This is a genomic window from Faecalicatena orotica, assembly GCF_003149245.1.
GTDB classification, from domain to species: domain Bacteria; phylum Bacillota; class Clostridia; order Lachnospirales; family Lachnospiraceae; genus Faecalicatena_A; species Faecalicatena_A orotica.
Genome location: NZ_QGDL01000003.1, coordinates 346,029 through 389,227, shown reverse-complemented (window position 1 = coordinate 389,227; position 43,199 = coordinate 346,029). Strand labels below are relative to the sequence as shown.

Sequence of the window (43,199 nt, the reverse complement as noted above, 5' to 3'; positions counted from 1 at the left end):
TCAGGGTGTTTTGAAAAGTTCTCGGGATGGAGCGCCATTCCTGAAATAATTTCTAAGAGATTGTTTTTAACCTGTTTTGCAAATGACATATGAGACCTCCTTGTAGTCAGACAAAAGATATAGTTCTGATTACAGGGGCCGCTCTTGTTGCTGTCACACCAGCAACGAGAGCGGCCGCACATTTTGGGCTCTGTGTCAACCTTTAGAGGTGATTTTTTTAAAATTTAGGTTAGACCCTTATTCAGGATTTAACCTCGTAACTTAACTAACTGACATTGGTTCACTCCCCAGCCTATCATTACGCTGATAGGCTGGGAGCCGTAACGTAAAACAGCCAATAAGCCTGCCCTCTCGCCGAAGGCGACTTTAAATGGGCAGGCGCGTTACTGTTTACAGGCTTGCCTGTGAACAGTAACGAATTGTCAATGGATTTATAATTTATTTGAAAAATCATATTGACAACTATACTCTTTTTAGTGTATATTAATACCGTTGCGTATGCATTACGTACAGGCTGTCGTGGCTCAGTCGGTAGAGCGTCGCCTTGGTAAGGCGGAGGTCGGCGGTTCGATTCCGCTCGACAGCTTAAAAAAGACTTTCAAGAGTTGATATCTCTTGAAGGTCTTTTTTTAAAGTTATTGACGATTGTGTGATTAAAATACATATGCTATTATTAATTCATGGAGCAGCTGTGTACAAGGTGGAAGCCTCCCATACTTTATAGAAGAGGGGAGGTGGTGCGAATGAATACATATGAAGTCCTCAGCCTATTGTTTTTAGGTGGTTCATTTCTCATAGCACTGCTTGCGTTACTGTTTAAACCGTGCCGTGCACTCCGCTGCACGGCATCGGAGCCAACAAAATAATAATTTCGGGGCATCTGCCCCTCGCCGAAGGCGACTTTTAATGGGCAGATGCCGTTACTGTGCATGCCCGTAGGGGATGAACAGTAACCTGCTTGCCTATATAGATAGGAATAACAAGCGAAAATAAAAAAGTCTACCTTTGTACTTGGCGGTCTAGGTAGACTTTTTGCAACTTAGGGGCTAACCACCTTTGTGGGCGGCTGCTCCAATTTCTATCATTATTATAACATACTTCCATTGATTGTAAAGGGAGATTTTATTGAATCTAAACACTGTTTAAAGAACAAGAGGTTTTCTGACTATGCCGGCTTCATTAATTATACGCACAATATTTATACTTGTTATTGACTCAATTAGTTCACATCTCGTGTTATATCTGTTTCTGTTTGCGATTGCGGATTCCAGAATCCGTTGGAAGGATGCAGGGCGGATGATGCTTATATCTGTCCCGCTGACGACGCTGGCGGCCTGGTTTTTATACTATATGGTTTCTATTCATATTCTGTTGGGCTATGCATTATCGTCCCTGGTTACAATCGGCCTGAATGTAATTCTCATTACGGTCTATCTAAAGTGGCATCCTTTAAAATCTTTGACTGCACTTGCTCTTGCGGCGGCCATGCAGGTCGGGACAGGGGCCATATTTGCGTCTATAATTTCGGGTGTATCTATCGCGGAGTCCGCGGGATTAGTAAAATACATATTCTGGATGGTTATAGTGTATCCGGCTGTTGTTTTTGCCATCTGCCTGCTTTTGACCCGGCTTCAGCTTGGACGGTATATGCGGTTTCTTTTGTCGGATGAGAAGAGTCTGGTTTTTACGGCGTCAGCTGCTTTGGTGCTGGAGATTTTTGTTGAACTGCTTTTTACGATGAAAGATGTGTTTCAGGCTAACTTTAATTTTACATATATATTGAGTATCCTGACATTCCTGCTTCTTATCCTATGCTTTTTTACCTATATATCTGCAAAGGGGGAGCGTGATTCAAAGATCAGGATGCAGGAAGCGATGCTGCTGGAGCAGAGACATTACATGGAGAATCTGGAAGCCATCCAAAAGGAGATGAGGGCATTCCGGCATGATTACAAGAATATACTTTCCGGTATGTCTGTCTATGCGGAGGAAGGAAATACGCAGGAAATCAAGAATGCACTCAGGAAGATGGAAGCAGATTTTGACTATAAAGTGGGAGAGAACATAAGGCAGGCGGGCCAGCTGGGCAATATTCAGATTCCGGAACTCAAGAGTCTTGTACTCTCGAAACTCAGCCGTATGAAAGAGAAACAGATTGTCTGCAATCTGGAGGTGTTCCGTCCGGTTACCGAGGTTTCAATGGATGTTCTCGACCTGAACCGGTGTCTTGGAATCCTGCTGGATAATGCGATAGAAGCGGCGGATATCACAGAAGGCTCTTCGGTTGACCTGATTATCAGCAGGCAGGAAGATATGGTTACGATCATAGTCAGTAATCCGTGGAATAAGGAACTGGCCCTGCACAGTATCTGGAAGGAAGGGTACTCGACGAAAGGGGAAGGGCGGGGACTCGGACTGCCGGGATACCAGAGGATTCTTGAGAAGTATGAAAATGTATTTCCTGTGACAAGCTGGAAGAATCATATATTTACGCAGGAGATAAAAATCATGAATAAGGGATAAAAGTAAACCACAACAGGAGATAAAATAATGCTGCCAGTTTACATATGTGATGACGAAGAGAAAATGAGAAAGATACTAAGTGATGAGATCGCACGCCAGATTCTGATAGGGGGCCATGATATGCAGACTGTGCTATGCACAGGTGATCCGGAAGAGCTTCTGGATATGGCCAGACAAAAGCAGAAGAGAGGGATCTACTTTCTCGACGTGGACCTGAAGCAGAAACGAAGTGAACGGGATGGTTTCTGGGTGGGCAGGGAGATCCGCAAGTTTGATCCGAGAGGCTTTATTATTTATATTACTTCTTTCAGGGACCTTGCTTTCAAGACTTTCCAATACCATGTGGAAGCCCTGGATTATATCGTGAAAGATGACATCCTGAAAATGCTTCCGGCCATACGGGACTGTCTCCGGGTGATTGCAAAACGGATGCTGGAGGAGATGGATGCAGAGACTTCAGCGGCGCCGTATTTTACTGTAAAAATGGCAGATTCACTCAGACATATCCCGCTCGCTGAAATCATTTGCTTTGAGACTTCGCCAAGGACCCACAGGATCCTGCTTTATACGGAGAGTGAACGACTCGATTTTATCGGGAAATTATCGGAGATAGAGGAACAGGCCGGCAATAATTTCATCAGATGCCACAGGGCATTCCTTGTGAACAGGGAGAAGATACGATCTGTTGACCTGAAGAACAACGAAATTACGATGCAAAACGGACAGATATGCCTTGTATCGAGGTCCATGAAGCCGAAGCTGGCAGAAATCTGTAGGCTTTAGGGGGGAAAATACCTTTTGACCCCAACATCATACATAATAATGACAAAGAAACCCGAAATGCATTTCAGGCACTCTGTGATACATTTCGGGCATTTTTTTATTCTAAGAGGGGCATTTTTGATATAGTTGGCTCATCAAGGAGAGAAAGGATGAGTGATATGGTACAGACAAACAGTCAGGAAATGATCACATTAAGCCACATATCAAAAAAATACCAGACGGAGCCGGCATTGAGGGATATCAGTTTCCGGGTCGGGAAAGGAGAAATCCTCGGATTCTTAGGACCTTCCGGGGCAGGCAAGACGACAACGATTAAAATCCTGACAGGGCAGCTGAGGCAGACGTCCGGGGATGCTTATATTCTGGGCAGGAACACGAAGGAGATCGACAGCTCTATTTACGAGCAGATCGGTATCGTTACTGACAACAGCGGAATCTATGAGAATATGACGGTATATGATAATCTGAAATATTTTGCAAGAATCCTGAATGTGGATCAGGGGAGAATCGAAGAGCTGCTAAAAAGGGCAGGGTTATGGGAGCATAGAAAAAAACAGGCGGGAAAACTATCGAAAGGGCAGACACAGCGTCTGGTCCTAATGAGATCCGTGCTGCACCAGCCCCAAATTTTATTTCTTGATGAACCAACAAGCGGGCTTGACCCGTCTACGGCACAGGAGATCCACGGACTGCTGAAGGAGCAAAGGGACAAAGGGATGGCGATTTTTCTTACTACCCATAATATGGAAGAGGCGGCAAAGCTATGTGACAGGGTTGCCCTGCTCAATGACGGAAATATCGTGGAGATAGGGACCCCCAGAGAAATATGCCTCAAATATAATACAAAGAAGCATTACCGCATCCTGCTGAAAAATCAGGAAGAATTTGTACTGGAGCATAGTGGAGAAAACATAAAAAAGATTGCGGCATATATGTCTGACGGGGAGCTGGAGGTCATTCATTCCTGCGAGCCCACTCTGGAGGATGTATTTCTGGCAGTGACAGGAAGGGAGCTGAGATAATGAAGATTTGTACAAGAAAATTAATGACTGTGACAGAAATGAAGACGAAGGCGCTGTTTGATAAAAATGTCATTCTGATACCGGTTATGGTTCTGGGAATCACGGTCATCATGAAACTGGTTTACTCAGCAATGCTGGATGGAAAAGAAATTCCGCCCATGCTTCTTGGCGTGATTCTGAATCTGGGACTGACGATGAATATTACGATGACCGGCACGGTTGTGACGAGCACACTTCTGGCACAAGAGAAGGAAAAACATACATTGAGGACGCTGATGACATCCTCGGTCAGCGGGGTTGAGTTCTTTCTGGGAAGCATGATCCCGCCGCTGGCCGAAATCATGCTTGTGAATATTATACTGATTCCACTCAGCGGAATATCCTTTGCAGCTATCAATCTTGGGATGTATGTATTGGCAACGCTGCTGGCCAGCCTGACAAGCTGCATCCTCGGCATGCTGGTCGGAATCTTTGCCCGCAGCCAGATGAGCGCGGGAACCCTGACAACGCCGTTGATTCTTGTCTTCATGCTGGTTCCAACGTTTGCATCCATCGTCCCGTCCATACAGAAGGTATCCAGATTCCTGTACACAGGGGTAATCGCAGAAATGGCATCGGCATATGCGTCAGGAAAGACATTCCACATGAGTGCACTGCATATGATTGTTCTGGCCGGTGAAATCCTGCTTGCCTTCCTCCTGTTCCTGCTCTGCTATAAAAAGAACGGCTATGAGAAAGAATAAACAGACCAGTCCTATAATTGATCGGAATCCAGCACGATTGTAAAGGGTCCGTCATTTACAAGGCTGACCTTCATGTCGGCTCCGAATCTTCCGGTCTGTACAACCGGTACGGATGTACGGCATTTCTCAATGATATATTCATAAAGTGCGTTTGCTTTGTCCGGTTTACCGGCTTCGATGAAGCTTGGCCGGTTTCCTTTCCGGCAGTTTGCGTAAAGCGTGAACTGGGATATGAGCAGGAGACTGCCGTCTACATCCGCAAGGGAAAGGTTTGTCTTACCGTCTGCATCCTCAAAGATGCGCAGCCCGGTCATCTTGCGGAACATTTTATCCGCCGTCTCCTCGGTATCGCTGTCCGATACGCCTATCAGGACAACCAGTCCCTTTTCTATACTTCCGATTACTTCATGGTCTACCGTCACGGAAGCCTCCGTGACTCTTTGTATGACAAATTTCATATGAACCTCCTGAATGAAAAATCCTTTGTATCTTCAATTTTAGATACAGACTTTATTTTAAACTTATGGTAGAATAAAGTCTAGAAGGAAATGGAAAAAAATGAAATTTCCGGGGAATTTAAGAGAGGTTTGGGGTGATTGTACGAATGAAAAAGACAACGATTATGACAGAAGGCAGCATCTGGAAGAAGCTGTTATTTTTTGCTGTCCCGCTTATTCTGGGGAATTTGTTCCAACAGCTGTACAATACAGTGGATTCAATTATTGTGGGGAATTATATCGGGAGTGAGGCGCTGGCTGCCGTGGGGGCGAGCAGTTCTGTCGTAAATCTCCTGATCGGGTTCTGTATTGGCGCTTCGGCTGGGGCGGGAGTTGTGATCTCACAGTTTTTCGGTGCCAGAGATAAAGAGGGCGTCAGAAAGGCCGTCCATACGACGGTTGCACTGTCGATTGCGGCAGGAATCGTTATGACGATAGCCGGTGTGCTTCTGACACCGCTGATTCTGCGCGCGATGGGGACTCCGGCAGAGGTGTTTTCACAGGCAGTGACCTATTTGCAGGTATTTTTCGGAGGAATTGTGTTCTCGGTTATCTATAACATGGCGGCGGGAATCCTGAATGCAGTTGGAAATTCTAAACGATCTTTAGTTTACCTGCTGATTGCGGCGTGTTCAAATATTGTTCTGGATTTGTTGTTTGTAGTAGTGCTCAAAATGGGAATTATCGGGGCGGCACTGGCAACAGATATCAGCCAGCTTCTTTCCTGTATCTTCATCCTCCGTTTCCTGATGCGGACAGATGAAATATATAAACTGCGGTTCCGGGAGATTCGTTTTTATGACCACCTGCTCGGGAAAATCTTGAGAATCGGCCTGCCGACGGGTGTCCAGAATATTGTAATCTCACTTTCTAATGTCATTGTACAGTCCACGGTTAACAGCTTTGGGGCTGTAGTGATGGCCGGGTTTGCCGCGTATATTAAGATTGACGGCTTTAACCTGCTGCCGGTACTGAGCATCAGCATGGCGGCGACAACATTCACAGGACAGAACATCGGAGCCGGGAAGCTGGACCGTGTGAAGAAATGTATGATTACATCCGTGGCAATGGGCGTAGTCTATACAGTCGCGACCGGAATCCTGCTGCTGGCCTTTGCACCGCAGGTAATCGGAGTATTTACGAAGAATAGGGAGGTCGTGGAGTGCGGCGTCTATATTATGAGGTTCTTCTGCCCGTTCTACTGGATGCTTGCAGTTCTGCAGATCCTGTCCGGCACCATCCGGGGAGCCGGCAAGACGATGGAGACGATGTTCGTTTTCATCATCTCACTGTGTCTGTACCGCATCGCATGGATCTGGGGCGCGATGTCAGTAAAGCACAGCCTGGATCTGCTTATGATGGTATATCCGACTTCATGGCTTGTAGGCGCCATTCTAATCCTGCTATATGGATGGAAAGGAAAATGGATGCCGAAAATACCCAAAAGAGATTGAGCATAAAGCCCCCCTATTGCTCAAAATCTCCTTTTAATATCATATTACTGTAATTCACGGTTCTGCCTGAACTGTCCTTCCAGCTAATAACAGCCGGATAACTGGTATTTACAGGATTCAAAAGCTGATTTGCCGCATATTCTGCCGGGAGCAGCTGACCGGACAGCTTTTGGATTTCTCCGGCGTCTCCGGTATCAAGTATCAGACTGCGTGAAGCGGTTTTTTTACCGAGAGCACTTGTTTTTTCGCTCTTTTTAAATAACTGGACCCGGGTGAGCGGGTAGTCCCTGACCGTTTTACGGGCCGGGATTCCGGCTGATTCCAGATAGTCAAGTGTGGCCGTAAAACAAGGATAAAGCGGGGCCTCTTCGCCGTAATCGGAGGTTCCATAAACGAGTGAGAGGGTTCCGAGCGGCAAGTCTTTTTTTATATCACTGATTCTTAAACCGGTCAGATCTGAGGTGAGCAGCTTCAGCAGATGTTCGTTTTCCTCCCCGTTCAAATCAAGATGATAGCTTTCTATTCCATTGGACCATACATACTGCCTGATTCCGGGTGATTTATGGCTGATGGCAGAGAAAGCTCCTTTTTTGTAAGCACTGCTTTCGTAAATGGAATGGAAAGCCTCGAGTTCTTCTTCGCCAGAAACCGGATATTTTCGGTAAATCGTCCTGCTGTCCGACATGTGATATGCGACCGCGGCGTAAGTAAGCGGTTCCGGTACATGTGCTGCGGCAGTACGGACATCCTCAAGCCACGACAGAAAGACTTCTTTATCGCTGCCCTTAAGCTGCATGGCCGAAAGCTGTGCGTCTGCCCGGGAGCCTTCAAAATCAGCGCCGTTTTTCCCGGTAAAGGACGGATCATCCAGACCGCGGATAAATACCGCCGCAGACTGCACCTCACTGGCGGAAGGGGTATAATCATCATATCCCCAGAGATCGGAGACGAAACTTCCGGCTATGATCAGGCAGAAGATACTAATCACGGCGAAGTGGAGTTTCCCTGAGAGGATTCCCCGAATATCAAATTGAAAGAGGATTTCCAGAATGCCATTTATCGTAAAGGCACCGAACAGGATCCCGGTCACCAACAGTACGAAAGAGCGGCTGCCCACAGAGCACAGCATGATGTAATAACCGATGATGAGTGCGGCAGGGACGGCGAGTATGAATTTCAGGACAATCTTTGTCTTCTTAAATGCCAGTGCATGGCCGGCGGCTTCTGCCGGCCGTTTCTGAAAGAGCAGGAAGATAAGTACAAAGGTAACGGCAATAATGATCAGAACGGCGGCCATTTCCGGCAGACGGGATGCAAGCAGCCACCCTTCTATATCCTCCTCGCGGCCGGTCCCGGCGAGTGTGCTGTACAACTGGTATGGTGAGGCACAGACGGTCAGGAAGTTCATGAGGTCAGCCCGGTAATAGGTATCAAAAAATGCACTGCTGTATTTTCCGATGACGAGGCCGAAGGCAATTGTCCCGTAGAAGAACAAAAGGATCGTCCCGCCCGCTGCAACGAGCAAATGTCCGGTCAGCAGAATCACTGCAAGTACCAGGTGGAAGATCATCAGAAAGCCAAGGGTATTCAGAAGAATTCCCATCCATGTCACATACAGTGCATCTCCGGAGCGGCTTCCTTCCAGTATGTAACAGACCAGACGCGCAAAGACCATCGGCACGACGGCAATCATTATGGAACTGAAATATCCGGCAAAAAAGAGTCTGCTGCGTTTCACTGGCAGGCTGAAATAAAAGTCGGTTTTTTCTTCCGAAAACAGATAACCGAATCCCTGAAAGGCGCTAAGGACGGCCAATATGATTGTGACAAGAAAGACAGTTCTGCTGCCGGGCCCTAATTTATCATCCCCGATGAACAGGGCTTTTCCCGACTGGGCCAGTGTAAAATCTATAATATAGGTCAGATAAAGATATATGGACAACAGGGCGAGCCAGACACGCCGTTTCATAGTCTCCTTGAAGAGTTTAGGAAAAGAGCAGTTTGATATCATACCCGATCGCCTCCGTTTCATTGATGAATATTTCTTCCAGTGTCAGCGGGAGAAATGCATACCGTTCCGGCTGGAATTGTTCTATGAATGAAGTGATTTCCCCGCGGCTGCCCCTAAGGAGGAGTGTGGTGAGGAAACCTTCCTGTTTGACAGAGACAAGGTCTGCCTGCTCCAGAAGCCGGGAAAGCTGGTCCTCTTTCAGGATACACTGTAGTTTCTGCGTTTTATACTGCATGGAATGAATATCTCTGGACAGCAGGACACCACCTTTGTGCAGGATGCCGATTTGGTCACAGAAATCTTCCAGTTCCTTTAGATTATGTGAGGCAATGACCGGAGTCAGAGGGCGCCGCTTCATTTCTGACTTGATCAGGGCCGTCACAGACTGCCGGATGACAGGGTCGAGACCGTCAAATACTTCGTCACAGAAGATGTAAGGTGTTTCTGCACATATAGAGGCAAAGACGGCAATCTGTTTTTTCATGCCTTTTGAAAACGTGCGTATCTTGCGAAACCTGTCAAAATCAAAATCATCCAGAAGGTCCAGATAGCGCCCGAAGCAAAATGATGGGTAAAGGCCCCTGTAAAAACGCCCCATAGCTTCAGGGGACGCATTGGGGAAAAAATACTGCTTGTCAGATAAATAGAAACAGTTTTCTTTCACACGGGGATTGTCCCAGATATGTATAGCGTCAATCAGGATCGTGCCTCCGTCTGGTTTTAAGATACCTGACAGCATACGGAGCAGAGTGCTCTTCCCGGCACCGTTTGTCCCGAGAAGGCCGAACACCTGACCCTCTGGTATTTCGAGGGAAACGTGGTTCACTGCCGTGATGTCCTGAAAAGTTTTCGTTAAGTCGTTGATTTCTATCATATTCATTCTCCTCTCCGGGTCATTGTAACATAAATTCCCGGAGAGGAAAAGGAGGGCACTGTCAGACAGGGGATACAAACAGGGCGAGATCGGGAGGGTAGTACGTGAAGATCAGAAAACTTACTCCGAGCACGAGTACACAGATAAAATAATAGAATGTGTGTGTTCTGCGTTTATCTGCCAGAACGCACCGGCAGCGTACATACAGCCCGGCCGCTGCACTGATGATAAAGGTGAGGATATCAAGTGGGAGATTATGAGTGCCCAGAATCCCGGTATACGTATAGAAAATGACAGGAATAAGCAGTGTCCCGGCCAGAATACCAGCCAGATCGGCCTTAAGCAGGCGGGGATAGGATTTATAGAGAAAGATATATTCCACAAGAAAAAAGAGAAGCATTGGGAAATACGCAAGCTTCATATGTTCCCATGTGGATTCGCTGACAGGGGCAAACAGGCCGAGGACGAAGTTCCGTCCGGACCATTCATATACAAAGTGCATAAGGCAGCCGGCGGAACTGACAAAAAGTATTCCCGCCAGTGAACAGAGACACAGTTTTTTATGTTTCCGGTAAAAATGTTTCATAACAGCCTCCAGATGGATTGTTTTTCCAGATAGTATATACATAATACACATAATCTATACATAGCATCTTTTGGGCAATCAACGTATAGTCGAATAATGTTGTAATTTGTCGAATTAGAACATGATTCATATGAGATTGTGATACAATTAACTATATCAAAATATGTGGTGCGATACAGGCAGAGCAGAGGAGGGTATTATGAATAGCCTGAAACGGGAGGACCTTGAACCATTAAGAAAGCACCTGAAAGATTTATCAGAATTCATCTGCAGTTCTTATATCGGGGAAGTCCCATATTTTTTCAGATTTATTGAGAATATGTATAATAATCTGGAAATATGTGTCCTGGTTCAATATGAAGGCTGGGAAAGGATAGAATCTCTTTTAATCAGAGACTGGTCTGCTGCAAATCAGACATTGATCGGGATTCCAGATTTTGACATCGCACAGGATGATCCGGAAGTAAAGGAAGTTTTGGTATGCCGCTTCATTGAACTTATTTCTGGTGTGGAGAATTACCTTAAGCGGTGAGAATGGAAAAGAAAAACTGCTCATAAAGGGACAATCTGTCAGACGGTCTGCCAAAAGCAAGGCAGAGCGCCGGGCAGGTTGTTTTTTCATTACTTTGCATAAATTATCATATAAAATGAAACTATTCAGAAGGGTGCACCGTCTAATGATTGTAAGCAGCCGGCATTACAGGAGGGAAGGAGGGATTTATTTTGAAATACCTCGTTAAAAAAGCACAAAAACGTGACGACCAGGCTTTTGTTGAACTGATGGAGCTTCATAAACAAGATATGTATAAGGTGGCCAGAAGTTATCTGCGTTCCCCGGAGGACATTGCAGATGCCATTCAGGATACGATTATCACATGCTATGAAAAAATTGACGGCCTGAAAGAGCCGAAATATTTTAAGACATGGCTGATACGCATACTGATCAATAAGTGTAAGGATATCATAAGGGCCGGGAAACATGAGTCTCTGCTCGAAGCATTTCCGGAGCAGGAGGAGGTATGTATGGCATTTCAAAATTGTGAATTCGAGGAGCTTATGAACCAGCTGGAAGAGAAATACCGGATCATACTGCTTCTATATTATGCGGAGGGATTTAAGATCAGGGAGATTGCCCAGATTCTTGAGTTGGAAGAGAACACAGTAAAAACAAGGCTCGTCAGGGGACGGAAGCAATTTGAGAAAGTCTACAGACTGGAACCAGCGGTTTCAAGGAGGTAATGAGCATGAAAAAAGAATATTCCAAGAAAGAAATAAAAAGAATCTTAACGAGTGAAGCAGAGATCCCCGGGAATGTGAATAGAGGGATCGCAAATGCTTACAGTGAAATCGGGATGGATACAAAAGTTACGATGAGATATGCAAAGAAGCACCGCGTACTGACTGCCGTGGCTGCCGTAGCGGCACTCGTTGCGGGGCTGTCGATTGTGACCGTGGCTGCGAATAAGTTCTTATCGGCAAACCTCGTGGATAAGGAAGAGGATAAGGTCGGATACAACCTTCAGGTGGACAGGGAAAAGGAGGCGCATGAGATAAAAGTCGAAGCTACCTATATGCCGGAAGGGTATGAATTTGCCAAAGACGGACCTTATGCCGGGAAATGGCGTAATGAGGCTACAGACAAGAGTATGCTGGTCGAGGGCTTCAATGCGGCAGATCTGGACCGGATGGAGCGAATAAACGGTAACGCTTTTATGGACTATCCCCGGGATGAGCACATGAAGAATCTGGAAATCAGTGGAATGAAGGCGGATGTATTTGTCAGTGACGGTTTTTATACAGACAGTGATGATACAACGAAAAATATTTATCTGTTTAACGAGGAGTTTGGTTATGGTATCTGGATATCATGCAATGATAACCTGCCCGCCGAAGAGCTGATAAAAGTGGCTGAAGGATTGAAAGTAACGGTGCTGGATTCTGTAGTTCCATATGCAACAGATGAAGAAATTGAGAAAGATAAGGGCGGTTCGCCGGACTGGGAGGCCTACTATCAGGCCGGTGTTTCCAAGGATGCCATTTATGGGATCGGTGATGAAGTAAAGAACCCGCTATATGACCCGGATGATGCAGAGTCGGCAAAGTTTGAAGAAGACATGCGTTTTACTGTTGAAGATGTCCAGATCAAGGATGCCGTTTCACTGGATGAATATCCGGCTGAAAATTATCCTGATTATGACGCGGCTGCCCAGTGGATAAACCCGGACGGAACCCTGAAACCTCATGACAGATACAGACTCAGCAGTGAGGGAAAGATTGATGAGGAGTCTCTGGAACAGAATATATCGTCAAAGTTTGTTGTGGTAAAGATGAAGGCAAAGAACTGCAGCAGGGAAAAGGGAAGGATGAATGAGGAAATGGGGATTCCGATGGCACCGGACCTGACAAATCTGGTTCCGAGAGACGATGGAAATTATTCTTATGCTCCGGATTTTTATTATTCGGCCAATGAGGATTATCATTTACAGTGGGGTTCAGCTAATGGCAGCAGTTTCCCTGTATATTTTGACGGGATGACACATACAGAAGGGATAGAACGGCAGAAATCGGCATATTTCAGGACAGTGGAGCCGGGCGAAGAACTGGAATACACATTGATTTATGTTGTGGATGAGGATCATCTCGACAATTTATACCTCTGGTTCTACTCTGGATCCGGCTCAACAAATGACTCCATTCTACAGCCTTATGTTAAGATTAATTAAGAGGAGGTAAGATCATCTTCTGCATGCTGAAATAAAAAGGTTGGATTTGCTGCTTCAGATGTTGTTTACACAGACTGAAAAATCTTATATAATAGTAAGGGGCGGGAAATCATCCCGTCCCTTTACTATGACAGAACCAAGAGTCAAAGCGATTGCGCAGGCAGGAGCAAAGACTGACATATGGCAGAGATGCAGGAGGTAGGAACATGCCGTCATTTTTGAAAGATATCACACCATTTTACGGAACAGGGGAACGGAATCAGGATGGTCAGAGTCTGGAGGAGTTTCTGGATGGTTATAATCCTTATAGATACAAGACGCCGAGTTGTACGACCGATGCTGCCGTCTTTAGCTGCAGCGGGGAATTGAAGCCTTCTTTAGAGGGATTAAAGGTCCTGCTCGTTAAGCGGAGCAATCACCCGACGATCGGATTCTGGGCTCTGCCGGGAGGATTCATCGATCTGGATGAGAATCTGGACGATACGGCGAGACGGGAACTTCAGGAAGAGACCGGTGTTGAGAATCTGGTTATGGAACAGATCGGTGCATACGGGGATTATGACAGAGATCCGAGGGCGCGTGTCATTACAACAGCTTATATGGCGCTTGTAGATGAGAAGAATGTGCGCGTGAAAGCGGGGGACGATGCGGCTGATGCAGTCTGGTGCAGTGTCTCTATGGATTGTGTGGAAGAATCTGTGGATGAAGATACTATAAGAAGAATCTATAAGCTGCATTTTCTGAATGAGGAAAAGAATTTGGACACCAGCGCGGAGATCCTGCATGTCTGTCACAAGGGACTGATCAGGGAAGAAAAGTTTACGGCCCGAGAGCGGGGGATGATTGCAGGGGACCATGCGGCGATTATTGCGCAGGCCATGACCATATTAAAAGGAAGGCTGAATGACTGATTTTAAAAGAGCAAGGGATTTGATTTCATGATAAAAGGGTATGTACAGTAACGATTTCCGTACATACCCCTTTTTATTTCATAAGCGAAGCTCTATTTTATTTTTTTTCGTCTGGTTTTCGTGACCATCAGAATCATGCCGAGGAACAGGAAGGCTATGACCATCCAGGTGATGAAGATGGCCGGGCCCTGTTTGCTGAACATATCATAGTATCCCTTCAGGTAGATGATTACGACGATCCACGGCAGGACATAGGTCATATAACCACGTACTTTTTCCGGAAATTTCATACCTTTTCCGCTGTTTGCCTCCCTGATAAAATTTTTCCAGCCCCATCCGTTTTTATGGGTACAGAAGAGCAGGTATACGACGGAACCGAGCGGCAGGATATTATTCGATACCAGGAAATCTTCGAGGTCCATAATATTTGTCCCTGTCCCGAGCGGCTGGAATCCAGACCAGACGCTGAACCCGAGTATACATGGAATGCTTAAGACCGTAATCAGGAGTATGTTGATCCCTACTGATTTTTTCCTGCTGAAATGGAACAGATCCATGCCAAAGGAAACAATATTTTCAAATACGCCTACAATAGTAGAGAGCGCGGCAAAGAACAGAAACAGGAAGAACAGGGATCCCCATACCCGGCCGCCCGCCATTTGTGTGAAAATGTTCGGCAGGGTAATGAATACGAGGCCCGGGCCGGCAGCGGGTTCTACATGGAATGCAAAGCATGCGGGGATGACGATCAGCCCGGCCATTAATGCAACAAAGGTGTCCAGAATCACAATGCTTAAGGACTCTCCGGTCAGAGAACGGGATTTGTCCAGATAGCTTCCGAAGATTGCCATGCCGCCCATACCGATACTCAAGGTGAAAAACGCCTGGCTCATGGCACCGAATACAACGTTGCCGATCCCGTTTTCCATCATCTTATGAAAATCCGGCACGAGGTAAAAACGCAGTCCTTCACTGGAACCTGCCAGTGTAACAGAACGGACTGCAAGCACAACCATAATCGCAAGCAGGCAGAGCATGGTTACCTTCATGATCTTCTCCACACCCTTCTGCAGCCCGATGCTGCAGATACCAAACGCAATCAGAACAACGATAACGGTCCACAGCATCAGCGTCCCGGGCGATGCCAGCATATTTTCAAAGCTGGACGATACCTGGTCCGAGGTAACACCGGCAAAGTCCCCCTTTGCCATACGGAAGCAGTAGTAAAGCATCCACCCACCCACCATCGAGTAAAACATCACGAGTATGTAATTACCGGCAATCGCAAACCAGCGCGTAAAGTGCCAGCGCGTTCCCTCCGGTTCAAGGGCATTATAAGAAGTAGCAATGCTTTTCTGGCTGGCGCGGCCGACACTGAACTCACAGACAATGATCGGCATTCCAAGAATTGCAAGGAAAATCAGATATATCAGAATAAAAGCCGCACCGCCGAATTTCCCCGCCATATACGGGAATTTCCAGACGTTCCCCAGTCCGATGGCACATCCGGCAGAAACCAGAATAAACCCAAGGCGGGAACCAAATTTTTCTCTTTTCATACAAAACCTCCCAAGTTATCAGAAAACGGACCGCAAAGAGGTCAGACCCCTTTGAAATTCTTTTTCGCTTTAAACCACAACAGTATATCACAATGTCGTGGAAAAGGAAATGAAAATATTGTTTTCCGGTCCTTGTCGTTGCATACATTTTATGGTAAGATAGTTGGCAGAATGTTAGTACTTGAGGAGGAAACTATGGCAAACGAGACAGTTTCAAAGAATTTTATTGAGCAGGAAATAGACAAAGATCTGGCAGAAGGTGTATATGACCATGTCTGTACAAGGTTCCCGCCGGAGCCGAACGGGTACCTGCATATAGGACATGCCAAGTCCATTCTCTTGAATTATGGACTGGCACAGGAATATAATGGAACATTCCATATGCGTTTTGACGATACGAACCCGACGAAAGAGAAAGTGGAGTTTGTGGAATCAATTAAGGAAGATATTCAGTGGCTTGGGGCCGACTGGAAAGACCATCTGTATTTTGCATCCGATTATTTTGATCAGATGTATGAATATGCGGTGAAGCTTATTAAGAAGGGCAAAGCGTATGTATGCGACCTTTCACCGGAGGAAATCCGTGAATACAGGGGGACGCTGACGGAGCCGGGCAAGGACAGTCCCTACAGGAATCGTTCTGTAGAGGAAAATCTGGAATTATTCCAGAATATGAAGGATGGAAAGTACAAGGACGGGGAAAAGGTCCTGCGCGCGAAGATTGATATGGCGTCTCCGAATATCAACATGAGAGACCCGATCATTTACCGTGTCGCACGTATGTCCCACCATAATACGGGGGATAAATGGTGTGTGTACCCGATGTACGACTTCGCCCACCCTCTGGAGGATGCGATTGAAGGAATTACACATTCCATCTGTACTCTGGAGTTTGAGGACCACAGGCCGCTGTATGACTGGGTAGTCAAAGAGTGTGAATTCGTCCAGCCGCCGAGACAGATTGAATTTTCAAAGCTGTACCTGACAAATGTTGTGACAGGGAAGCGTTATATTAAAAAACTTGTGGAAGACGGCATTGTGGACGGCTGGGATGATCCGCGCCTCGTATCGATTGCGGCCCTGAGGAGAAGGGGGTTCACGCCGGAATCGATCAAGATGTTCATTGACATGTGCGGCGTGTCCAAGAGCCAGAGTTCTGTCGATTATGCAATGCTGGAATACTGCATCCGCGAGGACCTGAAGATGAAGAAGCCGCGTATGATGGCTGTATTGGATCCGATCAAGCTTGTGATTGACAACTATCCGGAAGGAGAAGTTGAGTATCTCGATGTGGCTAATAATCTGGAGAATGAAGAACTTGGCAGCAGGAAGGTCCCATTCTGCAGGGAACTTTATATCGAAAGAGAAGACTTCATGGAAGAACCGCCGAAGAAGTATTTCCGTCTGTTCCCGGGCAATGAAGTCCGTCTGATGCATGCATACTTTGTAAAATGTGAAAGCTTTGTAAAGGATGAGGATGGGAATGTTACTGAGATACACTGTACCTACGATCCGGAGACAAAGTGCGGAAGCGGATTTACAGGAAGAAAAGTAAAGGGGACGATCCACTGGGTACCGGCTCCTTATGCGGTAAAAGCGGAAGTCAGACTTTACGAGAACCTCGTGGATGAAGAGAAGGGGGTTTATAATAAGGAAGACGGTTCCCTGAACCTGAACCCGGATTCTCTTAAGATTTTGAAAGACTGTTATGTGGAGCCGAGTTTCGGTGATGCGAAGGCCTATGACAGTTTCCAGTTTGTCAGAAACGGTTATTTCTGTATTGACGCAAAAGATTCCGCACCGGACGCGCTTGTGTTCAACCGGATTGTTTCGCTTAAGAGTTCGTTCAGATTACCGAAATAAGGAAGCAAAAGTAAACAAGTATCGGGGCATTTCTCTCTGTTGGCAGCCTGCCGGACAGAGATGCTGCCCGGACAAAGAAAAGGGCAGGTCTTGAACAGAAAGAAGACCTGTCTTTTATCGTGAAACGGAGTGCCTGTCAGGATGAATGAGTTGACGATAAATCTCCAGCCCAAGTCGGAGATCCCTTTGTATGAACAGATTTATAACTATATTAAGAAAGACATCCAGTGTGGCCGGATTTTAAGTGGTGAGAAACTGCCTTCTACGCGGTCACTCAGCAAATATCTGGAGGTGAGCCGCAGTACAGTGGAGCTTGCTTACGAGCAGCTTCTGTCGGAAGGCTATGTAGAGGCGGAGCCCTGCAGGGGATACTTTGCATCCCAGATTGAGGAATTGTACCAGCTTAAGCCGGCATCCGGGGAAATCGCTGCCGAGCCTCAAAAGGAGAAACGGGTGTATCCCTATGATTTTACGCCAAATGGGGTGGATCTGAAGAGTTTCCCATACAATGCATGGAGAAAATTATCGAGGGAGTGTCTGTTAGACGACAGGGCAGAGATGTTCCGACTCGGTGAACCACAGGGGGAATATGGTCTGAGAAGTGCGATATGCGGATATCTCCATCAGGCAAGAGGTGTAAACTGCCGTCCGGAACAGATTATAGTGGGAGCCGGGAATGATTATCTGCTGATGCTCTTAACGACCGTGATCGGGCAGGAACACAAGGTGGCCCTTGAGAACCCAACCTATAAGCAGGCATACAGGCTGTTTAAAAATCTGTCTTATGAAGTCTGCACTGTGGACATGGATGAGAAAGGGATGGAGATCGCGAAGCTCACGGCGTCGCAGGCAGACATCGCATTTGTCATGCCGTCCCACCAGTATCCGCTGGGGATCGTCATGCCGATCAAACGGAGGATGTCGCTGCTGAAATGGGCAAATGAGCAGGAAGGGCGCTATATTATCGAGGATGATTACGACAGCGAATTCCGGTATAAAGGCAAACCGATTCCTGCACTCCAGGGCTATGACAATCATGATAAAGTGATTTATATGGGAACCTTTTCGAAATCGATTGCCCCTGCGATCCGTATGAGCTACATGGTTCTTCCCGGGCCCCTGCTGGAGCTGTACTGGGAGCGGAGCAGTTTCTTAAGCTCCACGGTGTCGAAGGTGGACCAGATGATTCTGGAGAAGTTTATCGAAGACGGCTATTATGAGAGGCATCTGAATAAAACAAGGGCACTGTATAAGAACCGCCACGACACCCTGCTCGGGAGCCTTAAGAATCTGCAGGACCGCTGTGAAATTTCAGGGGAAAACGCGGGCGTGCACCTTCTGCTCCATTTCAGGAACACAATGAAGGAGACAGAACTGATGGAGCGGGCGGCTGCGAGGGGAGTGAAGGTCTATGGACTCTCTGAATATTTTATCGGGCCGCATAAAAATGATCAGGCTACGATTCTTTTGGGATATGCCAATATGAATGAGGAAAAGATTCAGGAGGCGGTCAGGATACTGGACGAGGTCTGGCGTTAATACCGCGGTGGCAGAGGAAAAGAAAAACAGGATTGAGGAAAAACCTCAACCCTGTGATGATTACATAAACTATTCTTTTTCTTCAGCCGGAGCTTCAGCGGCTTCTTCCTTACCGGCAGGTTCCTCTGCTTTCGTATCGGAAGCGGCATCTGCCGTCCGTTTGAGCGGGACATATTCCCTATCTGCAACAGGCTGTAGATCACTGTCTAAGTCAAAATCTTCTTCTTCTGTAGAGTCCTGGGTGTCTTCACAACAACTGTCATTGCATCTGCCTTTACAGAAATATGCTATAATGAGGCCGATTGCAGAACCGATAGCTGCAAGACTTATGAACCATTTAAAAAACTTTTTCAATGAATAAGTCTCCTTTCTATGGGATAAATAACTGTAATTCTTTTCTATTGTAATACTTTTTGTTCATAATTACAATATTGGAAATTAAAATAAAGGTAACTGGTTGAAATGTAATAAGAGATAACATATCTGGACCAACGGAAATTTAACATCTGATAAAGGAGCGTGCACAAAGATATATGAATAATAAAACGGCAAATAAAGCAAAAAAACAGGCGAAGAAAGGCATTTTAAGTGTTGTATTCAGCCGGACTGCATTGATTTTTCTTCTGATACTGGTGCAGCTTTTGATGATGGTAGGAATCGCGACATTTCTGAGAGATTATATCATATACGTTTATAGTGCAATCAATATACTGGGGGCCGTAATCGTTATTTATATTATCAACCAGAGGGGAAATCCGGCGTTTAATATGACCTGGGTGCTGCTGATCCTGATATTTCCGGTATTTGGATGCCTGTTCTACATTTATGTCAAGTCACAGCTTGGTACAAGGTATATCGGCAAACGGCTGGCGAAGTTAAAGCTTGATACATATCCATATATGGAACAAAAGCAGGAGATCATCGACGACCTGAGGCTGAGTAAGCCGGCAAATGCCAATCTGGCACACTACATGAAGCACCAGCTCTGTTTCCCTACCTACAGAAATACAAAAGCAACTTTTTTTACCTGCGGAGAAGAAAAGTTCCCGGTGCTGCTTGATCAGCTTGAGAAGGCGGAAAAATTCATCTTTATGGAATATTTTATTGTAGGGGAAGGGTACATGTGGGATACGATTCTGGATGTACTGAAAAGAAAGGTGAAGGAGGGGGTGGAAGTTCGTTTCATGTATGACGGAATGTGCAGTATTTCCCTGCTTCCCTACAATTATCCGAAGACTATCCGCAAATATGGCATACAGTGTAAAATGTTCAGCCCGATCCGGCCAGTTTTATCCACAACACAGAACAACAGGGACCACAGGAAAATATGCGTTATAGACGGAAGGGTTGGTTTTACGGGCGGAATCAATCTGGCAGATGAATATATCAATAAAAAGGTCCGTTTCGGCTACTGGAAGGATACTGCAATCATGCTGGAGGGTGATGCGGTGCAGAGTTTGACGATGCTGTTTCTTCAGATGTGGAATGCGACGGAGCTGAAATACGGGGAGGAATATAAAAAATACCTGACCCCGATGTCACAGGAGCTTCACAGGGAACTTGGCTTCATGATCCCTTACGGCGACAGTCCATATGATAACGAGGACGTCGGGGAAGAGGTCTATTTCCATATACTCAATCACGCGAAGAAGTATGTACATATCATGACACCGTACCTGATTCTGGACAATGAGATGATGGATACACTGACGAGAGCCGCCAAAAGCGGGATCGAGGTGGCAGTCATTATGCCGCATATCCCTGATAAATGGTATGCATTTGCCGTGGCAAAAACATTTTACCGGGAGCTGATAGAGGCAGGAGTACAGATATATGAGTTCACACCTGGCTTCGTCCATGCCAAAATATTTGTGTCGGATGATGACACAGCAACGGTAGGAACCATCAATCTGGATTACCGCAGTCTGTACCTGCATTTTGAATGTGGTGTATTCATCTATAACAACCCGGTCGTCAGAGACATTGAGGCCGATTTTCAGAAAACACTGAAGCAGTGCCAGCGGATCACGATCACAGATTTGAATAAGATAAGCCTGTTTATGATGATCTGCGGACGGGTATTACGGCTGATTGCCCCACTAATGTAACTGGAAGTGCACTTTTTCAGAGGGGTCTGACCCCTTTGAAGTTGCTTGTTGAAGAAATAACAATCTTGTTTGGCAAAAAATCGGAAATAACGTTTTACATAATGAAAAAAGTATAGTATAATTCATAGGGCGGTTTGTTCAGCAGGAACAAGACCGCCGGAGTATTTCTGGTTCTCTCACGGATCAGGATGCGGATTGAAATAAGCGATAATGTACGCAGGAGGGTTTGAAATGGTAAAAGCAGTAGTAGGTGCTAACTGGGGCGATGAAGGAAAAGGCAAGATCACAGATATGCTTGGAAAAGAAGCCGACATCATTGTCCGTTTTCAGGGGGGAGCGAATGCAGGCCATACGATCATCAATGATTATGGAAAGTTTGCGCTGCATACACTGCCGTCTGGTGTATTTTATGACCATACAACCAGCATTATAGGTAATGGAGTGGCACTCGATATCCCTGTTCTGTTTAAGGAAATCCAGTCTATCGTTGACCAGGGGGTTCCGGCTCCTAAGATTCTGGTTTCTGACAGGGCGCAGATCGTGATGTCATACCATAAAAATTTTGACGCATATGAGGAAGAACGTCTGGCAGGCAAGTCTTTTGGCTCCACAAAGTCAGGTATTGCACCGTTCTATTCTGATAAATATGCGAAAATCGGTTTTCAGGTAAGCGAACTGTTTGATGATGATCTGCTGAAAGAAAAAGTTGTTCGTGTGGCAGAACAGAAAAATGTTCTGTTGGAGCATTTATACCACAAACCACTGATTAATCCTGACGATTTATATAAAGAATTACTGGAATATAAAGAGATGATCGCGCCATATGTATGTGATGTTTCTCTGTATCTTTACAATGCTTTAAAGGAAGGGAAGAATATCCTTCTGGAGGGACAGCTTGGTTCTCTGAAAGATCCTGACCACGGTATCTACCCGATGGTTACCTCTTCCTCTACCCTTGCAGCTTACGGCGCTATCGGAGCAGGAATCCCGCCGTATGAGATTAAGCAGATTATCACTGTATGTAAGGCTTATTCCAGCGCGGTAGGTGCTGGTGCCTTTGTCAGCGAAATCTTTGGCGACGAGGCTGACGAATTGAGACGGCGCGGTGGAGACGGTGGAGAATTCGGGGCGACAACGGGACGTCCGAGACGTATGGGATGGTTTGACTGCGTGGCTTCTAAATATGGCTGCAGAATGCAGGGGACGACTGACGTAGCATTCACAGTACTGGACGTACTGGGGTATCTGGAAGAGATTCCGGTATGCGTCGGATACGAAATTAACGGTGAAGTTACAACAGACTTCCCTGTGACACATCTTCTCGAAAAAGCAAAACCGGTACTCAAGACACTTCCGGGATGGAACTGCGATATCCGCGGGATTAAGAAGTATGAAGACCTTCCGGAGAACTGCAGGAAGTACATCGAGTTTGTTGAGCAGGAGATCGGATATCCGATCACATTGATCAGCAATGGACCGGGACGTGACGATATTATCTATCGTAAATAACCACAATTGTTAATAGTTTGAATTTATAATGAAAAACAGAACGCTGGGTGTGAAATGCACCGGTGTTCTGTTTTTTTGCCTTTTTTGTGGTAATTACATGAAAACTATTGACCTTGAAGCAGGTTCAGGGATTACAATAAAGCCAGAAAGAGAGGAGGATGGCTTATGAAGATCAAAGATGTTGAGAGGGCTGTCGGGATCACAAGTGCCAATATCAGATTTTATGAAAAAGAAGGCCTGATCGCCCCGCGGAGAAATAATGATAATAACTACAGGGAGTACACAAAAGAAGATGTGGAGCGGCTGCAGCAGATAAAGTTTCTACGTGTATTGGGCGTTTCCGTTCAAGATTTGAGGCTGCTCTTCCAAGGAGAGTATGAGCTGGATGAAATCATTCAAAAACGGCAGGAGGAAATGGAAAAAGAAGCAGAACATCTCCATGAACTTCAGGAGGTCTGCAATACAATATTGAGAACGGGTGTAGATCTGGATCATCTGAATTTCTCTATTCTGGATGAAAAGAGTGCTGGTATAAGAGACCGGCTGGAGCAGGTATTGTATGAAGATGCGGCGGAAGTGGAAATCACAAAGCAGGAGTATTATCGTTATATATGGAAATGGCTGGCAGCGGCCCTGCTGCTGGATGCAGTACTTTGTTATCTTTTCTCGGGAGTGATGGAAAAGATCCTATTAATGGGAAGCGCTGAGGTCCATCTGGGTCCGTCCATGACATATCTGGCGAGAGACTTTTGGATTGTTCCGGTTCTGATACTGCTCGCCGTGTTCACGGCACTGTCTACAATCTGGACGGCTAAAATGTGGGCACTGTATATGAATTTTATATTAGCGGCGCTGGAACTGCCTTTGTTTGTATTTACGCTGAAATGGATTGTCGATAAAGATTTGAGCGGTATTCGCTTCAAAAGTGCAGGATTATTTGCAGCAGCGGCCCTTTTTGTGGTCATCTTCGGACTGTGTCTGGACAGGTTTGAAAAAATGGACAGAAACTGCGGGTACGGTGCATTGGGAGCACTGGTCTATTCAGGGGGAATCGGCCTGTTGTACTACTTCAACGTGAAAGACTGGGTGTACTGGAGCGTGCTCCTGCTGGCCTTTCTGATGTATATTTCCGTAACGACCGTGATGGGGAGCAGGGATAGGATTTCGTATACGAAGTTTGCGGGAATCGTTACGGCAATTAATACTGTTAACTTTGTCGCAGTGATGATTGCGGCCTATGGAAACACAAAAAGCTGGCGCAGGGACGGAAAAGTATTCCGATAGGAAAAATAAGAAATTAATAATATTTGATAATAGAAACTTTAGATTTCTTCCATAACTCTGACACAATTGAAAGGTACAATGAATTCATGCTGACGGGGATGAAAAAATGATTGCCAAATATCGTTTTTTTCAGCATATTTCAGGGTGAGTATTCATATAATAGTAAAGCTGAGGCTTATTAAGAAAAGGAGGTATTTTCATGCGTCAGAACAACAATGGAAGAACTCAAGAGATCATTTCGATGGAAGAATACCTGGTAAGAAGACAGGAAAAGAGAAGGGCTGAGATTGCCAGCGAACCAGCAGGCAAAAGCAGAGCAGCAGATATGAACGCCGCTCTGGAACTTGCACAGATGTACGTATAAGAGGTTACTGATCCTCATCTGGGTCATCCGGTCTTTTCTTTTGAGACAGACGATAAACTAAATTATAAGCATACAACAGAACGGGCAGTAAAATGGTAGCTGCGATGGAAGCCTTAAGCAGATCCATAGATGCAGAATGGTCAACAAAAGCGAAAATCAACGTACTGCCGTATAAACATATGAGAAGAACTGCGCCAATCAGGGCAAAAATGCGTTTAGATTTTTTCATAATAAATCCTTTCTATCCAATACATAATGTAAAGATAGATTTATTATAACTAAAAAGAGCGTGTATTTCAAACAGGAATTGAGGGAATGTACGCGAATGTGGTGAACTTTAATGTATTCCCGCTTCGCAGACTTCCCTCAAATTCATGTTTACTATCAGGAAATTTTGTTATATAATGGGAGCACGAGCGAAATTAAGATAAAAGGAGTTATATACAATGAGTGAGAAATGTTTATTAGATCAGTGGCGTGATATGGCCTACAACAAGGAACTTTCAAAGGACCAGCTGGAGCAGTTCTGGGGAACATATTTCAATATTGAAAAGGGAATTTACGAGCAGCTTCTGGATGCTCCTGATGTAGAAGTAAAAGGAACTGTAGAAGAACTGGCTAAGAAATACGGACAGGAAGTCCTGACTATGGCAGGATTTCTGGATGGAATCAATGACAGCCTGAAGGTTCCGAACCCGATTGAGACGATGGATGCGTCTACGGAAGTAAGTCTTGCATTTGACAAGGAAAAGCTGTACAAGAACATGGTTGATGCAAAAGCGGACTGGCTGTATGAACTGCCACAGTGGGACAATCTGTTTGACGAAGAAACGAAGAAACGCCTTTACCGTGAGCAGAAGCAGTCCGGTACGATCCGTAAGGAGAAGAAGATTGGAAGAAATGATCCATGCCCGTGCGGAAGCGGCAAGAAGTATAAAAAGTGCTGCGGGAAAAACGCATAACAGCTGATGAAGTTATATTTTTTCCTGACAGGATGTTTTTGTCTGATATATTACTTGATCCTATGTTTGTACTCGAGAAAATGGAATTCAACATTCACTGTTTTCTGGCCGCTTCTCGGAGCGGTGCACCTGATTCTTGGTTTTCTGCCTCTGGCGGGAGAAATCAGGAGGGGACTGGCCGTTTTACTAATACTGATATGGGCCGTGTTTCTGTTCGTTGAGGCGCAGATTATAAGGGTTATGTTTAAAAATCTCCAGGACTCTGTCCCGTATATCATTGTACTCGGGGCACAGGTGCGGGGAAGGCGGATTACGGATTCGCTGAAACGCAGACTAGATGCGGCCCTGATTTATCTGGAACAAAATCCGGAGACTAAGGTGATTGTGTCCGGCGGACAGGGGAAGGGCGAAGACATATCCGAGGCGGAAGCGATGGCCGGGTATCTGCAGTTACACGGGATTCGTGAGGAACGGATTATACACGAGGATACATCTACATCGACGTGGGAAAACATGAAGAACAGCAGCCGCATCATCGGGGACTTAGACTTAGGGACTGCAGTTGTGACGAATAATTTCCACCTATACAGGGCACTTCAGCTCGGGAAAAAGGTGGGATTTCAGAATCTATACGGGATCGCGGCAAGCTCCAGCCCGGTCTTCCAGATCAACTATCTTGTGAGGGAATTCTTTGGAGTCGTTAAAATATGGCTTTTAAAAGCAGCCGGGCGGTAGCATTCCTTCATCGCGGAAAGTGGTTGACAAATTTTGAGAAACTGTTAAAATATTAATGCAAACAGGAAATCGGTGTAATCTTCCGGCCGGACCGGAAACTGGTAACTATAGAAATAAGTCTGTAAGGCGTAGTCTATGAGCAACCCTCAAAGATTACCGCCTTTTTCTTTTTATTAAAAAAAATACTCCGCAGGCATGTCCGTCTGGCTCATTGCCCGCGGGAATAAAAAAAGGAGGACTTATTTTATGCCAAAAACAAGATTACAGGGAATTTTATTTGGAGTGTTGATGTCCATTACAATGGCATATGGTATGGAAGTATACAATATAGCTGTAAAGATGGGCTACCATACCATGCCTGGCGGGTTCAGCAATATGACAAACAGGGTATTTCTGGATGCACTGGTCGAGGCCGCATATATGTGGATTTTTGTATTCATTTTTTCAAACCTGTGGGGGAACCGGCTCGGACACAAACTTGCCGAACGGGTCATCCGCCACGGGCAGGATAATCCGTTCTATATCACGCTCATGATTTCGGGCTGTACCGTGCTGGTGATGTGCCCGACGATGAGTCTGGTTGCCGCAATTCTGTTTAATGTCATACTGGCACACGCACCAGTCAGCCAGCTTCCGGCCATATGGGCCGGGACCGTGATTAAAAACTTTCCGATGGCGCTGCTCTGGAACCTGTTCGCAGCAGGCCCTCTTACACGGCTGATCTTTAGGAATCTCATAAAGGCGGGCCGTATAGTGAGGGAAAGAAGAACACCGGGACTCGATTACGAAAATCTGGTTGACAAAAATAACCGTGATGTTATAATGGACCTAGATTCGAAATAGTAATAAATGAATGCGATGACGAGACGAGTAGAATGTGAAAGGATACAGAGAGGGAAAGCCCCGGCTGGAAGCTTCCTATCGTGGAAACATTTGAAAACTACCTCCGAGCGGCTGAAAACAGTCCGGTGATTCCGTTACCATCAACTATGAAGTGGTTCTGGCACATATCTGCCAGCTCAATTAGGGTGGAACCGCGAGGCTTTTGATGACTCGTCCCTTTCTGTATTTTTTACAGGGAGGGACTCTTTTTTATTTCATAGGCGAAACTTTATTTTTATTTCTTATTATAAAAATGAGCTTATCTTGAAAGGAGTGGGAATTTGAAAAGTATTTATGATAGTTTTGAATTGAATAATCGTGTAAAAATCCCCTGTGTCGCATTCGGCACCTATAAAGCGGCAGAAGGGAAGACTGCCGGGGTGATCGGTACCGCGATAGAGGCAGGATACCGATATTTTGATACGGCGTCTTTCTATGGAACGGAAGCATATCTGAAAGAGGCGATGGAAAACAGCGGAATTCCAAGGGACGAATTCTTTATTGCATCTAAGGTATGGAAGGATGAGATGGGGTATGAGAACACGAAGAAGGCGTTTCATGCCACACTGGACAGGCTGGGAACGGATTATCTGGATCTTTACCTGATCCACTGGCCGCTGCCCGAGCCGGGATACACAGATTGGAAGGCACTGGATCTGGATACATGGAAGGCAATGGAGGAACTGTATAAGGAAGGGCTGATCCGTGCAATCGGGGTGAGTAATTTCCTGCCGCACCATATTGAGAATATCTGGCAGAACTGTGAGATATACCCGGCAGTGGACCAGATCGAATTCCATCCCGGATATTCACAGGAGGCTGTCCTTTCTTATTGTCAGGATAAGGGGATTCAGGTTCAGGCATGGAGCCCTCTGGGCAGGGCGCGCTTATCGGAAGAATCCCTTATCCTTGAGCTGGCAGAAAAATACGGGGTTTCTGCTGCCCAGCTCTGTCTCAGGTATGCACTCCAGAGGAATGTCATACCGCTTCCGAAGTCTTCCTCGATAGAGCGGATGAAACAGAATCAGGATATATTTGATTTCGAAATTACTATGGAAGACATGTACAGGCTGGCAACAATGCCACAGACAGGATGGTCAGGAGAACATCCGGACAGGGAAAGAGTATAAAAAATAAAATAGGAAAAGAGAGGAAAAAGAATGAAGATTACATTAAAAGATGGATCCAGCAGAGAATATGCAGAGAGCAAATCCGTAATCGAGATTGCGGCTGATATCAGCGAAGGCCTTGCAAGGGTCGCAACGGCCGGCGAAATCAACGGAGAAGTCGTTGACTTAAGAACGATGGTTGACCAGGACTGTGAACTGAGTATCCTGACATTCCAGGATGAGAAAGGAAAGGGCGCGTTCCGCCATACTGCGTCTCATATCTTGGCACAGGCAGTCAAGAGATTATATCCGGATACAAAGCTTGCGATCGGACCTTCAGTGGCAGACGGATTTTATTATGATATTGACAGAGAAACTCCACTGACTGCGGAAGACCTGACAAAGATTGAAGCCGAAATGAAAAAAATTGTAAAGGAAAATCTTCCAATTGAGCAGTATACGAAGCCAAGGGAAGAGGCTATCGCATATTTTAAAGAAAAAGACGAACCATATAAAGTAGAACTGATTGAAGATCTGCCGGAAGATGCAGTCATCAGCTTCTATTCCCAGGGAGAGTTTACAGACCTGTGTGCAGGTCCGCACCTGATGACTACGAAACCAGTAAAGGCATTCAAGCTTACAAGCCTTGCCGGCGCTTACTGGCGGGGGAGCGAAAAGAACAAGATGCTCCAGAGGATTTATGGCACGGCGTATCCAAAAAAGGCAGAACTGGATGAGTATCTGACCATGCTGGAAGAAGCAAAGAAGCGTGACCACAGAAAACTTGGGAAAGAGCTTGGACTTTTCATGATGAGGGATGAAGGACCGGGATTCCCATTCTTCCTTCCAAAAGGAATGGTTTTGAAAAATACCCTGCTTGATTACTGGAGAGAGATTCACTTAAGAAACGGCTATGTGGAGATTGCAACCCCGATCATGCTGAGCCGCCACCTCTGGGAGACATCAGGACATTGGGACCACTATAAAGACAATATGTATACAACGGTAATTGACGAGGAAGATTTTGCCATCAAACCGATGAACTGTCCGGGAGGAATTCTGGCTTACCAGTCAGAACCGCGTTCTTACCGCGACCTTCCTCTTCGTATGGGAGAACTTGGCCTTGTACACCGCCATGAAAAGTCCGGACAGCTCCACGGACTGATGAGAGTCCGCTGTTTCACGCAGGATGATGCCCATATCTTCATGATGCCGGAACAGATCCGCGATGAGATCAAGGGCGTTGCCAGACTGATTGACGAGGTTTACAGTCTGTTTGGCTTTAAGTACCATGTGGAACTCTCTACCCGTCCGGAAGACAGCATGGGAAGTGATGAAGACTGGGAAATGGCAACAGATGCCCTGCGTGGTGCGCTGGATGATCTGGGACTTCCGTATGTGGTAAATGAAGGAGACGGTGCATTCTACGGACCGAAGATTGATTTCCATCTGGAGGATTCCATTGGAAGAACTTGGCAGTGTGGTACGATCCAGCTTGACTTCCAGCTGCCGCTTCGTTTTGAACTGGAATATACAGGGGCCGACGGGGAAAAACACAGGCCGATCATGATTCACCGTGTTGCATTCGGTTCAATCGAACGTTTTATCGGTATTCTGATCGAACATTTTGCAGGAGCATTCCCGACCTGGCTTGCACCGGTACAGGTGAAGGTACTGCCGATTTCTGACAAATATATGGACTATGGCAAAAAAGTCATGGATACATTAGCTGCGGCGGGAATCCGGGCAGAGCTTGATACGCGTGCCGAAAAAATCGGATATAAGATCCGGGAGGCACAGATGCAGAAGGTTCCGTATATGCTCGTCGTGGGGGCAAAAGAAGAAGAGGACGGGCTTGTATCAGTCAGAAGCCGGTTTGAAGGTGACGAAGGCCAGAGCACACTGGATTCTTTCCTTACAGATATCAGGGAAGAAATCGCGAAAAAGACTGTGCGCGAAGTGAAAACACAGGAATAATTTCAGGACCGGCGGGGCATAATGATACTGATTTCATTAATAAGAAGGAGGTATGATCATGCCAGAATTAAAATGTACTGTACAGACATGTGTACACAATAAGCAGTTTTTATGTGACCTTGATAAAATTCAGGTAGGCGGAAACCAGGCTAAAACAGCAAGAGAAACATGCTGTGACAGCTTCCAGGAGAGAAAAGGGGACAGCGTTTCCAATAGTTATACAAACAGCTACAGCGATGTAACAGGAAAGGCTTCAGACTGCAGCTGCATCGACTGTAAAGCGACAGAATGTATGTATAACGACAACTGTGAATGCCATGCCGGTAAGATCAGCGTAGAGGGAAGCAATGCCTGTCATTGTGAAGGAACAGAATGTGCAACATTTAAGTGCAAAGGCTGAGAAGAGTAAAACGCTTGGTAAAAGTGGAGATTGAAAAAGCAGGTGCCGGTTTGAACCGGTATCTGCTTTTTTACGCAGTCCACCTATATTTTGTTTTTTCAGGAACAATATTCTTTCCCCGGAGTGATGCTTCATGGTTGACTATAATAAGCGGAACGCGCTATAATCATAATATCTGTAAAAAGGAAGGAATTGTATTAAAAAATGAGCGAATTAAAAGAAAGTCCGGAGAAAGAGCAAAAAAAAGAAAACAGCGGTTATTATGCGGCAAGACCTTCTTTTGGTAATAGCGGCCCGTCCAAGTTAAGGCAGAAGTTCAGCAGGGGGATGACAATTTTCGTTGTTATTGCTGCCTGTATTGTTTTTTATTTTGCCCTGCTTAGGCTTCCGGCCATATCCGGGGTATTTAAGGAAATATTCCACGTTCTGAAACCTGTCGTCTATGGTCTGGGGATTGCGTATCTTCTAAACCCTATTGTGAAATTTGTGGAAGCACACTTAAAGCCTGTTCTGGAAAAGAAATTAACAAAGCCAAACCAAATCCATGCGATTGCGCGGGGGACGGGAATATTTGCGGCCGTCGCGGTCCTGCTCCTAGTGATCATTGCCCTGTTTAACATGATGATACCAGAATTATACCGTAGCATCAGGGATATGGTGGTGACGGTTCCAAGTCAGCTGAACCAGCTTGTTGATACGATCATGGAGATGAATACGAAGAATACAACGCTGAATCAGCTGCTGACGAATATCCTGAAGGAAGCCACGGATTATGTCCAGAACTGGATGCGTACAGACCTGCTGACACAGATCAACATCGTGATGTCGAATCTGACCGTCGGTGTGATCAATATTGTCAGTGAAATACTGAATGCACTCATTGGGATTATTATATCGATTTATGTCCTGTTTAGTAAAGAACAGTTTGCAAGCCAGTGCAAAAAAGGGGTATATGCAATTTTTAAGCCCTCACATGCAAACATGATTCTTCATCTGACAATCAAGAGTAATGAAATATTTGGCGGGTTTATCATAGGAAAGATTATCGACTCTATTATTATCGGGGTTTTGTGTTTTATCAGCCTTTCTGTCTTAAACATGCCTTATACACTGCTCGTCAGCGTAATTGTAGGTGTTACAAATGTCATCCCGTTTTTCGGCCCATATATCGGAGCGATTCCGAGTGCAATTCTAATTATGCTGTCAGATCCGAAGATGGGAATTTATTTCATTATCTTTATCCTGATTTTACAGCAGCTGGACGGAAATATCATCGGACCAAAGATCCTCGGGGACTCCACGGGTCTTTCCGCTTTCTGGGTAGTGTTTGCAATCCTGTTAGGCGGGGGACTGTTTGGATTCGTGGGCATGATTCTGGGTGTTCCGACTTTTGCAGTAATCTACTATATTGTGAACATGCTGGTAAATCACAGACTGGAAAAAAAGAAGCTTCCTACGGATACGGGCTCTTACGGTGAGAGGAGTTTTGTAGATTCGGACGGGACATATGTACATTCTGATGACAATCCCGAAGTAGCGGAGCCCCGGGAACATTCAAAGGATAAGAAAGAGCCGGAAGATCAGGGGAATTCGGATGAACTAAATAATAGGAAAGAACAGAAGATAAAAGAACAGAAGACGAAAGAAGAAAAGGAGAATAAAGATGCCGATAAGAGTACAAAATGATTTGCCGGTAAAAGAAATACTGGAACAGGAAAATATATTTGTCATGGATGAGTACCGCGCTGCACATCAGGATATCCGTCCGATCAGTATAGGGCTCTTGAACCTGATGCCTTTAAAAGAAGATACAGAACTTCAAATTCTACGGTCCCTGTCTAATACGCCGCTGCAGGTGGATGTGACTTTTGTGCGTGTAGGCAGCCATGTGTCCAAGAATACATCAACGAGCCATATTTACAAATTTTATGAGGCGTTCAGTGATATCAGGAATAAAAAGTTTGACGGATTCATCATCACAGGGGCCCCGGTAGAACAGATGCCTTTCGAGGATGTGGACTACTGGGAAGAACTCAAGGAAATCATGGAGTGGACAAAAACCAACGTTACTTCAACACTACACCTGTGCTGGGGTGCACAGGCAGGGTTGTACTATCATTACGGGATTGATAAAGTAAAACTCCCGCATAAAATGTTCGGAGTATTCCGCCACCATGTCAGAAACCGTAAGATTCCACTCGTAAGGGGATTTGACGACATTTTTTATGCGCCTCATTCCAGACACACGACCGTACCGCAGGAACTTCTGGAGGCGGATGAGAGGATAACTATTCTGGCCGACTCAAAAGAGGCGGGCGTTTTCCTCTGCATGGCGCAGGAGGGGCGGCAGATTTTCGTCATGGGACATCCGGAATATGACCGCATAACACTGGATACGGAATATAAGAGGGATAAAGGCAAGGGACTGGATATCCAGGTGCCTGTCAATTATTATCCGGACGATAATCCGGAGAACAAGCCGGAATTGATATGGAGGGCACATGCGAATAATCTATATACGAACTGGCTCAATTATTATGTTTACCAGCTGACGCCTTATGATTTGTATGGGACGCCGTTTTAATAGGTGTCAAAACCCCGTGTTTTGGCGGTTTGCGAGGATTTTGGTTAGTCAAACAGAAAGATAAAAAATGGGAACGTTAGTTCTGGAAACGACATAAATTCTTATATTTTCTTATAAAATTTTACGCAAATGGCGTAAGAAAATATAAGTGGGTGAGACTGTATATGCGATGTAACTTACTAAAATAGTTTATCTAATTAAGGAGTAAATTATTATGGCACGTAGACCAAAATCATTAGAGGAACAAATATCATTAGCAGTCACTAAAAGAGATAAGGCAAAATTGCTATTAGAAGAATGTGAAAAAGAAATCCATTCTATTAACCAGCAGATAGAAGATCGAGAGTTGAATAATAAAGGCGCGGATTTATCCGTGCCTTTATTATATACTAAATATAGTGGAACGAATTGAAGCATATTAAAAATGATACAATATGTAGTACGGTAGTGGTTGAGTGGTCGGCAAGCTTGTGATAAAATAATAAAAGAAAATGTTTTAAGAAATTCAGCTTGCTAAATAGTATGGGGGGACAAATGGATAAATACGAAATCAACACTACATCTAATCAAATAAATGTTTATAATTCAACTTTAAATATAGTACCACCAGTAAATGCTTTACAAACATCATTGGCAAGTTCGACACTGGAATTAATAAACTCGACAATGAAAACATCTATGGAATCAGTAATAAGAGCGGCGACAGATGTACAAGTACTGTTAAAACCTGTGTGTGATATGTCATTGATGTATCAAAAAACTTTTAATAGCATTAGTTCAGCCATTTTAGAATTCACAAAAAAAATGTTCGATATTTCGTTCGATATAGTAAGACCTGTGGTGGAATCATTCAAAATTATACATGACGTTTCAGACAAAATATTATTCATGGAGATAGCGGACGAGATAGGTTTCCCGATATATTTAGAGGCGAATTCTATATTGAGATCAAAGTTAATAGATTCATATCGTGAAAATAATAATAGTTGTAATGTAGATAAAATGAAACAAATCATTATGGATTATTATGATGATGATTATATTGATGGGGTTCTTGAAAATATTAATAACGTATGTACATTTAATAATGCACGGATAGCTCTTTTATCAGAGGGAGTAGGGGCGTATAAACAAGGTTATTACGGGTGTGCTGGTTCTCTTTTTGCAACACAGCTTAGTGGTATGATTAGAGATTTATATGATAAATCTAATGGTGTTCTTGATCTCTCGTTTAGTGAAAAACAAGAAATAAAAGAAGTCTTTAAATTAGAAAACTGTAAAAATGATAGCGAAAAAGTAATGCTTGCACAAATAATCTCCATACAAGACGGAGGAATATTTACATGGTACAGAGTAATAGATTACTTTTTGGGTACGACTTATGGATCAGGAAAGAGATATATGTCTAAACAACCTAAAAGGCATATGATATGTCATGGAATTCAAACTAATTACAATACAAAAGAAATGAATTTAAAACTCATATTATGTATGGATATAATTACTGAACTAGCTTGGACAATAAAAGAGCAAGATGAAAACAGTAATGTGGTAGCGACTATATAGAATAGATAAATTAAGTAGCAACTGTATTTATGCAGTTGTTATATATTTTCTTAGAACAAGTGTTCCGATTTCCTGTTGACATTTATAATACGACATAGTATCATAACAATCTCATTTTTGGAAAAGATATGGCTCAAAGCCTTTATAATAAGGCCTTGAGCCAATTCGTCTATATAGGGTAAACTGGTTATTTTTGTATTCGGAAAATTTTTTAATAGCGTAAAAGACGGCGTACTTGAAGCTGGGTACGGTATTCTGATGTCGAAATCTTAAAAGTATCCTCAATCTGCGCAAGACCCCTGTATATTTTGCGCATTTCTAAATCAGTCATATCCAGTTCACTTGTGACAATAGAATAATAGCCATCATAAAGCTCCTGTTCCCGGATTTTTTCTTCATCTAATTCAAGTGTTTTCCCCTCCACAATCTCGCCGGTTGCTTTATCAAAAGAGAGATTCTTTACATAAGCTGCGCTTCCGGCAGAGGTTATCCTGTCATATTTTTTCGGGGATTTGATCAGGTCTTTTGCACGTGCAACCATAGCCTCCTTGTCCGCTTTTTGTTTTTTGGCATATTTATCAGAGTAGTAGGCCATTTGTTTCTGATCGACCCGGCCTGTTTTCTTGGAGGGCCTGTGGCTGTCTGCAAACTCCTCTTTCATTCGGTTTATTATCGGGCGCATATGTACCTTTTCGGATTCGTTTCCCGGGAAAAGATCATAGGCAAGGGGGATTCCGTTCCTATCCATCAGGAGCCCCATTTCTATGATGGGATCAGGGCGGTGGTTCTTCTCAGGGCCCCCCGATATCAAAGTAATAATTCGTGCAGTCGAAATAAGAAACCGACAGGTCGCGCTGGCAGACACTTCCCGAATGTTCAAAGATCCATTTCTGGAGTGCCTCTTGATTTTTGCAAGGATATCAAGTGCTTAATAAATATCGTCAAGACTGAATCCCATCACAATACCTTGATAATTTAATAGACTTTACATTTGCCAGTGTGGTATAATACATAACACAATAACCAAATCAATATATACGATGTAAGGAGGTAAGCGCATGACAGATAACGAGTTATTATTAGCACTGTCTGATATGATTGACAAAAAGCTTGATGCAAAACTAAAACCGATTGAAAATGATATTAAAGACATGAAAGGAGATATACATAAAATCAACCTATATCAAGAAAATATCATTAGTCCACGGCTTGAAACCATCGAATCATGCTACACAGATACATATCGGCGTTACAAAAATTATGCTGATAAAATGGAGACAGTTTTTGAAGATGTCGAATTACTTAAAAAAGTAGTCCGTGAACATAGCGCGAAACTCGAACAAGTATCATAAGGAGAGATGTCATGGACGAATTATTAAAAGCACGTGAAGACTTGTTGCAATCTGACGGCGAAAACAAAACAATTGTGATTAATTTAATTGACCGGCTCTTGGATTTAGAAAAGCAAGTTGCCGAATTAAAACAAAGGTTAGATAAATTATCATAACCAATCACATACATACCACGTAATCAAAGAGTGTAAAGCCTATTAAGTTAGCAGAACACCAGTACAGAAATCAGAATCCCGATGATGAGTGACAGAGAGAAGAGGTTGTTCAGGGTAAGATTTGCCTCACGTTCATCCCTTTCCCCCAGTTTGATGGCAGCATAGGCACCACCGCCGGAACCCGCCAGAGTTGCAAATGCCATTACGATGGTCATCATTGGAAAGGAAACCGTTGTTGCGGCATTTCCCAGATACCCGCCCCCCTGTCCTATAAAAATCTGGTCAACGATGTTATATACCGATTTGACCAGACAGGCAATAATTGAGGGAACGGAGAAGGACAGCAGCAGTTTTCCGACCGGCTCCGTTCCCAACGGGTTTTCTTTGGTTATCATTGTATTTTTACTCATATAAATTTAACTCCTTTCATTCAAACACCTCCACGCATTATCTGCCATTTTCCCAGGTAATTTTTCTGCCGCTTCACATTCTTCCGGTGTCATTCCATTCATCAGAATTTTATTCCATTCCTGACGGATACTATAGAGCTGTTCTATGATTGACCGCTTTCTCAGTCGTGTATAAAAGCCGGTACCGTTTATCTGCTTCGTCCGTCTCTACGCGGATGTAGCCATGTTCTGCCAGTTTCTGAATCCCTTTCGTAACAGTTCCCTTATCGAAATGCCCCAGCTGCGCGACTCCGTACATACTGATTCCTTCGTGTTCGTGAAACATACCAGAAAAGAAAGCTGCTAATTTAAAAAGCTCTATACAGATAGTTCAAGATAATTAATCCCAACGTTCATTTAATTCCATTTACTTATCATCAAGCGAAAGTTAAAATAAGACTATCGAAAACAACAAAAGTTCCGCGGACGGTGAACCAACAAGAGACAGGTAAACTTTCGTAATCGTTCAGACAGACCTGCCTGAACTGTTACAAATTTTCTGATAAGAGGAGGAAAGAGGAATGAAAAAAACGGTGATGAAAGCGACAGGCATCATTCTGGCGGTGTCCCTGTTAGCCGCTGGCTGCGGCTCATCAGGCGGTTCTTCGGAGGACGCGAAAAAGAACGATGGGGGAAAGAAAGAGAATGTGACACTGACGGTTGAGGCGAGTCAGGAAATAGTAAACAATATACCATATGCATTCAGCGAAGAGAATATAAAAGCCTTTGAAGAAAAATATCCGGAGATTAAGGTGGAGCTGGTACTGAACCCGGATGCACAGAATACGTCTATACTCCAGACGAAACTGGCTTCCGGACAGCCTTCGGATTTAATTTGTTACAATAAGGTTTCGGCAGAGAATGAACTCGAAATCGCAAAAAACTGTGTTGATTTGTCGGGAGAGCCATTTGTGGGGAACCTTGCGGATAAAGAGATATTAACGGCACCTGACGGAAACATTTATGGATTTGCTTTCGCAGTAAAAACAGGTGGAATGGGAGTTGTGTATAATAAGGACCTCTTTGAGGAGAAGGGGATAGAAATTCCAAAGACCTACGATGAATTTACCGCAGTGTGTGAGAAACTCAGTTCACAGGGGATCACCCCGTTTTATGGACCTTTTAAAGATGTGTGGACGTTTCAGATGTGGACGACTTCGACATGGGGGTATTACGCGGCAAAATCAGAGCCGGACCTTTGGGACAGGCTGAATGCAAATGAGATAGGCTGGGATGAGGTTCCTGCTTTACAGGAAAGTCTGGAAAAGGCCTACAATCTCTATAAAGACGGTTATATGCAGAGCACCGTCCTCTCAGATGACTATAATAGTATTCCGGCAGCCATGAGCAGCGGGGAGTATGCGATGACGGTAGGTTCCAATACGACAGTCAGAGATTTGCTGAATGCATATCCGGATATTCAGTTTGACATGTTTCCATATCCGGTGTATGAAGGCGAAGAGGAATACCTCACGATCAGCCAGCTGGATGCAGAATTTTTCATACCGAAAGATGCAAAACATATTGAGGAAGCAAAGAAATTCCTCGATTTTATGGCACAACCGGAACAGTGCGACACGGCCCAGAAGGCAGCCTCTTTTGTCCCGAATGTGAAAGGGGCAAAGGAACCGGAATTTGATGATTTTGAAGGCCGGCTGTACGAGGAATATAATAAAACAGGAAAGACAGTGCTGGAAATGAATGCCTATATGAAAGTGGATCTGAATGACCTCTGGGTATATTTCCAGGATATGTTCGCAGGAGCTAAGACACCCGAAGAAGTACTCTCAGCGTGGGATGCTACTTTCGAGGAATTGATGAAAGCAAAAGGGATAGAGAATTTCTAAATGTCTTAATAAATATCAGGCACCGGACAGTACGGTCAAAGTATTTATGATAAGTACTTTAAGGTGCCTTTTTCAGGAAAGGAATGGTACATGCAATGCGCCGGAACCGACATATATATACATATCTCCTGACCTTGCCTGCATTGCTGTTATTCGGGATTTTCTTTGTGGCTCCCAGCATTTATGGTATTTATTATTCCCTGACCGACTGGACCATAGGGAAAGATGCCATCAGTTTTGTAGGAATTGATAATTATAAAACTATTTTTCAAAGCAGTGAATTAAAACATGCAATATACAATACTTTCTTATATGCTGTTATTGTCGTAATCGGAAAGAACGTGAACGGACTTCTTCTGGCTCTGGCAGTGAATACAAAGATGAAACTCAGAGGATATTTCAGGGTCATTTTCTTCCTGCCCTGTGTCATTTCTACGATCATTATCGGGCTCGTATTCGTCCCTATCCTTCATCCGAATGGTATACTGAATGATTTTCTGGGGAATATCGGTCTGGGATTTCTGAAGCAGGGATGGCTGGTAGATACAAAGATCGTAATGATTTCCATTGCCGGGGTATCTATCTGGCAATGGAGCGGATACCATATGGTCGTCTATCTGGCAGGCCTGCAGGGCATACCTGAATCCTATTACGAGGCGGCCAAGATAGACGGGGCTACAGCCATGCAGCGTTTTAAGAGTATTACATTCCCAATGCTGGCGCCGGCATTTAACATTAACATGCTTCTGAGCCTGATTGGCGGGCTGAAAGTATTCAGTGAACCATATGCACTTACGAACGGGGGACCGGGGAATGCATCCCAGGTAATCGCGCTGGAGGTATTCTCAAAATTCGGAAGAGGGCAGTGGGGACTAGGGACGGCCCTGAATGTGACACTGGCAATATTTGTATCAATTATTTGCATCCCGGTACTGTATAATATGAGGAAAAGGGAGGTGGAAGAATAGTGAGTACAAGACATAAGGAACGTCTTATGAGGGTTGTGTTACAGGTGGTGATGATTCTTGTATCGCTGCTGATTCTTATCCCCCTTTTGATCATGCTGCTGGGAGCATTCAAGAATTCGGCCGAAGTGACGGCATTTGATCTGGCATTGCCTCAAAAATGGCTGTTTGAAAATTTCAAGGCGGTATTTGAACAGGGAAAATTATTGCTGGCTTTTAAAAACAGTATTTTTATTACCGTTATTTCTACCGGAATTACCATATTGGTCAGTTCACTGGCGTCGTTTATACTTGCGAGGAGAAGCAGCAGATTTTCCAGATTCCTGTATTATTTTTTCTTTATAGGAACCATCATACCGATGCAGATCATGCCTACAATACGACTGTTTACCGTACTGGATATTTACGGCGGCTATCTGAATGTCATTATTTTATATACGGCAATTAATATACCGTTCAGCTGCTTTCTGTATACCGGCTTTATAAAAGGGATTCCGCGGATTTTAGACGAGTCTGCATTTATAGAGGGGGCTTCTACATTACAGACTTATTTCCATATTATTCTCCCGCTTTTGAAATCCTGCAACATTACCGTACTGATTCTTTTATTTACAGGAATATGGAATGAAATTAATATACCTCTCTACTTCCTGAATGACCCGTCAAAGAGGACACTGCCGCTTTCTGTTTACCAGTTTTTTGGAATGTACGGCGGCAGCAACTGGAATCTTGTGTTTGCAGACCTGACGCTGGCAGCACTTCCCGTCATCCTGATGTTTTTGTTTATGCAGAAACAATTCATAAGCGGACTGACAGAAGGGGCCGTGAAGGGATAAGGAACAGGAGGAAAGCAGTATGAACTTTAAATTCAGGACCAAACTTTATGCCGTATTTTCAATTATCATTATATTTGCAGCTGCATCATTCAGTCTGTTTATCCGTATGCATATATTCAGACAGATTGAAGAAGAGACAACCTATAATGATATGCAGCTCTGCCTGAAGGTGTCTGAAAATGCAGACACCTATATTGAAAAACTGGATGACATTACAAAAAAATTAATCTCAGACCCGGGACTGCTGAAAATAATGAGGGATGTAAAAAGCAATCCGCAAGTGCTGACAGATTATGAGGAACTGAAGAGGGGCAGGGAAATCGCTTCGATTGTATCTAATGCGATTACCCTGCCCCTCATTTCCGCATGTAAATGTATATCTGTATAGTCAGGATGGCTCTTTTTCTTATGTATATAACCAGAATCAAAGTAATTTTGAGGCAGCGATTCAGACAGACGGTAATGCAAAGAAGCTGGAAAACAAAGAACTGGTTATCTATGCGGACAATGGAAGAACTGTGGAGGAAAACAGAGAGCCGTCGATATCCTTTATGAGGGCTATCTTTGATGTGGGTGCGAACCAGTATGGTTACATAGAAGTTCAGTCGGATTACAAAAAGCTGGACGAAATCTGTAACATCAATCGTATCGGAAATGTCATGCTTATGAACGACAGGGGAGATATTGTATATCCGTCAAGCCCGGTTACTGAAAATGTACAGCAGGTATTAAGCAGTAGTCCGGCGGATGAGAAAAATAGTATGTTCAGTGTGGGGGATCATATGTATTTCTATGCCGCCTCGGACTATTCCGGCATTAAGACATACATACAATATCCGAAAGATACCATTTATTCCTCTATGCGGCTTCTGCAGCATACAACCGTGATCTTCTTTGTTTGTGTAACACTGGCGGCAATATTAATGGTTGTGATTTCCTCAAGGATGCTGGTAAAACCTCTTTCGGATCTCCGCAATAGTGTTTTGGCTGTTACTTATGATAACATGGGGCTTTCGATTGAGAATGTATATAATAATGAAATTGTTGAACTTAAAGATGCTTTTCAGAAGATACTGGATGATCTGAAAATGAGCGCACAGAGGGAAATTGAGTCAAATAAGGCAGAAACGAGGGCAAAACTTTCCGCACTCCAGGCGCAGATTTCACCGCATTTCATCCATAATGTACTATATTCTATCAGCATCGCTGCGGGGGAGGAACGTACTGACGATGCCCGCATCATGTGTAAACAGCTCTCAGATATGCTGAGGTATACGGTAAATTCCAATGCGCACAAAGTGGAGCTGAGAGAAGAAATAAAATGTATTACAAATTATCTTTCACTGCAGAAGCAGTATTATGAAGATTTCCTAAATTACCATATAAATATACAGAAGGAAGCAGAAATAATAAAAATCCCGCGTCTGAGCATCCTGCCCTTTGTAGAGAATGCGATACAGCATGCATTTGAAGGCCGGAAGCCACCTTATCAGATTTCGGTTACAGCCAGGATATCGGAGGGAAGCTGGTCTGTCGAAATCGAAGATAACGGAAAAGGATTTTCAGAAGAAAAGATAAAAGAAATAGAGGACCGGTTTCAGGATGAAAGTCTGGCACTGGATGTGGAAACAAAAAGTGATGACGAACCGGGACTGGGAGGGATGGGAATATTAAATACGGTATTGCGCCTGAAACTGTTTTTTGAGGGGGAGTTTGAATTTCATATATTCAATCATGCGCCGGAAGAGGGCTCCACCGTCCGCCTGAGCGGCAGGTGTGATACGGGCGATGTGGAAAAACCTGAATAGTAACGGGAAGATAGCGGATGGGAGGAATGGGAATGTATAAATTTCTGGTGGCAGAGGACAGCAAAGTGATCTTAAGGGACATTGCCCGCCTGATAAAGGAAGCCGGTTATGACTCTTTTATCAAAACTGCATATGACGGGGAAACCGCATTAGAAATATTGAAAGATTATGAACCGGATATCATTATAACAGACATTAAAATGCCGGTCATAGACGGACTGACACTCATACAAAAGGCGAAGGCGATGTATGCAGGGGTGAAGTGCGTCATCATCAGCGGATATGCAGATTTTACATTTACCCATGAAGCCCTTATGCTGCAGGTTGATGATTACGTTATGAAACCAGTGGATGCAGTGGAGTTCAGGGATATTCTGAAAAAACTGACGAAGGAGGCAGACCGTCATAAAGTGCAGAAGGAAGAGGAGGTTTTGCAGAAAATCATTCAGGAAGGAATTTTAGTCAATGACAGACAGATCCCAGAACAGTATGTGGCTGCACTGATACGGGTAGGCTTTTTCCAACAGTATTCGGCACCGTTATCAAAGGAAATTGTCAGCGGAATTATGGAACAGAACTGTGCAGTTTCAGCTTTCAGGATTGTGAACACAAAATTAAACAGTGAGAAAATAGTGATATTTGATCTGGAACAAATCTCGGCAGAGCAAATCACAAAGCAGGCGGGTCTGCTACTGGCAGAACTGAGAAAGAAGTATACACGCGTCAACATTATCTGTTCCGTAAAGCTGAAGGACATCGGCAGCCTCAATACCCAGTACACTCGGCTTTCCAACCATCTTGGAAGGCTGGTTATGCTGGATGCAAGCAGGGTATATAAAGACGACGGTAATCCAGAAGAAAGAGGGGCGTATATCAGGCAGAAAGAGGAAATTGAGGTATTCCGGAAAAAAATGGAGCGGATTCTCAAAAACAGGGCAGTTCATGATTACCGGAAAGAAATCCATAAAAGTATCCTTTATTGGGAGGAAAAGCAGTATACGGTCGTGATACTGCGAAAATTCCTCCAGACGCTTCTGGATGAAATATTCATTGCAGCGGGTGGAAGTCTGGGACTGGCGGAAGAACCGGGAACACTTGCAGATAAAATGCTGAACGACTGTAGAAAGTATGAGGAATTAGAGGAGTGTCTGCAGGGATACGCAGATTTCTTGTCGGCGGGTAAAGAGGAGAGGAACGGGGTTTCCATTGAGATTGCCTG

The 43,199-nt window shown here is 44.5% G+C and carries 44 protein-coding genes and 1 tRNA gene (1 of these 45 only partly in view); 35 read left to right on the top strand and 10 right to left on the bottom strand.

Features of this window, described 5'->3' with window-relative positions; genetic code table 11:
* The first annotated feature begins 513 nt into the window (after positions 1 to 513).
* From A8806_RS07510 to A8806_RS07490, 6 genes are all read left to right on the top strand, one after another.
* Positions 514 to 586: transfer RNA gene (locus A8806_RS07510), tRNA-Thr, on the top strand.
* A 157-nt stretch (positions 587 to 743) separates the two neighbouring features.
* Entirely contained in the window at positions 744 to 866 is a 123-nt protein-coding gene (locus tag A8806_RS26575; RefSeq protein ID WP_242995988.1) for a putative holin-like toxin, read from the top strand.
* A gap of 301 nt (positions 867 to 1,167) precedes the next feature.
* Positions 1,168 to 2,523 (top strand): sensor histidine kinase, encoded by a 1,356-nt coding sequence (locus tag A8806_RS07505; RefSeq protein ID WP_109730559.1) that lies wholly within the window; start codon positions 1,168 to 1,170, stop codon positions 2,521 to 2,523.
* Between the two features lie 27 nt (positions 2,524 to 2,550).
* A complete protein-coding gene (locus A8806_RS07500; protein ID WP_109730558.1) occupies positions 2,551 to 3,306 on the top strand; it encodes a LytR/AlgR family response regulator transcription factor in 756 nt (251 codons plus the stop codon).
* A 149-nt stretch (positions 3,307 to 3,455) separates the two neighbouring features.
* Entirely contained in the window at positions 3,456 to 4,328 is an 873-nt protein-coding gene (locus tag A8806_RS07495) for an ABC transporter ATP-binding protein (RefSeq protein ID WP_242995986.1), read from the top strand.
* Positions 4,328 to 5,071 carry an ABC transporter permease gene (locus tag A8806_RS07490; RefSeq protein WP_109730557.1) on the top strand — a complete coding sequence of 248 codons (744 nt, stop codon included), beginning with the start codon at positions 4,328 to 4,330 and terminating at the stop codon, positions 5,069 to 5,071. The genes A8806_RS07495 and A8806_RS07490 overlap by 1 nt, the downstream gene beginning before the upstream one ends.
* Before the next feature lie 11 nt (positions 5,072 to 5,082).
* Here the strand turns inward: A8806_RS07490 and dtd are convergent, their stop codons facing one another.
* Positions 5,083 to 5,529, bottom strand: coding sequence for a D-aminoacyl-tRNA deacylase (gene dtd, locus A8806_RS07485; protein ID WP_109730556.1), 447 nt, complete (start codon positions 5,527 to 5,529; stop codon positions 5,083 to 5,085).
* Between the two features lie 146 nt (positions 5,530 to 5,675).
* On the opposite strand from dtd, the gene A8806_RS07480 reads away from it, so the two are divergent.
* A complete protein-coding gene (locus tag A8806_RS07480; RefSeq protein ID WP_109730555.1) occupies positions 5,676 to 7,022 on the top strand; it encodes an MATE family efflux transporter in 1,347 nt (448 codons plus the stop codon).
* Positions 7,023 to 7,035: 13 nt separating this feature from the next.
* Here A8806_RS07480 and A8806_RS07475 read toward each other — a convergent pair whose 3' ends face one another.
* From A8806_RS07475 to A8806_RS07465, 3 genes are all read right to left on the bottom strand, one after another.
* Positions 7,036 to 8,991, bottom strand: a complete 1,956-nt coding sequence (locus tag A8806_RS07475; protein WP_146203260.1) for a DUF6449 domain-containing protein — start codon at positions 8,989 to 8,991, stop codon at positions 7,036 to 7,038.
* Between the two features lie 16 nt (positions 8,992 to 9,007).
* Positions 9,008 to 9,907, bottom strand: coding sequence for an ABC transporter ATP-binding protein (locus A8806_RS07470; RefSeq protein ID WP_109730553.1), 900 nt, complete (start codon positions 9,905 to 9,907; stop codon positions 9,008 to 9,010).
* A gap of 61 nt (positions 9,908 to 9,968) precedes the next feature.
* Positions 9,969 to 10,493, bottom strand: coding sequence for a DUF6512 family protein (locus tag A8806_RS07465; RefSeq protein ID WP_109730552.1), 525 nt, complete (start codon positions 10,491 to 10,493; stop codon positions 9,969 to 9,971).
* Between the two features lie 199 nt (positions 10,494 to 10,692).
* Between A8806_RS07465 and A8806_RS07460 the strand changes: the two genes are divergently transcribed.
* From A8806_RS07460 to A8806_RS07445, 4 genes are all read left to right on the top strand, one after another.
* The gene (locus A8806_RS07460) at positions 10,693 to 11,025 is read left to right on the top strand and encodes a hypothetical protein (RefSeq protein ID WP_109730551.1); all 333 of its coding nucleotides are present in this window, start codon (positions 10,693 to 10,695) and stop codon (positions 11,023 to 11,025) included.
* A 191-nt stretch (positions 11,026 to 11,216) separates the two neighbouring features.
* On the top strand, positions 11,217 to 11,732 hold the full coding sequence (locus A8806_RS07455; RefSeq protein ID WP_109730550.1) for an RNA polymerase sigma factor: 516 nt from the start codon (positions 11,217 to 11,219) through the stop codon (positions 11,730 to 11,732).
* Positions 11,733 to 11,737: 5 nt separating this feature from the next.
* Positions 11,738 to 13,216, top strand: coding sequence for a DUF4367 domain-containing protein (locus A8806_RS07450; protein WP_181368621.1), 1,479 nt, complete (start codon positions 11,738 to 11,740; stop codon positions 13,214 to 13,216).
* A gap of 206 nt (positions 13,217 to 13,422) precedes the next feature.
* The gene (locus A8806_RS07445) at positions 13,423 to 14,127 is read left to right on the top strand and encodes an NUDIX domain-containing protein (RefSeq protein ID WP_109730548.1); all 705 of its coding nucleotides are present in this window, start codon (positions 13,423 to 13,425) and stop codon (positions 14,125 to 14,127) included.
* Positions 14,128 to 14,219: 92 nt separating this feature from the next.
* On the opposite strand, the gene A8806_RS07440 is transcribed toward A8806_RS07445, so the two are convergent.
* On the bottom strand, positions 14,220 to 15,686 hold the full coding sequence (locus A8806_RS07440) for a sodium-dependent transporter (RefSeq protein WP_109730547.1): 1,467 nt from the start codon (positions 15,684 to 15,686) through the stop codon (positions 14,220 to 14,222).
* A gap of 195 nt (positions 15,687 to 15,881) precedes the next feature.
* Here A8806_RS07440 and A8806_RS07435 point away from each other — a divergent pair, with 195 nt between their 5' ends.
* Positions 15,882 to 17,549, top strand: coding sequence for a glutamine--tRNA ligase/YqeY domain fusion protein (locus A8806_RS07435; protein WP_109730546.1), 1,668 nt, complete (start codon positions 15,882 to 15,884; stop codon positions 17,547 to 17,549).
* Positions 17,550 to 17,690: 141 nt separating this feature from the next.
* Positions 17,691 to 19,088 (top strand): MocR-like pyridoxine biosynthesis transcription factor PdxR, encoded by a 1,398-nt coding sequence (gene pdxR, locus A8806_RS07430; RefSeq protein WP_109730545.1) that lies wholly within the window; start codon positions 17,691 to 17,693, stop codon positions 19,086 to 19,088.
* Between the two features lie 69 nt (positions 19,089 to 19,157).
* On the opposite strand, the gene A8806_RS07425 is transcribed toward pdxR, so the two are convergent.
* Positions 19,158 to 19,442, bottom strand: coding sequence for a hypothetical protein (locus A8806_RS07425; RefSeq protein WP_109730544.1), 285 nt, complete (start codon positions 19,440 to 19,442; stop codon positions 19,158 to 19,160).
* A 179-nt stretch (positions 19,443 to 19,621) separates the two neighbouring features.
* Between A8806_RS07425 and cls the strand changes: the two genes are divergently transcribed.
* The 4 genes from cls (at position 19,622) to A8806_RS26120 (ending at position 24,353) form a co-directional block, all read left to right on the top strand.
* A complete protein-coding gene (gene cls / locus A8806_RS07420; protein WP_109730543.1) occupies positions 19,622 to 21,196 on the top strand; it encodes a cardiolipin synthase in 1,575 nt (524 codons plus the stop codon).
* A gap of 231 nt (positions 21,197 to 21,427) precedes the next feature.
* Entirely contained in the window at positions 21,428 to 22,705 is a 1,278-nt protein-coding gene (locus A8806_RS07415) for an adenylosuccinate synthase (protein WP_109730542.1), read from the top strand.
* 165 nt (positions 22,706 to 22,870) lie between these two features.
* Complete coding sequence (locus A8806_RS07410) at positions 22,871 to 23,989, top strand: helix-turn-helix domain-containing protein (protein WP_109730541.1); 1,119 nt, start codon at positions 22,871 to 22,873, stop codon at positions 23,987 to 23,989.
* 199 nt (positions 23,990 to 24,188) lie between these two features.
* The gene (locus A8806_RS26120; protein ID WP_181368620.1) at positions 24,189 to 24,353 is read left to right on the top strand and encodes a hypothetical protein; all 165 of its coding nucleotides are present in this window, start codon (positions 24,189 to 24,191) and stop codon (positions 24,351 to 24,353) included.
* Between the two features lie 4 nt (positions 24,354 to 24,357).
* Here A8806_RS26120 and A8806_RS07405 read toward each other — a convergent pair whose 3' ends face one another.
* The gene (locus A8806_RS07405; RefSeq protein WP_109730540.1) at positions 24,358 to 24,582 is read right to left on the bottom strand and encodes a hypothetical protein; all 225 of its coding nucleotides are present in this window, start codon (positions 24,580 to 24,582) and stop codon (positions 24,358 to 24,360) included.
* A 217-nt stretch (positions 24,583 to 24,799) separates the two neighbouring features.
* Here A8806_RS07405 and A8806_RS07400 point away from each other — a divergent pair, with 217 nt between their 5' ends.
* The 10 genes from A8806_RS07400 to A8806_RS07355 all read left to right on the top strand — a co-directional run bounded on the left by A8806_RS07400 (position 24,800) and on the right by A8806_RS07355 (position 34,568).
* Positions 24,800 to 25,315, top strand: coding sequence for an SEC-C metal-binding domain-containing protein (locus tag A8806_RS07400; RefSeq protein WP_109730539.1), 516 nt, complete (start codon positions 24,800 to 24,802; stop codon positions 25,313 to 25,315).
* Between the two features lie 66 nt (positions 25,316 to 25,381).
* Positions 25,382 to 26,050: a YdcF family protein gene (locus A8806_RS07395; protein ID WP_242995984.1), complete on the top strand. Its 669-nt coding sequence runs from the start codon at positions 25,382 to 25,384 to the stop codon at positions 26,048 to 26,050.
* A gap of 246 nt (positions 26,051 to 26,296) precedes the next feature.
* Entirely contained in the window at positions 26,297 to 26,893 is a 597-nt protein-coding gene (locus A8806_RS07390) for a DUF2798 domain-containing protein (RefSeq protein ID WP_109730537.1), read from the top strand.
* A gap of 320 nt (positions 26,894 to 27,213) precedes the next feature.
* Positions 27,214 to 28,062: an aldo/keto reductase gene (locus tag A8806_RS07385; protein ID WP_109730536.1), complete on the top strand. Its 849-nt coding sequence runs from the start codon at positions 27,214 to 27,216 to the stop codon at positions 28,060 to 28,062.
* 30 nt (positions 28,063 to 28,092) lie between these two features.
* A complete protein-coding gene (thrS, locus tag A8806_RS07380; protein WP_109730535.1) occupies positions 28,093 to 30,018 on the top strand; it encodes a threonine--tRNA ligase in 1,926 nt (641 codons plus the stop codon).
* Between the two features lie 58 nt (positions 30,019 to 30,076).
* The gene (locus A8806_RS07375; protein ID WP_109730534.1) at positions 30,077 to 30,418 is read left to right on the top strand and encodes a DUF1540 domain-containing protein; all 342 of its coding nucleotides are present in this window, start codon (positions 30,077 to 30,079) and stop codon (positions 30,416 to 30,418) included.
* A gap of 204 nt (positions 30,419 to 30,622) precedes the next feature.
* Complete coding sequence (locus tag A8806_RS07370; protein ID WP_109730533.1) at positions 30,623 to 32,104, top strand: AI-2E family transporter; 1,482 nt, start codon at positions 30,623 to 30,625, stop codon at positions 32,102 to 32,104.
* The gene (metA, locus tag A8806_RS07365; RefSeq protein ID WP_109730532.1) at positions 32,082 to 33,002 is read left to right on the top strand and encodes a homoserine O-acetyltransferase MetA; all 921 of its coding nucleotides are present in this window, start codon (positions 32,082 to 32,084) and stop codon (positions 33,000 to 33,002) included. Before A8806_RS07370 ends, metA begins: the two co-directional genes overlap by 23 nt.
* Positions 33,003 to 33,216: 214 nt before the next feature.
* Positions 33,217 to 33,414: a hypothetical protein gene (locus A8806_RS07360; RefSeq protein WP_109730531.1), complete on the top strand. Its 198-nt coding sequence runs from the start codon at positions 33,217 to 33,219 to the stop codon at positions 33,412 to 33,414.
* Between the two features lie 122 nt (positions 33,415 to 33,536).
* The gene (locus A8806_RS07355) at positions 33,537 to 34,568 is read left to right on the top strand and encodes a hypothetical protein (protein ID WP_109730530.1); all 1,032 of its coding nucleotides are present in this window, start codon (positions 33,537 to 33,539) and stop codon (positions 34,566 to 34,568) included.
* 211 nt (positions 34,569 to 34,779) lie between these two features.
* Here the strand turns inward: A8806_RS07355 and A8806_RS07350 are convergent, their stop codons facing one another.
* The gene (locus A8806_RS07350) at positions 34,780 to 35,316 is read right to left on the bottom strand and encodes a transposase (RefSeq protein WP_181368619.1); all 537 of its coding nucleotides are present in this window, start codon (positions 35,314 to 35,316) and stop codon (positions 34,780 to 34,782) included.
* A 310-nt stretch (positions 35,317 to 35,626) separates the two neighbouring features.
* On the opposite strand from A8806_RS07350, the gene A8806_RS07345 reads away from it, so the two are divergent.
* Complete coding sequence (locus A8806_RS07345; RefSeq protein ID WP_109730528.1) at positions 35,627 to 35,920, top strand: hypothetical protein; 294 nt, start codon at positions 35,627 to 35,629, stop codon at positions 35,918 to 35,920.
* 11 nt (positions 35,921 to 35,931) lie between these two features.
* Positions 35,932 to 36,075, top strand: coding sequence for a hypothetical protein (locus tag A8806_RS26115; RefSeq protein ID WP_181368618.1), 144 nt, complete (start codon positions 35,932 to 35,934; stop codon positions 36,073 to 36,075).
* 47 nt (positions 36,076 to 36,122) lie between these two features.
* Here A8806_RS26115 and A8806_RS07340 read toward each other — a convergent pair whose 3' ends face one another.
* Together A8806_RS07340 and A8806_RS26570 are read right to left on the bottom strand one after the other, a co-directional pair.
* Positions 36,123 to 36,485, bottom strand: a complete 363-nt coding sequence (locus A8806_RS07340) for an MATE family efflux transporter (protein ID WP_330405292.1) — start codon at positions 36,483 to 36,485, stop codon at positions 36,123 to 36,125.
* 130 nt (positions 36,486 to 36,615) lie between these two features.
* Positions 36,616 to 36,783, bottom strand: a complete 168-nt coding sequence (locus A8806_RS26570; RefSeq protein WP_242995982.1) for a winged helix DNA-binding protein — start codon at positions 36,781 to 36,783, stop codon at positions 36,616 to 36,618.
* Positions 36,784 to 37,045: 262 nt separating this feature from the next.
* On the opposite strand from A8806_RS26570, the gene A8806_RS07330 reads away from it, so the two are divergent.
* The 6 genes from A8806_RS07330 to A8806_RS07305 all read left to right on the top strand — a co-directional run.
* Complete coding sequence (locus A8806_RS07330; RefSeq protein WP_109730527.1) at positions 37,046 to 38,371, top strand: ABC transporter substrate-binding protein; 1,326 nt, start codon at positions 37,046 to 37,048, stop codon at positions 38,369 to 38,371.
* Positions 38,372 to 38,538: 167 nt separating this feature from the next.
* Positions 38,539 to 39,339: a carbohydrate ABC transporter permease gene (locus tag A8806_RS07325; RefSeq protein ID WP_242995980.1), complete on the top strand. Its 801-nt coding sequence runs from the start codon at positions 38,539 to 38,541 to the stop codon at positions 39,337 to 39,339.
* On the top strand, positions 39,339 to 40,172 hold the full coding sequence (locus A8806_RS07320) for a carbohydrate ABC transporter permease (protein ID WP_242995978.1): 834 nt from the start codon (positions 39,339 to 39,341) through the stop codon (positions 40,170 to 40,172). The genes A8806_RS07325 and A8806_RS07320 overlap by 1 nt, the downstream gene beginning before the upstream one ends.
* A gap of 19 nt (positions 40,173 to 40,191) precedes the next feature.
* Positions 40,192 to 40,560 carry a hypothetical protein gene (locus A8806_RS07315; protein ID WP_109730526.1) on the top strand — a complete coding sequence of 123 codons (369 nt, stop codon included), beginning with the start codon at positions 40,192 to 40,194 and terminating at the stop codon, positions 40,558 to 40,560.
* Positions 40,511 to 41,980: a sensor histidine kinase gene (locus A8806_RS07310; protein WP_109730525.1), complete on the top strand. Its 1,470-nt coding sequence runs from the start codon at positions 40,511 to 40,513 to the stop codon at positions 41,978 to 41,980. The genes A8806_RS07315 and A8806_RS07310 overlap by 50 nt, the downstream gene beginning before the upstream one ends.
* A gap of 32 nt (positions 41,981 to 42,012) precedes the next feature.
* Positions 42,013 to 43,199: the 5' portion of a response regulator transcription factor gene (locus tag A8806_RS07305; RefSeq protein WP_181368616.1), read on the top strand. The gene runs 319 nt beyond the window's last position; 1,187 of the gene's 1,506 nt are visible here — the first part of the coding sequence; its start codon is at positions 42,013 to 42,015; its stop codon lies off the right edge, out of view.

Coding starts and splice junctions, on each gene's coding strand:
- A8806_RS07480 (WP_109730555.1), top strand. CDS start 5,676: ATGAAAAAGACAACGATTATGACAGAAGGCAGCATCTGGAAGAAGCTG.
- A8806_RS07435 (WP_109730546.1), top strand. CDS start 15,882: ATGGCAAACGAGACAGTTTCAAAGAATTTTATTGAGCAGGAAATAGAC.
- A8806_RS07310 (WP_109730525.1), top strand. CDS start 40,511: ATGCGATTACCCTGCCCCTCATTTCCGCATGTAAATGTATATCTGTAT.
- A8806_RS07445 (WP_109730548.1), top strand. CDS start 13,423: ATGCCGTCATTTTTGAAAGATATCACACCATTTTACGGAACAGGGGAA.
- A8806_RS07390 (WP_109730537.1), top strand. CDS start 26,297: ATGCCAAAAACAAGATTACAGGGAATTTTATTTGGAGTGTTGATGTCC.
- A8806_RS07470 (WP_109730553.1), bottom strand. CDS start 9,907: ATGATAGAAATCAACGACTTAACGAAAACTTTTCAGGACATCACGGCA.
- A8806_RS07375 (WP_109730534.1), top strand. CDS start 30,077: ATGCCAGAATTAAAATGTACTGTACAGACATGTGTACACAATAAGCAG.
- A8806_RS07440 (WP_109730547.1), bottom strand. CDS start 15,686: ATGAAAAGAGAAAAATTTGGTTCCCGCCTTGGGTTTATTCTGGTTTCT.
- A8806_RS07465 (WP_109730552.1), bottom strand. CDS start 10,493: ATGAAACATTTTTACCGGAAACATAAAAAACTGTGTCTCTGTTCACTG.
- A8806_RS07360 (WP_109730531.1), top strand. CDS start 33,217: ATGGCACGTAGACCAAAATCATTAGAGGAACAAATATCATTAGCAGTC.
- A8806_RS26115 (WP_181368618.1), top strand. CDS start 35,932: ATGGACGAATTATTAAAAGCACGTGAAGACTTGTTGCAATCTGACGGC.
- A8806_RS07410 (WP_109730541.1), top strand. CDS start 22,871: ATGAAGATCAAAGATGTTGAGAGGGCTGTCGGGATCACAAGTGCCAAT.
- A8806_RS07490 (WP_109730557.1), top strand. CDS start 4,328: ATGAAGATTTGTACAAGAAAATTAATGACTGTGACAGAAATGAAGACG.
- A8806_RS07505 (WP_109730559.1), top strand. CDS start 1,168: ATGCCGGCTTCATTAATTATACGCACAATATTTATACTTGTTATTGAC.
- A8806_RS26120 (WP_181368620.1), top strand. CDS start 24,189: ATGCGTCAGAACAACAATGGAAGAACTCAAGAGATCATTTCGATGGAA.
- A8806_RS07500 (WP_109730558.1), top strand. CDS start 2,551: ATGCTGCCAGTTTACATATGTGATGACGAAGAGAAAATGAGAAAGATA.
- A8806_RS07495 (WP_242995986.1), top strand. CDS start 3,456: ATGAGTGATATGGTACAGACAAACAGTCAGGAAATGATCACATTAAGC.
- thrS (WP_109730535.1), top strand. CDS start 28,093: ATGAAGATTACATTAAAAGATGGATCCAGCAGAGAATATGCAGAGAGC.
- A8806_RS07450 (WP_181368621.1), top strand. CDS start 11,738: ATGAAAAAAGAATATTCCAAGAAAGAAATAAAAAGAATCTTAACGAGT.
- A8806_RS07350 (WP_181368619.1), bottom strand. CDS start 35,316: ATGGATAGGAACGGAATCCCCCTTGCCTATGATCTTTTCCCGGGAAAC.
- A8806_RS07340 (WP_330405292.1), bottom strand. CDS start 36,485: ATGAGTAAAAATACAATGATAACCAAAGAAAACCCGTTGGGAACGGAG.
- A8806_RS07330 (WP_109730527.1), top strand. CDS start 37,046: ATGAAAAAAACGGTGATGAAAGCGACAGGCATCATTCTGGCGGTGTCC.
- A8806_RS07475 (WP_146203260.1), bottom strand. CDS start 8,991: ATGAAACGGCGTGTCTGGCTCGCCCTGTTGTCCATATATCTTTATCTG.
- dtd (WP_109730556.1), bottom strand. CDS start 5,529: ATGAAATTTGTCATACAAAGAGTCACGGAGGCTTCCGTGACGGTAGAC.
- pdxR (WP_109730545.1), top strand. CDS start 17,691: ATGAATGAGTTGACGATAAATCTCCAGCCCAAGTCGGAGATCCCTTTG.
- A8806_RS07345 (WP_109730528.1), top strand. CDS start 35,627: ATGACAGATAACGAGTTATTATTAGCACTGTCTGATATGATTGACAAA.
- metA (WP_109730532.1), top strand. CDS start 32,082: ATGCCGATAAGAGTACAAAATGATTTGCCGGTAAAAGAAATACTGGAA.
- A8806_RS07315 (WP_109730526.1), top strand. CDS start 40,192: ATGAACTTTAAATTCAGGACCAAACTTTATGCCGTATTTTCAATTATC.
- A8806_RS07355 (WP_109730530.1), top strand. CDS start 33,537: ATGGATAAATACGAAATCAACACTACATCTAATCAAATAAATGTTTAT.
- A8806_RS07415 (WP_109730542.1), top strand. CDS start 21,428: ATGGTAAAAGCAGTAGTAGGTGCTAACTGGGGCGATGAAGGAAAAGGC.
- A8806_RS26570 (WP_242995982.1), bottom strand. CDS start 36,783: ATGTACGGAGTCGCGCAGCTGGGGCATTTCGATAAGGGAACTGTTACG.
- A8806_RS07460 (WP_109730551.1), top strand. CDS start 10,693: ATGAATAGCCTGAAACGGGAGGACCTTGAACCATTAAGAAAGCACCTG.
- A8806_RS26575 (WP_242995988.1), top strand. CDS start 744: ATGAATACATATGAAGTCCTCAGCCTATTGTTTTTAGGTGGTTCATTT.
- cls (WP_109730543.1), top strand. CDS start 19,622: ATGAATAATAAAACGGCAAATAAAGCAAAAAAACAGGCGAAGAAAGGC.
- A8806_RS07370 (WP_109730533.1), top strand. CDS start 30,623: ATGAGCGAATTAAAAGAAAGTCCGGAGAAAGAGCAAAAAAAAGAAAAC.
- A8806_RS07400 (WP_109730539.1), top strand. CDS start 24,800: ATGAGTGAGAAATGTTTATTAGATCAGTGGCGTGATATGGCCTACAAC.
- A8806_RS07405 (WP_109730540.1), bottom strand. CDS start 24,582: ATGAAAAAATCTAAACGCATTTTTGCCCTGATTGGCGCAGTTCTTCTC.